49 protein-coding genes, 2 tRNA genes and 1 pseudogene (2 of these 52 only partly in view) are annotated in these 56866 nt (G+C 72.1%); 24 read left to right on the top strand and 28 right to left on the bottom strand.

Going from position 1 to position 56866, the window contains the following annotated elements:
• Positions 1-286 carry the 3' portion of an MFS transporter gene (locus C6W10_RS29800; RefSeq protein WP_199853771.1) on the top strand. It extends 953 nt beyond the left edge of the window, so only the last 286 of its 1239 coding nucleotides appear in the window; its start codon lies beyond the left edge, outside the window; the stop codon is at positions 284-286.
• On the opposite strand, the gene C6W10_RS29795 is transcribed toward C6W10_RS29800, so the two are convergent.
• Positions 264-1412, bottom strand: coding sequence for a winged helix DNA-binding domain-containing protein (locus tag C6W10_RS29795; protein WP_107262450.1), 1149 nt, complete (start codon positions 1410-1412; stop codon positions 264-266). The genes C6W10_RS29800 and C6W10_RS29795 overlap by 23 nt on opposite strands.
• A gap of 195 nt (positions 1413-1607) precedes the next feature.
• On the opposite strand from C6W10_RS29795, the gene C6W10_RS29790 reads away from it, so the two are divergent.
• Both C6W10_RS29790 and C6W10_RS38895 read left to right on the top strand, forming a co-directional pair.
• Positions 1608-2372 (top strand): DUF6071 family protein, encoded by a 765-nt coding sequence (locus tag C6W10_RS29790; protein ID WP_107262449.1) that lies wholly within the window; start codon positions 1608-1610, stop codon positions 2370-2372.
• Positions 2369-3298: a glycosyltransferase family 2 protein gene (locus tag C6W10_RS38895; protein WP_107262448.1), complete on the top strand. Its 930-nt coding sequence runs from the start codon at positions 2369-2371 to the stop codon at positions 3296-3298. Before C6W10_RS29790 ends, C6W10_RS38895 begins: the two co-directional genes overlap by 4 nt.
• Positions 3299-3418: 120 nt before the next feature.
• Here C6W10_RS38895 and C6W10_RS29780 read toward each other — a convergent pair.
• From C6W10_RS29780 to C6W10_RS29750, 7 genes and pseudogenes are all read right to left on the bottom strand, one after another.
• Positions 3419-4420: pseudogene (locus C6W10_RS29780) on the bottom strand (Gfo/Idh/MocA family protein); the annotation flags it as partial.
• On the bottom strand, positions 4417-5358 hold the full coding sequence (locus tag C6W10_RS29775; RefSeq protein ID WP_107262447.1) for a sugar phosphate isomerase/epimerase: 942 nt from the start codon (positions 5356-5358) through the stop codon (positions 4417-4419). The gene C6W10_RS29775 and the pseudogene C6W10_RS29780, both read right to left, overlap by 4 nt.
• Positions 5355-6365 carry a Gfo/Idh/MocA family protein gene (locus tag C6W10_RS29770; protein ID WP_107262446.1) on the bottom strand — a complete coding sequence of 337 codons (1011 nt, stop codon included), beginning with the start codon at positions 6363-6365 and terminating at the stop codon, positions 5355-5357. Before C6W10_RS29770 ends, C6W10_RS29775 begins: the two co-directional genes overlap by 4 nt.
• Positions 6362-7885 (bottom strand): hypothetical protein, encoded by a 1524-nt coding sequence (locus C6W10_RS29765; RefSeq protein WP_107262445.1) that lies wholly within the window; start codon positions 7883-7885, stop codon positions 6362-6364. Before C6W10_RS29765 ends, C6W10_RS29770 begins: the two co-directional genes overlap by 4 nt.
• On the bottom strand, positions 7882-10257 hold the full coding sequence (locus C6W10_RS29760) for an ROK family protein (RefSeq protein ID WP_107262444.1): 2376 nt from the start codon (positions 10255-10257) through the stop codon (positions 7882-7884). Before C6W10_RS29760 ends, C6W10_RS29765 begins: the two co-directional genes overlap by 4 nt.
• A 31-nt stretch (positions 10258-10288) precedes the next feature.
• Entirely contained in the window at positions 10289-12337 is a 2049-nt protein-coding gene (locus tag C6W10_RS29755; protein ID WP_107262443.1) for an iron-containing alcohol dehydrogenase, read from the bottom strand.
• Positions 12338-12341: 4 nt separating this feature from the next.
• Positions 12342-13700, bottom strand: coding sequence for a glycoside hydrolase family 5 protein (locus tag C6W10_RS29750; protein ID WP_199853097.1), 1359 nt, complete (start codon positions 13698-13700; stop codon positions 12342-12344).
• A gap of 621 nt (positions 13701-14321) precedes the next feature.
• Here C6W10_RS29750 and C6W10_RS29745 point away from each other — a divergent pair.
• The 3 genes from C6W10_RS29745 (at position 14322) to C6W10_RS29735 (ending at position 18263) form a co-directional block, all read left to right on the top strand.
• The gene (locus tag C6W10_RS29745; protein ID WP_159104808.1) at positions 14322-15701 is read left to right on the top strand and encodes a sensor histidine kinase; all 1380 of its coding nucleotides are present in this window, start codon (positions 14322-14324) and stop codon (positions 15699-15701) included.
• A 36-nt stretch (positions 15702-15737) separates the two neighbouring features.
• Positions 15738-16343, top strand: a complete 606-nt coding sequence (locus tag C6W10_RS29740) for a DNA-binding response regulator (protein WP_107262441.1) — start codon at positions 15738-15740, stop codon at positions 16341-16343.
• 120 nt (positions 16344-16463) lie between these two features.
• Positions 16464-18263, top strand: coding sequence for an Hsp70 family protein (locus C6W10_RS29735; RefSeq protein ID WP_159104807.1), 1800 nt, complete (start codon positions 16464-16466; stop codon positions 18261-18263).
• Between the two features lie 37 nt (positions 18264-18300).
• Here C6W10_RS29735 and C6W10_RS29730 read toward each other — a convergent pair whose 3' ends face one another.
• Positions 18301-19128 carry a DUF72 domain-containing protein gene (locus tag C6W10_RS29730; protein WP_199853770.1) on the bottom strand — a complete coding sequence of 276 codons (828 nt, stop codon included), beginning with the start codon at positions 19126-19128 and terminating at the stop codon, positions 18301-18303.
• Positions 19129-19308: 180 nt separating this feature from the next.
• Between C6W10_RS29730 and C6W10_RS29725 the strand changes: the two genes are divergently transcribed.
• From C6W10_RS29725 to C6W10_RS29705, 5 genes are all read left to right on the top strand, one after another.
• Positions 19309-20358, top strand: coding sequence for a hypothetical protein (locus C6W10_RS29725; RefSeq protein ID WP_234361478.1), 1050 nt, complete (start codon positions 19309-19311; stop codon positions 20356-20358).
• A 120-nt stretch (positions 20359-20478) separates the two neighbouring features.
• Positions 20479-21012, top strand: a complete 534-nt coding sequence (locus C6W10_RS29720; protein ID WP_107262437.1) for a YlcI/YnfO family protein — start codon at positions 20479-20481, stop codon at positions 21010-21012.
• Between the two features lie 73 nt (positions 21013-21085).
• Positions 21086-21931 carry a DUF4097 family beta strand repeat-containing protein gene (locus C6W10_RS29715; RefSeq protein ID WP_107262436.1) on the top strand — a complete coding sequence of 282 codons (846 nt, stop codon included), beginning with the start codon at positions 21086-21088 and terminating at the stop codon, positions 21929-21931.
• 30 nt (positions 21932-21961) lie between these two features.
• Positions 21962-22921 (top strand): ATP-binding cassette domain-containing protein, encoded by a 960-nt coding sequence (locus C6W10_RS29710; protein ID WP_107262435.1) that lies wholly within the window; start codon positions 21962-21964, stop codon positions 22919-22921.
• Complete coding sequence (locus C6W10_RS29705) at positions 22918-23748, top strand: ABC transporter permease (RefSeq protein ID WP_107262434.1); 831 nt, start codon at positions 22918-22920, stop codon at positions 23746-23748. The genes C6W10_RS29710 and C6W10_RS29705 overlap by 4 nt, the downstream gene beginning before the upstream one ends.
• Positions 23749-23824: 76 nt before the next feature.
• Here the strand turns inward: C6W10_RS29705 and C6W10_RS29700 are convergent, their stop codons facing one another.
• Positions 23825-27274 (bottom strand): S8 family serine peptidase, encoded by a 3450-nt coding sequence (locus C6W10_RS29700; protein ID WP_234361477.1) that lies wholly within the window; start codon positions 27272-27274, stop codon positions 23825-23827.
• Between the two features lie 199 nt (positions 27275-27473).
• Here C6W10_RS29700 and C6W10_RS29695 point away from each other — a divergent pair, with 199 nt between their 5' ends.
• The 5 genes from C6W10_RS29695 (at position 27474) to C6W10_RS29670 (ending at position 32159) form a co-directional block, all read left to right on the top strand.
• A complete protein-coding gene (locus tag C6W10_RS29695; RefSeq protein WP_107262433.1) occupies positions 27474-27986 on the top strand; it encodes a SigE family RNA polymerase sigma factor in 513 nt (170 codons plus the stop codon).
• 12 nt (positions 27987-27998) lie between these two features.
• Positions 27999-29321 carry a hypothetical protein gene (locus C6W10_RS29690; protein WP_159104806.1) on the top strand — a complete coding sequence of 441 codons (1323 nt, stop codon included), beginning with the start codon at positions 27999-28001 and terminating at the stop codon, positions 29319-29321.
• 1079 nt (positions 29322-30400) lie between these two features.
• Positions 30401-30625, top strand: a complete 225-nt coding sequence (locus C6W10_RS29680) for a hypothetical protein (RefSeq protein ID WP_107262430.1) — start codon at positions 30401-30403, stop codon at positions 30623-30625.
• Between the two features lie 214 nt (positions 30626-30839).
• Entirely contained in the window at positions 30840-31043 is a 204-nt protein-coding gene (locus C6W10_RS29675) for a cold-shock protein (RefSeq protein WP_107262429.1), read from the top strand.
• A gap of 498 nt (positions 31044-31541) precedes the next feature.
• A complete protein-coding gene (locus C6W10_RS29670) occupies positions 31542-32159 on the top strand; it encodes a GNAT family N-acetyltransferase (RefSeq protein ID WP_107262428.1) in 618 nt (205 codons plus the stop codon).
• A gap of 131 nt (positions 32160-32290) precedes the next feature.
• Here the strand turns inward: C6W10_RS29670 and C6W10_RS37605 are convergent, their stop codons facing one another.
• Together C6W10_RS37605 and C6W10_RS29660 are read right to left on the bottom strand one after the other, a co-directional pair.
• Positions 32291-32638: a hypothetical protein gene (locus C6W10_RS37605; protein WP_159104805.1), complete on the bottom strand. Its 348-nt coding sequence runs from the start codon at positions 32636-32638 to the stop codon at positions 32291-32293.
• Between the two features lie 4 nt (positions 32639-32642).
• Positions 32643-33311: a winged helix-turn-helix transcriptional regulator gene (locus tag C6W10_RS29660; protein WP_369937173.1), complete on the bottom strand. Its 669-nt coding sequence runs from the start codon at positions 33309-33311 to the stop codon at positions 32643-32645.
• Positions 33312-33403: 92 nt separating this feature from the next.
• On the opposite strand from C6W10_RS29660, the gene C6W10_RS29655 reads away from it, so the two are divergent.
• A complete protein-coding gene (locus C6W10_RS29655; RefSeq protein ID WP_107262427.1) occupies positions 33404-34204 on the top strand; it encodes an alpha/beta fold hydrolase in 801 nt (266 codons plus the stop codon).
• Between the two features lie 167 nt (positions 34205-34371).
• On the opposite strand, the gene C6W10_RS29650 is transcribed toward C6W10_RS29655, so the two are convergent.
• The 3 genes from C6W10_RS29650 to C6W10_RS29640 form a co-directional block, all read right to left on the bottom strand.
• Positions 34372-34465 (bottom strand) — tRNA-Thr (locus C6W10_RS29650).
• A gap of 477 nt (positions 34466-34942) precedes the next feature.
• Positions 34943-36799, bottom strand: coding sequence for a CocE/NonD family hydrolase (locus tag C6W10_RS29645; RefSeq protein WP_107262426.1), 1857 nt, complete (start codon positions 36797-36799; stop codon positions 34943-34945).
• A gap of 328 nt (positions 36800-37127) precedes the next feature.
• The gene (locus C6W10_RS29640; protein ID WP_107262425.1) at positions 37128-38717 is read right to left on the bottom strand and encodes an FAD-dependent monooxygenase; all 1590 of its coding nucleotides are present in this window, start codon (positions 38715-38717) and stop codon (positions 37128-37130) included.
• A 278-nt stretch (positions 38718-38995) separates the two neighbouring features.
• On the opposite strand from C6W10_RS29640, the gene C6W10_RS39260 reads away from it, so the two are divergent.
• Positions 38996-39121 carry a hypothetical protein gene (locus tag C6W10_RS39260; RefSeq protein ID WP_255416170.1) on the top strand — a complete coding sequence of 42 codons (126 nt, stop codon included), beginning with the start codon at positions 38996-38998 and terminating at the stop codon, positions 39119-39121.
• A gap of 272 nt (positions 39122-39393) precedes the next feature.
• Here the strand turns inward: C6W10_RS39260 and C6W10_RS29635 are convergent, their stop codons facing one another.
• From C6W10_RS29635 to C6W10_RS29610, 5 genes are all read right to left on the bottom strand, one after another.
• The gene (locus C6W10_RS29635; RefSeq protein WP_199853768.1) at positions 39394-40314 is read right to left on the bottom strand and encodes a LysR family transcriptional regulator; all 921 of its coding nucleotides are present in this window, start codon (positions 40312-40314) and stop codon (positions 39394-39396) included.
• Positions 40315-40838: 524 nt separating this feature from the next.
• The gene (locus C6W10_RS29630) at positions 40839-41642 is read right to left on the bottom strand and encodes a maleylpyruvate isomerase family mycothiol-dependent enzyme (protein ID WP_107262423.1); all 804 of its coding nucleotides are present in this window, start codon (positions 41640-41642) and stop codon (positions 40839-40841) included.
• A gap of 380 nt (positions 41643-42022) precedes the next feature.
• Positions 42023-42979, bottom strand: coding sequence for a DUF3500 domain-containing protein (locus C6W10_RS29620; protein ID WP_107262421.1), 957 nt, complete (start codon positions 42977-42979; stop codon positions 42023-42025).
• A 370-nt stretch (positions 42980-43349) separates the two neighbouring features.
• Positions 43350-43422, bottom strand: a tRNA-Arg gene (locus C6W10_RS29615).
• A 174-nt stretch (positions 43423-43596) separates the two neighbouring features.
• Positions 43597-44574, bottom strand: coding sequence for an oxidoreductase (locus tag C6W10_RS29610; protein ID WP_369938721.1), 978 nt, complete (start codon positions 44572-44574; stop codon positions 43597-43599).
• A gap of 110 nt (positions 44575-44684) precedes the next feature.
• Between C6W10_RS29610 and C6W10_RS29605 the strand changes: the two genes are divergently transcribed.
• Positions 44685-45143, top strand: coding sequence for a MerR family transcriptional regulator (locus C6W10_RS29605; protein ID WP_107264382.1), 459 nt, complete (start codon positions 44685-44687; stop codon positions 45141-45143).
• 138 nt (positions 45144-45281) lie between these two features.
• Here C6W10_RS29605 and C6W10_RS29600 read toward each other — a convergent pair whose 3' ends face one another.
• The 5 genes from C6W10_RS29600 to C6W10_RS29580 form a co-directional block, all read right to left on the bottom strand.
• A complete protein-coding gene (locus C6W10_RS29600) occupies positions 45282-46820 on the bottom strand; it encodes a multicopper oxidase family protein (RefSeq protein WP_159104804.1) in 1539 nt (512 codons plus the stop codon).
• Positions 46817-47029 carry a hypothetical protein gene (locus C6W10_RS29595; protein ID WP_107262419.1) on the bottom strand — a complete coding sequence of 71 codons (213 nt, stop codon included), beginning with the start codon at positions 47027-47029 and terminating at the stop codon, positions 46817-46819. The genes C6W10_RS29600 and C6W10_RS29595 overlap by 4 nt, the downstream gene beginning before the upstream one ends.
• Before the next feature lie 138 nt (positions 47030-47167).
• Entirely contained in the window at positions 47168-47926 is a 759-nt protein-coding gene (locus C6W10_RS29590) for an SRPBCC domain-containing protein (protein ID WP_107262418.1), read from the bottom strand.
• A gap of 106 nt (positions 47927-48032) precedes the next feature.
• Positions 48033-48641 carry a helix-turn-helix domain-containing protein gene (locus C6W10_RS29585; protein WP_107262417.1) on the bottom strand — a complete coding sequence of 203 codons (609 nt, stop codon included), beginning with the start codon at positions 48639-48641 and terminating at the stop codon, positions 48033-48035.
• A gap of 84 nt (positions 48642-48725) precedes the next feature.
• Positions 48726-49556: an NAD(P)-dependent oxidoreductase gene (locus tag C6W10_RS29580; RefSeq protein WP_199853767.1), complete on the bottom strand. Its 831-nt coding sequence runs from the start codon at positions 49554-49556 to the stop codon at positions 48726-48728.
• Between the two features lie 178 nt (positions 49557-49734).
• Here C6W10_RS29580 and C6W10_RS29575 point away from each other — a divergent pair, with 178 nt between their 5' ends.
• The 3 genes from C6W10_RS29575 (at position 49735) to C6W10_RS29565 (ending at position 53572) form a co-directional block, all read left to right on the top strand.
• Positions 49735-50091, top strand: coding sequence for a YciI family protein (locus C6W10_RS29575; RefSeq protein ID WP_107264380.1), 357 nt, complete (start codon positions 49735-49737; stop codon positions 50089-50091).
• A gap of 136 nt (positions 50092-50227) precedes the next feature.
• Positions 50228-51556: an RNA polymerase sigma factor gene (locus C6W10_RS29570; protein WP_107262415.1), complete on the top strand. Its 1329-nt coding sequence runs from the start codon at positions 50228-50230 to the stop codon at positions 51554-51556.
• A gap of 606 nt (positions 51557-52162) precedes the next feature.
• Positions 52163-53572, top strand: coding sequence for an endo-1,4-beta-xylanase (locus C6W10_RS29565; RefSeq protein ID WP_107262414.1), 1410 nt, complete (start codon positions 52163-52165; stop codon positions 53570-53572).
• Between the two features lie 87 nt (positions 53573-53659).
• Here the strand turns inward: C6W10_RS29565 and C6W10_RS29560 are convergent, their stop codons facing one another.
• The gene (locus C6W10_RS29560; protein WP_234361475.1) at positions 53660-54718 is read right to left on the bottom strand and encodes an aminoglycoside phosphotransferase family protein; all 1059 of its coding nucleotides are present in this window, start codon (positions 54716-54718) and stop codon (positions 53660-53662) included.
• A gap of 181 nt (positions 54719-54899) precedes the next feature.
• On the opposite strand from C6W10_RS29560, the gene C6W10_RS29555 reads away from it, so the two are divergent.
• Positions 54900-55529, top strand: a complete 630-nt coding sequence (locus tag C6W10_RS29555; RefSeq protein ID WP_107262412.1) for a LysE family translocator — start codon at positions 54900-54902, stop codon at positions 55527-55529.
• A gap of 27 nt (positions 55530-55556) precedes the next feature.
• Here C6W10_RS29555 and C6W10_RS29550 read toward each other — a convergent pair whose 3' ends face one another.
• Together C6W10_RS29550 and C6W10_RS29545 are read right to left on the bottom strand one after the other, a co-directional pair.
• On the bottom strand, positions 55557-56021 hold the full coding sequence (locus C6W10_RS29550; protein WP_107262411.1) for an SRPBCC family protein: 465 nt from the start codon (positions 56019-56021) through the stop codon (positions 55557-55559).
• Entirely contained in the window at positions 56018-56371 is a 354-nt protein-coding gene (locus tag C6W10_RS29545) for a helix-turn-helix transcriptional regulator (protein ID WP_199853766.1), read from the bottom strand. Before C6W10_RS29545 ends, C6W10_RS29550 begins: the two co-directional genes overlap by 4 nt.
• Before the next feature lie 256 nt (positions 56372-56627).
• On the opposite strand from C6W10_RS29545, the gene C6W10_RS29540 reads away from it, so the two are divergent.
• A protein-coding gene (locus C6W10_RS29540; RefSeq protein WP_199853765.1) for a hypothetical protein crosses the window boundary here: on the top strand, positions 56628-56866 show its 5' portion. It continues 223 nt past the right edge of the window; only the first 239 of its 462 coding nucleotides appear in the window; its start codon is at positions 56628-56630; its stop codon lies off the right edge, out of view.

The raw sequence follows: 56866 nt of genomic DNA, 5'->3' as shown, positions 1-56866 counted from the left end.
CGGTGCCGGCCTGTCCTGCATCGCGCCGCAGGTCTTCTCGGCCGCCGGCAACCGGGACCCGAGCCAGGCCGGCCGGGCGCTGGCCCGGGTCGCCGGCCTGGGGTACCTCGGTTTCCTGGTCGGACCGGTGGTGATCGGCGGCGTCGCCGAACTCTCCGGGCTGCCCCGCGCCCTGGCGATCCCCGCCCTGCTCGCGCTCTTCGTCGCGCTGGCCGCCGGAGCGGTCCGGCCCCGTCCGGATCGGCCGCGCCCCGCCGAGCCGGTCAGCTCGGAGCCACGATCCTGACCTCGGGCCGGCACTCCTCGCCGGCCAGGAAGCGGAGCAGGCCCACCCCCTCGACGGTCAGCGCCTCGGCGTCCACAGCGGAGAGCCGGGTGAACGGTTCGACGGTGAGCAGGGCGCTGTCCCGCTCGATGGCGGTCGTCCAGATGCCGGCGGTGACGCCGTCGAGCAGGAGGCCCCGGGGCAGTTGGCCGTTTCGGACGGCCGATCGGGCGCGGAACTCGTCGGTGAGCACCCGGGACCGGTCGGCGTACGAGAGCAGCAGGTTGTCGAAGTCGTAGAGGAACCGGGGCGGCGCCGGAACGTCCGGGTCGGGGCGTACGGCGTCGGGCAGGTCGAAAAGCTCGGCGCCGCTCTCGTCGCGGAAGGTGACCAGGCTCGGGCGCAGCCGCTCCAGCACCTCGGCGAGCCGGGTCAGGCCGGACCAGACCTGCACGTCGCGCACGCTGGCCGGGCCGAAGGCGGCCAGGTAGCGCAGGACCAGCTCCTCGACGGAGCGGGCCGATCCCTCCACGGAGCGGGCCGGTTCCTCGGCGGAGGCTGCCCGGGGTGGCGCGATGCCGAGCCAGTGCTCGACGCTCTGGTGCGCGGCGAGCGCGCTGCGGCCCCAGACGCCCCGGGGCGGCACCTGGACCAGCGGCACCCAGGCCCGGACCGCCTGCGCCAGCGCGGCCGGATCGCGGTCCGGCCACCGCCTGCCCAGTGCCGTGCCGAGCTGCCCGAGAGTCAGCGGCCGCTCGTCTAGCAGCTCGCGACCGGCCGCGACGACCTCGTCGCGGGGCAGGCCGGCCAGCCGCCGCCCGTAGGTGTGCGCCGTGCCGCGCTCGATCACCGGCTGCAACAGGGGTCGCAGCGCCAGCGCGTCGGCGGCGGTGACCAGGTGGATGGTCGAGCGCATCAGCGCGATCCGGACCGCCTCCCGGGTGGTCAGCAGCTCCGCCACCGCCTCGGGGCGGCAGTCGCGCAGCCGGCTCCAGAAGCCGACGTACCAGGTGTGCGGGGTCTGGGCCTGCATGCCGACCAGGTGCTCCAGCAGCTCGGCCGGCCTCCGGTCCGCGCGGGCCAGCAGGAGCTGACGGTGCAGGGTGGCCCGGTTGAGCGCCCGACGGGTCAGCACTGGGGCGTTCATCTGGAGCCCGTCCCGGTCATCGAGGTTGTCAACTTCCTGTCGCCGGTCAGATCAGCAGCCAGACCATACCGAGATCCCCCGACACGGCCGCATCGTTGCCCACCTCGGCGGTACTGGATATATTTACCTCCATCATCACGTGGGAGCGTTCCCACGGCGTGGGTCCGCAGGTACGGGACGGGGGAGGTCGGCCGCATGAGCACGATCCGGCTGCTCGTGGCCAACGGTTGCAGCTTCGCCCGGGGCGCCGAACTGGCCGAGCCGGAGCGGGACGCCTGGCCGGCCGTACTCGGGCGACAGCTCGGCATCGACGTGGTCAACCTGGCCTGCGACGGGGGCTCCAACCGGCGGGCCGTCCGCACCACCGTGCAGCACCTGGAGTCGATCCGGGCGGCGCACGGGATCGACTACGACCAGATCCTCTTCGTCAACATGTGGACCGCGCTGAGCCGCAACGAGTACTACGACAGCGGGATCGAGGACGGCCCGGTCCGCCCCGACCTCGGGGTACGCCCGGCGCTCCCCGGCGAGCTGCACTGGCAGCGGGTCGCCGACTGGAAGGCCGCCGAGGGGGACAAGCCGTCGAAGGCGTACCTGCGGCACCTCTTCAACCCCACCGGCGAGACGGTCAACTTCTTCGTCGACTGGCTGCTGCTGGAGCACCACCTCACCGGTCGCGGCGTGCCGAGCCGGTTCGCGTTCGCCTGGGAGATCCTGCCCGACCCGGTCCCGGCCGAGGCGGTACCGGTGATGCGCGCGCTCCGCGCCGACCTGGTCTTCGGGACGCTGCCGCCCCGGCCGGAGCAGACCTTCCGGGAGATGGTCTTCGGCCGGGTGCCGTTCGGCGACTGGGACCATCCGCTCCGGGAGGGGCACCAGCACTTCGCCGCCGCCATGTCGCACTGGCTCGGCGGCGACGAGCGACTGCGCTTCCCACCGACCGGACGGAGCCGGCGATGACCGCACAGGCGACGACCGCGACGACGGCGGGCCCGGCGGCCGATCCGCCGGTCCGGACCGGGCCGGGTCTGGTCTCGGTGATCATGCCGGCCCGCAACGGCGCGGCGACCATCGGGGCGCAGCTCGCGGCGCTGGCCCGGCAGACCTACCCCGGACGCTGGGAACTCGTCGTGGTCGACAACGGCTCCACCGACGGTACGCCGGAACTCGTCGCCGCCTTCGCCGACCGGCTGCCCGGGCTCCGGCTGCACCGGGCGGGCGCCCGGGCCGGCACCAGCTACGCCCGCAACGAGGGCTGCCGGGTGAGCCGGGGCGAACTGCTGCTCTTCTGCGACCAGGACGACGTGGTCGCGCCCGACTGGGTGGCCGGGATGGTACGCGGACTCGCCGAGTTCCCCGCCGTCGGCGGACACGTCGAGCGCCGGCTGCTCAACGACGACGTCTCGCTGGCCACCCGCCCCGAGAAGCCGGCCGGCTCACTCCAGTCCGGATTCGACTTCCTCCCGTACGCCCTCGGCGCCAACTGCGGGGTGCGCCGGACCGTCTTCGAGGAGCTGGGCGGCTTCGACCCGGCCTACCGGTACGGCTCGGACGAGGTCAGCTTCTTCTGGCGGGCGCAGCTCGCCGGCTACCCGATCGGGGCGCTGCCGGACGCGGTGGTGCACTACCGGCTGCGTCGCCGGCTCCCGGAGATGGCCCGGCAGTACTACTCGTACGGCCTCAGCCATCCCCGGCTCTACCGCGACTTCGCCGCCGCCGGGTTACCCCGCTCGGTCCGGCCGGCCGCCCGGGAGTGGCGCTGGCTGCTGCGCCACCTGCCCGACCTGGTCCGCTCCCGCAAAGCCCGCGCCGTCTGGGTGACCCGGTGCGCGATGCGCTGCGGCCGGATCGTCGGCAGCCTGCGCAACCGGGTCGTCTTCCCCTAGCCCGGCCGGGCGGGCGTCGCCCCGGGCCGGCCCGGCCGGGCGGGCGTCGCCCCGGGCCGGCCCGGCGTCCGCCCCGGTCGAGCGGTCGTCCGGCGCTGCCGGCCAGTCGTCGTCGGCCGGATAGCGCACCCCGGTCCGGGCCCGGGCGGCGTCCAGGATCCGCTGCACCGCCACGGTGTCGGCCAGGGTGGCGAGCGGGCTCTCGGTCAGCCCGGTCCGCAGGCAGCGCATCACCTCGACCGCCTCGTGCACGAACCCCTCCCCCTGGTAGGGCACCTCAACGATCCGGGGCTCGGCGTCACCCTGCCGCAGGGTCAGCCTGGCGGGCCGGAAGAACCCCCGGTCCAGCTCGATCCGGCCGGCGCTGCCGCAGACCGTCGCCGTCCACGGCGTGTCGGCGACGATCGAGCAGGAGAGGCTGGCCAGCGCGCCGTCCGGATAGCCCAGCACCAGCGCGGTGGTCTCGTCGACGCCGTACGGGCTCAGCGTGGCGACCCCGGTGACCGTCTCGGGTGTTCCGAGCAGCAACTGGGCCAGCGTCACCGGATAGACCCCGAGGTCCAGCAGGGCACCACCGCCGAGCGCCGGGTCCCGCAGCCGGTGACCCGGGTCGACCGGCCCCACCAGGCCGAAGTCCGCCTGCACCAGCCGGGGTACCCCGACCGCACCGTCCCGGACCAGGGTCACCAGCCGGCGGATCGCCGGCACGCAGCGCATCCACATCGCCTCCATCAGGAAGAGACCGGCCGAGCGGGCCCGGGCCACCAGGTCGACGGCCTGGCCGGCGTTGAGGGTGAACGGCTTCTCGCAGAGCACCGACCGGCCGGCGTCCAGGCAGAGCGCGGTGGCGGCGTGGTGGCTGGCGTGCGGGGTCGCCACGTAGACCACGTCGACCCGGTCGTCGGCGGCGAGACCCGCCCAACTGCCGTGCGCGCGCGGAATCGCGTACCGGGTGGCGAACCGCTCGGCCGCCTCCCCGGTACGCGAGCCGACCGCCACCACCTCGGCGTCCGGCAGCCGCAACAGGTCCTCGACGAAGCGCCCGGCCATCCAGCCGGTGCCGAGCACACCCCACCGGACCGGCCGGTCGGCGGGACGGACCGGCGGCCGTGCCGCGCTCACCGGCCGGACCCCGCCGCACCCGCCAGCGCCGCCGCACCGCTGGCCAGTTCCCCGACCGCCTCCGCCTCGGCCGCCTCCGCCTCGGCCGCCGCGTGCCGGCGGGCGAGGTCGTCGCGGAGCGCCAGACAGTCGCGTACGTAGTCGCCGGCCCGGGCGATCGGCGGGTGCGGGTCACCGTCGCCGCAGTACTCGACACAGATCGCCGGTACGCCGAGCGAGTCCGCCTTGGTGATCCAGGCGTAGTTGTCCAATACCCCGTCGGCGGTGTCCACGTTGAAGTCGGCCCGTCCGCCGTCCGGGTGCAGGTTCTTCAGGTGGAAGTAGCCGAGCCGGCCGGCGAGCTGGTCGAGCACGTCGGGATTCCGGTCGGCCGCGCTGACCACGTAGGCGTTGCCGGGGTCGGCGGTGGCGACCACGGCCGGATGGTCCACCATCGCCAGCAGCTTCGCGGTGCCGGCCACCGTGTCGTGTACCGAGCCGGGATACACCTCCACTCCCACCCGTACGCCGTGCCGGGCCGCGTGGTCGCCGAGCCGGCGGTAGCCCTCGGCGGCCCGCTCGTAGTGCACCTGCTCGGCCAGGGCGCTGCCGTTGACCCGCCAGTCGTCCGGATCCCGTTCCAGGGTCCCGGACCAGCCGTTGACCATCTCGATCCCGGCGGCCGCGGCGGCGGCGATGGTCCGCTCGGCCAGGGCCAGCGAGGCGGCCCGGGCCGACCGGTCGTCGCCGACGAAGTCCCCGGTGTAGCCGACGCAGTGCACGCCCACCCCGTACCGCCGGCCGAGCGCCGCCGCCGCCGCGACCTCGCTCTCGACCCGGGTCGGGTCGAAGTGGAAGTGGACCAGCTCGATGCCGTCCCAGCCGTGCCGCGCGGCGACCGCGAAGACGTGCCGCAGGGGGTACCGGCGGAAGGTGTAGCTGTGCAGGACGAGCTTCATGGGTTCTGCCCTCCGGTCAACGCCAACCGCACTCCGCCGTTGGCGACGCTTCGTTCCAGTGCGTGCAACACCCGCAGGTCCCGCAGTCCGCGGGCGACGCCCACCTCGACCGGTACCGGCTGTCCGGCCGCGCTGGCCGCGAACGCCCGGTACTGGGCGAGGTACGGATCCACCGGTTCCGGACGCAGCCAGCGCCGTCCCCGTTCGTCGCAGACCAGCACCGAGCCGCCGGAGTCCATCGCCCACGAGTTCCGGACCACCAGCAGGCCCCGCTCGCAGACGACGGTGTAGCGCGAGACGCCGGTCTCCGGTGGCTCGGTGAAGGACGACTCGACCTGGAGCCGCCGCTCGTCGCCGAACCACACCGTCGCCTCGACGAAGATCTCGGTCTGCTCCCGGTCACCGGCGGGATAGCCGGTGGCCCGGCAGGCGGTCGGCGCGGCGTCGAAGACGTCGGCCGCGGTCAGCAACGGATAGATCGCCAGGTCGCCGAGGCAGCCGAGGCCGCTCTCGGCCCGCCGGTTACGCCAGTCCCCCTGCCGGTGCCCGAGGTGGCAGGCGGCGATCGACCGGGGTGCGCCGAGCCGTCCGGAGCGGACCAGCTCGACCACCGCCCGGTTGTAGGCGTTGTACCGGGACATGTAGCCGATCATCGCGGGCGCGCCGGAGGCCATCGCGGCGCGCAGGATCCACTGTCCACCAGCGACGGTGTCGGCGAGCGGCTTCTCCACCAGGGTCGGTACGCCCCGGGCCAGCGCCCGGCAGGCGTACTCGGCGTGCCGCCGGTTGGGCGTCGCCACGTGCACCCCGTCCAGCGGCGTACGCAGGAAGTCCCGCACGTCCGTCCCGGACCAGACGCCCGGCACCTCGGCGGCCACCGCCCGCAGCGCCGCCTCGTCGGAGTCGAGTACGGCGACCAGGCGCAGGTCGTCGGCGGCGGCGATCGCCGGCAGCAGCGCCCGGCGGGTCAGGAACCCGGCGCCGACGATGCCGATCCGGAACGTCATCGGACCCGCTCCGGCCCGCCGCGCCAGTGCAGCAGCAGGCTGCGCGGCGCCAGCGAACGGTGGGTGGCCACGGCGATCGCGTCCAGGGTGTGCCGTTGGGCCGCCAGCGCGCCGTCCAGGGCCGAGTCGCCGGTGCCGACCGGCGGGTCCGGGTCGAGCAGCACTGCCACCCCGACCGAGCGGGTGTGCCAGACCAGTTGGTAGGAGTGGTGGTTCCAGCCGCTGCCCTCGTGCACCTCGACCGGGCGGCCGAGCCGCTGCGCCAGCCGCTCCGCCTCGACCCCGGCGGCCGGGCCGGCACCGTAGCCGACGACGTGCACGGCGGTGAGGTCGGGCCGCCGGGCCAGCCAGCCGGCGAGTACCCCGGCGAGTTCGTCGGTACCGGCGACCGCGTCCGCCCCGGTGGGCCGGTCGGCGGCGGTCGGGGCCGCCGGGACCAGCCGCTTGTAGTGGTCCACGGCGTCGTGGGTGGCGAACCGCAACCCGTGCCGTACTGCGACGCAGGCGACCAGGGCGGCGACCGCGTAGCAGGCGGCCATCGCGGCGGCGACCGCACCGGCCGGCCCGGCCGGCCGGGACAGCGTGGAGATGCCCGCCGCGACGTCGACCACCAGCGCCGGCGGTGTCCGCTCGTCGACGTGCTCGTCGACGTGCCGGACGCCGGAGGCCGGTCCGGCCGCCACGTCCGGCCCGGAGGCCGGTCCGGCCGCAACGTCCGGCCACGGCCGGAACCGTTCGGACTTGCCGCCCCAGCCCTGCCGGGCCGCCTGGAGGGTCCAGAGTCGCAGCCCCGGGCCGGCGCCGGGCGGCAGCCGGAACAGCACCCGGGGCCGGCCGGTCGCCGGCAGCCGGGCCGACTCCTCGCCGGCCCACTCGCCGATCGCCCGGGCCGCACCGGCGAACGCCCGGTAGGCGTCGTCGAAGTGCGGCCAGCTCAGCATCCGGGCGGCGAGCAGCGCCGGCACCGAGAGTGGGGCGTGGTAGAGGGCCACCTGGTCGGGCCCGCCGCCCACCGAGAGGGTGCCGCCGCGTTCGCTGAGCCAGGCCGGGGCCGCCCCGCCGGTCCGGTGCCGGGCCAGCGCGAGGGTGGCGGCCAGCAGCCGGGTCTCCCGGGTACGCCCGGAGGCGCTGACCGCGAACCCGGCGACGGCGCCCCGCCCCGGCCACTCGTGCAGCGTCCGGCGCACCGTCTCCGGGTCGAGCGAGTCAAGTACCCGGATCGCGGACTGTCCCGGCACCGCCTCGGAGATCGCCCGCAGCCCGAAGGCCCAGCCGCCGGTACCGACGAAGACCGCCCGCCGGCAGCCGCGCAGCAGGGTACCGCCGCCCCGTTCGGCGGTGAGCCGGGAGACTCTCGGCCAGGCCGGCGGGTGTACCCAGCCGAGCCGGGGCACCCCGGCGAGGCTGGCGAGCGCGGCGACCGTACCCGCCGGACCGTGCCGCTCGCCGCTGGCCGCCGCCCGCACGTACGCCCAGAGTTCGGCTCCGCTCGGCTCGACCGCCCAGTGCCGCCCGGTCACGGCGTACCCCGTCGGGCCGGCACCGGGGAGACCACCGTGCCGTCGAGCCGGAAGTCGACCACGACCCGCAGCGGCGGGCCGCCGCCGACCGTACCGTGGTCGAGGAGTTCGGTCGCCACGCCCGGCAGCGCGGGCAGCGAGACGAGGTGGCTGACCAGCGGCGCCAGGTCGAGCACGGCCGGGGTGCCGCCCCCGGTGAGCAGCTCGCGGGCGGCGGCGAAGTCCTCGGCGCGCCCGCCCCGGGTGCCGACCACGGTGCACCGGCCACCGGCCGGGTTGGGCACGATCCGACGCTCACCGGCCCGCACCGGTCCCGGGTCCAGTGCCGCGCCGTCGCCGACCCGGAGCAGCCGGCCGGCCCGGAAGCCGCCGAACAGGTGCAGGCCGGCCCCGTCGGCCAGCGCCGGCCAGCTGAGTTCGGCCGCCGCCGGTCCGCCGTCACCGGCCACCGCCAGCACCGCCAGCTCGGCGCCCCGGCCGGCGGTGGCCGACCGTACCCCGGTGGCGAGTCCCGGCCCGAGCGGCAGCACCGCGTCCGGGGCCGGCAGTCCACGGTGGACGGCGGCGTGCAGCCTGCGGTCGCTCCGGCCGGCGACGATCACGGTACGGGCGCCACGGGCGCGGGCGACGGCGAGGTGCAGCAGGCCGAGTACGCCGGCACCGACGACGAGGACGTCCCGGCCGGCCCAGTCCGCGGCGAGGGCCCGGTGTGCCCGCAGTACCGCCGCCAGCGGCTCCAGCAGCACCCACTCCGGGCCGCAGCCCGCCGGCACCTCGACGAGCTGCCCCTGTGCCAGCGCACCCAGGTCGCTGACGAGAAGGTCCCGGAACACCCCGGGCAGGTTGTGCCCGAGCTTGAGGTAGTCGTCGGTCGGGTGGTTGGGGTTGAGCGTCACCAGGTCGCCGGGGCGCGGGCCGGAGACCGCCGTACCCACCTCGACCACCTCGGCCACGCACTCGTGCCCGAGTACCCCCGGTTCCAGGCCCCGTTCGCCGCGCAGAATCTCCAGGTCGGTGCCGCAGAGGCCGGCGTACCTGGGCATGAGCAGCAGTTGCTCGCGGCCGCAGCGCGGCCGGGCGCCGGTGGTCAGGAGCAGCCGCGACTCGCCGACGGGCTTGACCAGCTCGCGGATCTCGGCCCGCCGCGCGGCGAGGTAGCCGGCCATCCCGGCCAGGGTGGCCGACTCGGCGTCGTCGGGGACGTGCAGCAGCCCGTCCCGCTCGGCGGCCGTCCAGCCGGCGAACCAGCCGGCGTCCACGCAGAGCTGCGCCAGCCATCCGTGCAGGGCGGCGAACCAGGGTGCGCCGACGCCGTGCGCGAAGCCGCCGACCACCACCACGCGGCAGAGCCCGAGCTGGGCGCAGACCTGCAACAGCGCCACCGCGAGGTGCCGGGTCGCCGCACGCACCAGGTCGGTGACGAACGCGTCGCCGGTCCGGGCGGCGTCGGCGAGCGCCCGGCCGTCGATCCGGTCCGGGTCGCCGCCGACCAGCCGGTGCAGTACCGAACCGGCGAAGTCGGCCGGCTCCTGCCGGGCGCGCCGGGCCGCCGCCCGCAGCACCGCCGGCCCGGAGCTGTACGCGCAGAGGTCGGCCACCGCACCGCAGTCGCACCACGGCAGGTCCAGTGTGGCCAGTTCCTCGCGGGCGGCCCGGTCTCCGGCGGCGGCGGCCCGGCCGAGCCGGGCGGCGCCGGCCGGTCCACCGGGTACCGCGTCGAGCCGGCTCGGTTCCACCGGCACGTGCCCGATCTCCCCGCCCAGCCCGGTCGGGTCGGCGAGCAGCTTGGCGGTGCCGGGCAGCCGGTCGTCGAAGACCTTGACCGCCACGCCGGTGCTGACGGTGAGCAGGGCGAACCGGCCGAGCCGCCGGTAGTGCCAGGCCGCCGCGGCGACGTCGTTGAGTACGGTGACCCGGGCCCACGGCAGCCGGGCCCGCAGCGCGGCCCGTACGTCGTAGCCGGCCGACCGCGCCTGCCAGAGCACGCTGGCGTCCCGGACCACCCCCTCGGCGGTGACCACCGCGCCGAAGGCGACCCCGACGTCGCGCCGGCCGGTGGGCTCGGCGGCCCGGTGCAGCCGGTCGGCCTCGGCGGCGATCCGGTCCAGCAGGTCGTCCCGGACGACGGCCAGCGGGATCTCCGGCCGGTCGCGCCGGGTCGGGGTGGCGAACCGGACCACCTCGCCGACCAGCCGGCCCCGCTCGGCCAGCGCCAACCGGGTCCAGGTGCCGCCGACGTCGACCACCACGCCCCGCTCCGCCGCCGCCCCGGGCCACCCGTCCGGGCCCGTCCCCGCCGTGCCGGCGGCATCCGGTGCGCCGTCCCGGCCGGTGCCCGCCGTTCCGCCCGGCTGCCGTTCGAGCCCCGTCATCCGCGTCTGCCCGTCCTGCCCGGTCCTCCGGTCACGAACCGCTCCACGCCGGGGCCGGCAGCACCGGCTCGCCGCCGGCTCCGGTGGTCCGGACCGGCGTACCGGCCCGGTGGCGCAGCGCCGACCAGGCCCGCTCCAGGTCGGCCGCGCCGATCTCCTCGATCGAGTCGACGAAGCCGCCGACCCCGAGCCCGACCGGTACGGCCAGGTGCAGCTCGCCGCCCTTGTGTGGCAGTACGTGGGTGTGCAGCGCCCGCCACAGTTCGGCGGCGTCACAGCAGTCGTCGTACGTCGGCAGCCCGATCCGGCGCAGCAGCGTCTCGGTACGGTCGGCGAGGCGTTCCGGCAGCCGCCCCGCGGCCACGCCCAGCCGGCAGGAGAGCGCCATCCCGACCGCCACCGCCTCGCCGTGCCGGAGCCGGTAGCCGGAGCGCTCCTCCAGCACGTGCCCGAACTCGTGGCCGAAGTCGGCCAGCCGGCGCAGCCGCCGCTCCCAGGGGTTCTCCTCCAGTTCGACCAGCATCGCGGCGACCGCGCGCCGGAGTACCTCGTCGAGCACCGGGGCGGTGGCGGGGTCGCGCAGCCCGGCGTGGTGCTCCTCGACCAGGGCGAAGAGGCGGGCGTCCCGGACCAGAGCGATCTTGACGATCTCGGCCAGTCCGCACCGGAACTCGGGCTCCGGCAGGGTGGTCAGGAATCCGGCGTCGCAGAGGCAGGCCAGCGGCGGATGGTAGGCGCCGAGCAGGTTCTTCCGGCCGTCGAGGTCGACGCCGACCTTCAGCCCGACGCCCGCGTCGACCAGTCCGACCAGGGTGGTCGGGACGCGCAGGTAGGGGGTACCGCCGGGATGGCAGGCGGCGACGTAGCCGACCAGGTCGAGCACGGTGCCGCCGCCGACCGCCAGGATCCGGTCGGCGGGCCCGAGGCCGAGTCCGCGTACCCGCCGCAGCAGCCGCCCGGCGGCGTCGAGGGTCTTGCCCCCGGGCGAGCTGCGCACCGGCAGCACGGTGTAGCCCGCGAGCCGGCCCTGCCGGCAACGGCGGGCGAGCGAGTCCCGGAGGGCGGCGGTGACGGTCGGCGAGTAGTCGTCGACCACCGCCAGCACCCGGGCGCCGGCCGGCAGGTGGGCGGAGAGCACCGGGTTGTCCGGGGCGAGGACCCCGGCGGTGAAGGTGACCGGATAGCCCAGCTCCCGGATCCGGTGCGCCCGGACCGGCGCCGGCACCGACGGCCGCCACCCCGGTCCCGGTCCCGCCGCGGCGGGCGCCGGGAGCACCGCAGGGGCGGCGGTCGCCGGTGGCGGTGCCGGCCAGATCCGCCCGTCGCCGGGGCCGTACCGGTGCAGCAGCCGGGCCACCGCGTCCAGCGCCGCCTGCCGGATCAGGGCCGGCTCCGCGACCCCGTCGAGCTGGCCGGCGAGTACGTCGTCGTAGCCGACGAGGTGCCGGATCGCGGCCTCCTCGTCGGGGCGTACCGGGGCGGGGTCGGCGAGCAGGGTGTCCACGTCGACCAGGAGCACGGGATCGCGCGTCTCGGCGGCGAGTGCCGGCTCGCCGGCCACCACCCGGGCGCTCCAGTGCAGGGAGGCGAGCAGCGACGGCAGGTCGTCGTGCACCCGGACCGCGTGGGCGTACCGGCGGTACATGGCGGCGGCCAGCACGGTGCTCGCGGTCGCCGGTGGCCCGGCGAGGCAGACGAAGGCGTCCCGCCGGCCGAGTCCGGCGGCGACGGCGGCCCGCACCACGGCGCGTACCGGATCGGGGTCGTCCGGGGCGGCGAGGTCGGCGGCCTCGACCGTCCGGTGGTGGTCGAGCACGCCGCGGTCCCGCCAGTGTCCGAGATAGGCGTCGAGCCGGCGGCGCTGCTCCGGCCGGTCGCAGACCGCGAGGATCCGGCGTGCGCTGCCGAGCGTCCGCAGCAGGGTGACGTCGCCGGGCCGCCACAGGCCCCGGCGCATCCGCAGCTCGAAGGTGTCGATCAGCTTGACCCGGAGCGCGTCCTTGCGCCCGGGCGGGGACGCCGCCGGCCTGGGCAGGTCGCGGGGGCGGGCCAGGGCCGGAGCCCCGGTGGTCGACGACATCGCCTCACACCGGCGCTTGCTGGGCACAGGCCCGGCGCAGCAGCTCGACCAGCGGCTCGCGCTGCCGGCACTGGTCGAACCGGAACGAGCGCATCATCTCGTCGATCGCCGACTCGCCCATCCCCCGGAACAGTTCGCCGAACTCTGGCAACAGCGCCTCGGCGAAGAGGATCTGCGGCACCAGCCGGCCGATCAGGAACTCGCTGCCGAACGGGAACGGCAGGTAGTCCGGGAACTCCCGGGCGAAGAGTTCCTTGAGCGGTCCCATCACCTGCTGGATGTGGTCGTGCCGGCCGCCCCACAGGTCGACACCGAGCCGGGCCTTCTTCTCCAGTACCGGCCGGAGCCGGCGCATCCACGGGCTCTCCGGGTCGACGGTCAGCGGTGCCGCGACGCCGATGTCCTTGTAGGGCCAGAACGCCCAGTTGGCCCGGTGCCGGGTGTAGATCTCGAACTGGTCGGCGAGCAGGTCCAGCCGCATCCGGTCCTGTTCCGCGTCGCCGGTGAAGACCGCGTTGAACTCGCCGACGTAGACCGGGGTACCGGTGCGGAGCATGTACTCGCTGCGCTTGAGGTATGTCCGCTCCAGCACATCAGCGTCGAAGTACTGGTCGCGGGACTGGTCCGGCAGCAGGATGCCGTGCTCGTAGCCGACGCCGTCCGGCGACTCCCAGACGTGGGTCAGGTGCGCCACCCCGGGGTAGCGGCCGTCCGGCACGTAGCCGGGCGGGGCGTAGTCGTGGTGCGAGTAGATGACGTTGGGCAGCGGTTCGCCGTAGACGTCGAAGTCGTTGGAGTAGCGGTTGCCCTCCAGGATCACGATGTGCTCCGGGTCGACCTCGCGGATCGCCTCGACCAGCCGGCGGGAATACGGTCCGATCACCTCGCCGCTCGGGTCGGCCGGCTCGTTGACCGGGTTGTACGCGGCGACCCACGGCTCGTCCCGGTAGCGGCCGGCGATGGCCCGCCAGAGGTGCACGACTCGGTCCTGGAAGTGCGGGTGCTGCCAGAACTGGGCGACGTGGGTGGGGTTGTCGCTGTGCCAGTCCTGGTTCTGCCAGCCGGGCAGCGCGTGCAGGTCGATGATGGTGCGTACGCCGCAGGCGGCGAGCAGCTCGATGGCCCGGTCCAGGTGGTGGAAGCCGGACTCCACGATCTCGAACGGTCGCCGGTCGTCCTCCAGGTGCCGGTAGTTGACCGGGATGCGGACGACGTTGCAGCCCAGCCCGGCGATGAACCGGGCGTCGTCGGCGGTGAAGAAGTGTTCCAGGAAGCGGTCGAAGAAGAACGCCGCCCGCTCCGGACCGAGCACGTCCCGCACGGCGGCCCGCATGCCCTGCTCGTACGCCGGGAAACCGGTCATCCAGTTCTCGAAGTTGAGCCAACCGGCGAGGCCAATCCCCCGCCAGATAACCGGCCGTCCGTCGCCGTCGACTATTTGATCGCCATTGGTCCGGAGAAATCCTCCGGGGCATGTCAAAGCAAACCGGGACACGGACATGCCACCCCCTGCCTTTCCCGTCGTCGGGTGCATTGCCCGTTCGGATCGATATCGACTCAATACGATGGAACGACAATCGTCAAGGGGTCGAGCATGATCAAATGGACGCGCTCCCACGGCGTACCTGCCGAGCCCGGAGCGTTGCACCGCAACCCCGGGGAGTCAGCGGGGCCGGCCGGTCCAGGTTGTTGCCGAGAACGATCCGAAGCGATATTTTTCGGCGGGGATGTTAGCGATCCCACCCACCCGGTCCCCGCCGCACCCCTCGGGGGGAAAATGGTTTGGCCGAGCGCGTTGAGGTCGGTCCTATCCGCCGTACGCCGCCTGATGCGGCGGCGCCGCCGTCGCCACCCCCGCGACCCGTTTCTCTACAAGTGAGGTACGACGCGATTCGCCGAATCGCCCACCGAACCGGGTTCGACCGGACGGGCCGGACCCCGGGCAGTCGGCATCGACCGTGCCCGGGGACATAGCATCGGCCGGATGGCGAGCCCAACCGATCCGCCCGGGCGTGATCCCCGGCTGCGCCGGCCCCGGATCGCCACCCTGGTCGCGCTGCTCAGCACGCTGCTGACCGCGCTGATGATGCCGGGGATCGGGCTCGCCCGCGAGTCGGATCCGCTCTGGATCGCCCTCGGCGCGGCCGGCATCGTCGCCGTCGCCACCGCCCAGATCGTCGCGCTGTACGTCCTGCTCACCCCCTGGCTGACCGCCTCGGCCCGGCGCCGCGCACTGGCCGGGTACGCCGGAACCGCCGTCGCCTCCGTACCGCTGGTCGCTCCGGTGGCCGGCGGCGACTGGCCCACCTGGGCCTGGCTCGGCGCCTCCACCGTCGGTACCGCGCCGCTGCTGCTCGGCCGCCGCACCGCGACCCTGGTGGTGGCGGCGACCGTCGGCGTCGCGGTCGCGGTGGCCCGGTGGACCGGCGGCGAGGTGTCGGACCACCTCCTGATCACCGGCGGCATCGGGCTCTCCGTCGCCGCGATCGGCTGGTTCCAGGTGTGGTTCTGGGACCTGCTGGTACAGGCGCAGCGGGGCCGGGCCGCCCAGGCCCGGCTGGCCGCCACCCAGGAGCGGCTCCGGTTCGCCCGGGACGTGCACGACCTGCTCGGACACCACCTCTCGGTGATCGCGCTCAAGGCGGAACTCGCGTCCCGACTCGCCTCGGCCGATCCGGAACGGGCCGGGCGGGAGGCCGCCGAGGTGCAGCGGCTGGCCGTCGCGGCCCTGGCCGAGGTCCGCGAGGCGGTGCACGGCTACCGCGCGGTCGACCTGCGCGAACAACTGGCGGCCACCGCCGAGGTACTGCGTTCCTCCGGGGTACGCTGCGCGGTCACCCAGCCGGCCGGAGACGTACCGGAGGAGGTCGCCGCCCAACTGGCTCCGGTGCTGCGCGAGGCGAGTACCAACCTGCTGCGGCACAGCCGGGCCACCTGGTGCACCATCGAGGTCGGTCGGGACGGCGACCGGTTCCGGCTGACCGTCGCCAACGACGGGGCGGGGCCGGCCGCGCCGGACCGGCACAGCTCGGGACTGCGCGGTCTCGCCGACCGGCTGGCCGACGCCGACGGGCTGCTCCGGACCGAACACCGCGACGGCGTCTTCACGGTCGAGGCCGTCGTGCCGGCCCCGGCGGAGGCCGCCGCGCCCGGCCCGGCCGTGGGCGACGGGGTCGGCCCGGCCGTGCATGACGAGGTCGGCCCGGCCGTGCATGACGGGGTCGATTCCGGGGCACGGCCGACGGTGGCGCGGCCACGGGTGCCGGGTGCACGGACGGGAGGCGACGGTGACGGGGAGGAGAGCGACGGTGGCGGACCAGACGGCGGCGGCGGGCACGAGGGCGGCGGTGGGCGTGCCGGGTGAGCCGGGTGAACCGGCACCGGCCAGGGCGGACCGGCCGTGATCCGGGTACTGCTCGCCGACGACGAGGAGCTGATCCGAGTCGCCGTCGCCGCCCTGCTCGACCTGGAACCCGACCTGGAGGTGGTGGCGCAGGCCGCCGACGGCCGGGCGGCGGTACAGGCGGCGTTGGCGCACCGGCCGGACGTCGCGGTGGTCGACCTGGAGATGCCGGCGCTGGACGGGATGGGCGTCGCCGCCGAACTGGCCCGGGCGATGCCCTCCTGCGCGGTGGTCATCCTCACCGGTCGCGGCCGGCCCGCACACCTGCGCCGGGCACTGGGCACCGGCGCCCGGGGCTTCCTGGCCAAGGGCGCGCCGGGCGGCGCGCTGGCCGACGTCGTCCGGCGGGTGCACGCCGGGGCACGGTACGTCGACCCGGCGCTCGCGGCGGAGGCGCTGATCGCCCCCGAGTGTCCGCTGACCCCGCGCGAACTGGAGGTGCTCCGGGTGGCCGGCGCGGACGCGCCCGTCTCGGCCGTGGCCCGGCGCACCTCGCTGTCGCAGGGCACGGTACGCAACCACCTGGCCGCAGTGGTCGGCAAGCTCGGCGCCGGCAGCCGGGCGGAGGCGTACCGGATCGCCGTCGACAACGGCTGGCTCTGAGCGACCGCCGACGACCTCCGCCAGGGTCCCCCGGCCCCCGGTCGGGCCCGCGTCGTCGCCGGGGCGAGGAAGCGCCGAACGGGCGAGCGTGTCGGTGCGCGGCTCCCGTACCGTGATGCTGTGCGTGGCGTGGGCGCGAGACTCGGCATCGACTTCGGCACCTACAACACGGTCGCGGTGCTGGCTCTGCCGGGGCGGGAACCCCGGCCGCTGCTCTTCGACGGCTCGCCGCTGCTGCGCTCGGCGGTCTGTGCCGACACCGGCGAGCGGCTGCTGGTCGGCCAGGACGCGCTGCACACCGCACTCTCACTGCCACAGTCCTACGAGCCCTATCCGAAGCGCTGCGTCGACGAGGGCACCGTGTTGCTCGGCGGCCGGGAGATGTCGGTCGAGGAGCTGTTCGCCGCACCGCTGCGCCGGGTGGCCAGCGAGGTACGCCTGATCACCACCGAACCGGTCACCGAGGCGGTGCTGACCTACCCGGCCGCCTGGGGTACGCACCGCCGGGGCACCCTGCTGGCCGCCGCGAACCGGGTGCTGCCGACCGTACGCCTGGTCGCCGAGCCGGTCGCCGCCGCCAACTTCTTCGTCGAGGTGGCCGGCCGGGAGCTGCCGGTCGGGCGCTACGCGGTGGTCTACGACTTCGGCGCCGGCACCTTCGACGTCACCGTGGTACGCCGTACCGGGGACGGGTTCGAGGTGCTGGCCACCGAGGGGCTGGCCGACTGCGGCGGGCTCGACGTCGACGCCGCGATCGTGGAGCGGATCGGTGCCACGATCGGCAGCCGGGACGAGTCGCTCTGGGCCCGGCTGACCAGTCCGGAGAGCACCTCGGACCGGCGGGCCAGCCAGCAGCTCTGGGCCAACGCCCGGGCCGGCAAGGAGATGCTGACCCGGAGCACCACGACGCTGGTGCACGTACCGCTCTTCGATGTGGACATGCCGCTCGGCCGCGAGGAGTTGGAGGAGCTGGCGGCGCCGGTCGTCGCGCGTACCGTGGCGACCACCCGTGCCCTGCTCGGCCGGCTCGACGACGGGGAGTCGGCGGTCGCGGCGGTCTTCCTCTCCGGCGGGTCGAGCCGGATGCCGGCGGTCGCGACCGCGCTGCACCGGGCGCTGGACATCGCCCCCAGCGTCGTCGAGCAGCCGGAACTTGTGGTCGCCGAGGGGAGCCTGCGGGTTCCGGCCGGCTCCGCCGAGCCGGCCACGGTCGGGGTGCCGGCGCCGCTGCCGGCCGCCGAACCCGCGACCGCCGGCACCGCCGCGCCGGGCGGGCGGCTCGGCCGGTGGACGGCGCTGTCCCGGTCCCGGCGGGTCCGGGTGACGGGTGCGGCCGTGGCGGTCGCCGCCGTGCTGGCCGCCGCCACCGTCGCCGCCGCCGTCGCCGGGGGCGGCGACCCGAACCGGGGTACGGAGCTGACCGGCGCCGCCGGGGTGAGCAGCTCCGCGACGCCCGGCGGCAGCGCGTCACCCCGGCCCTCCGTCACGCCGACGGTGACCGCCGCCGGGGTGGACGCCTGCATGGTCGGCACCTGGCGCAGCCTCGGCGGCCAGTCGGACAAGAAGATCGACAACCAGAGCGTCCAGTTCAGCGGGGGTGCCGGCACCATACAGACCTACGGGGCGGACGGCAGGGTGACGCTGGACTTCAGCCGGACCACGGACGAGACCGCGACCTATCGGGGTGTCCGGTGGCGGGAGCGGACCCGGGGTACCGCCTCGGCCAACGTCTACCACCGCAACGGCGTGGAGTACGTCAGCGGCGTACGGGCCAAGGGGACGATCGTGCTCTACCGGGGCAGCAGCCGCAACGCCAGCGTCCCGCTGTCGCTGCTGCTGGAGCCGACCGAATACATCTGCACCGGCGACACGATGCGGCTCTTCGGCAACGGCCCCAGCGAGTGGATCCGGGTCCGCTGACCGACCGCCGCCCCGGCAGGAAGCACGGGTCGCCGGGTCAGAAGAGGGTCAGCGGCTCGGCCGGGGTCGGCTCCGGCAGTGCGGCGAGTCCGGGTACCCGGGCCCGTACCTCGTCGTGGAAGCGGCGGGCGAGCATCGGCGCGTCGGCGTTGTCCGGGGTGTGGATGAAGACGGTCGGCGAGCGCCCCTCGCCCAGCCAGTCGACGGCGACGTCGACCCAGTGCCGCCAGCCCCGCACGGTCTGTTCGGGATCGTCGCGACCGAGGTACCGGACGATCGGCCGGTCGGTCAGCGCGACCGTCCGCAGCGGCATCCGGGGTTTCTTGGTCCAGGCGTCCCGTTCCGCGTCGCTGGTCGGCGGACGCCGGAAGAACCCGGTGGTGTCGAACGGGATCCACTCGGCGGCGGCGTCGGCGAGTACCCCTTCGAGCAGCCGCGTCGCGCGCGGGTCGGTGAAGAACGCGGGGTCGCGGACCTCGACGGCATAGCGGTGCGAGTCGGGGAGCCGGCGCAGGAAGCGGGCGAGCACGGCGACGTCGCCGGGGGCGAAGGAGCCCGGCAACTGGATCCAGAGCGCGTGTGCCCGGGGGCCGAGCGGCTCGACCGCGGTCAGGAAGGCCCGGAGCGGCTCGTCGACGTCGGTGAGCCGGTGTTCGTGCGTGATGGTCTTCGGGATCTTGACCACGATCCGGAAGTCGGGATCGGTCTGCCGTGCCCAGGAGGCCACCGTCTCCCTGGTCGGGGTCGCGTAGAAGGTGGTGTTCCCCTCGACCGCGTCGCACCAGCCGGCGTAGCCGCGCAGTCGTTCGGCGGCCGGCAGGGGATGCGCCAGGAACCGCCCCTGCCAGGACCTGTGCGTCCACATCGCACATCCCACGGACAGCCGCATCCCGGATCCCTCCCGCCGCACTGCGCACAGCCCGGCCGGCCCGCCCGGGTCACCCGTCGGGTCGTCCGCCGTGCTACGGCAACGGTATACGGCCGCCGCCGGGTGGTCCGGTTCCGCCTTGACCTCCTCCCGGGGGCGCGGCGCAGACTCCATGGCGTGCGGCGAAGGTACCTGCGGGCCGGCGAGTTCGGCGCGGCCGGGCGGCTGTCGCCGAGGGCCCTGCGCCTCGTCGCGTACCCGGTCAGCTCTCCGTCTCCCGATCCACCCCGACGAAAGGCTCTCTCCATGCGCCACACCCCCTATGTCGGCAGCGGCCCGTACTGCTACGCCAACTCGTTCGCGATGCTGCTCGGCGAGCGGGCCCCGTCGACCGCCGTCATCGAGGTCACCACCGGTGGCCCGTTCGGCATGCAACTGATCGGCGGTCGGACGGTGTTCTTCGACGCGTACGGCTGGAATCCCGAACTCGGCTTCGACCAGGCGCTGGCGGCGATCGGCTGGCGCTCGGCGGTCAGCCGGGGCGGTACCGCCGACGAGGCGCTGGCCCGCCTCGCCGGGGCGGCCGCGACCGGTCCGGTCTGGGTCGGGCCGCTGGAGATGGGTCACCTGCGGCACCATCCCGAGATGACCGGGCCGATCGGCGCCGATCACTACGTGGTCGTCCTCGACGTGGCCGACGACCGGGTGCTCGTGCACGACCCGCACGGCTACCCGTACGCCCAGGTGCCGGTGGACGACTTCCTGGCCGCCTGGCGGGCCGAGACGGTGGACTACGGCGAGCCGTACACGATGCGTACCGACTTCCGGCAGGTCGCGGAGGTGTCCGACGCCGAGGCGATCCGGTCGATCGTCCCGACGGCGATCAGGCGGCTCGCCATGGAGGCCGAGGTGGCGATGCCACCCGGCAGTCTCGGCAACGGCGAGGCGGCGGAACGGGTCGCCCAGCTGATCGAGGCGGGTGCGGGCGGCGGGCTGCGGGAGCACCTGATCTACTTCGCGATCCGGGTCGGCGCGCGTCGGCTCGGCGACACCGCGGACTGCCTGCTGCGGGCCGGGTACGCCGAGGCGGCGGGGATCGCCGCGCTCCAGGCCCGGCTGGTGGGCTCGATGCAGTACCCGATGGTGGTCGGGGATCTGCCGGCGGCGGCCGCCGCGCTCCGCGAACTCGCCCCGACGTACGACCGGCTGCGCGCCGCCCTCGGCTGACCCGTAACCCACCTCTGAGCTGCCCAGATGCGGCTTGGCACACCCACTTGGCACCACGCATGGCAGCACCCTGAGCCAAGATGGCTTGCAGTGGTGCCATGCGTGTGCCATGATGGCACCATGGATTTGACCTCGTACGTGAGCAACCTCGGACGTGAGTTCGCCACGCTCGCCGAAGCCGGCGGCGAGGAGTCGCGGGTGCTGGTCGAGCGCCTGACCGGGTCGCTCGAGTCGGCGATCCGGATGACGCTGCTGGACGCGCTCTCGGCCGCCGCCGACGAGATCACCCGGGACCTGGCTCCCGGCTCGGTGGAGCTGCGGCTGCGCGGGCGGGATCCGAACTTCGTCGTGACCCCGCCACCCGCCGAGCCACTGGAGTCCGCCGCCGGGGACGCCACGGCGCCGGTCGACGGTGGGCCGGAGGGCGATCTGCTGATCGCCGAGGAGGGTCCCGCCGCGCGGATCAACGTACGCCTGCCGGAGCAGCTCAAGGCGGCGATCGAGGAGGCGGCGGCCAAGGAGGGCCGCTCGGTCAACGCCTGGCTGGTCCGGGCGGCCGCCGCCGGCCTGCAACGCTCCGACCGCGCCGCGCGGCCCGAGGCCCGCACCAGCGGAAAACGGACCCAGCAGCGCTTCAGCGGCTGGGTGCGCTAGCCACACCCACGCCTTTCCTTCCACGTCCCTGACCTGCGGGGACGCCTCAGCTACCGATGATGTGGAGACAACCATGCCAAATTTCGAGACGCCCGAATCGATCGCCGTCACCCTCGAACTCGGCGTCGGCGCCGTGCAGATCACCGCGAGCGACCGGACCGACACCGTCGTCGAGGTCCGCCCGAGCGACGAGGCCGACGAGTCGGACGTGAAGGCCGCCGCACAGGTACGCGTCGACTACACCAACGGGGTGCTCCGGGTGACCGGCCCCAAGTCGCGCCCCTTCGACTTCTCCCGCAAGAGCAGGTCGGTCGACGTGTCGATCGCACTGCCCAGCGGTTCACAGGTCTCCGCCGAGATGCAGGTGGGCGACATCCGCTGCGCCGGTCGACTCGGGGAGTGCCGGGTCAAGACCTCCGCCGGGAACGTCTGGCTCGAACGAACCGGCCCGCTCCGGCTGGAGACGGCGGCCGGGCACGTCACGGCCGACGGCATCACCGGCAACGCCGAGATCTCCACCGGCTCCGGCAAGGTCCGGATCGGCGAGATCGAGGGCACCGCGGTGATCAAGAACTCCAACGGCGAGACCACGGTCGACTCGGTCACCGGCGACGTACGGGTCCGCGCGGCCAACGGCGACATCCGGGTCGAGCGGGCCGGCGCCGGTGTCGACGCGAAGTCCTCCAACGGCAGCATCCGGCTCGGCGAGGTGGTCCGCGGCTCGGTCGTACTCGAAACCGCGATGGGCGACCTGGAGATCGGCATCGCCGACGGCACCGCCGCCTGGCTGGAGGTGAACACCGGATTCGGGCAGGTGCGCAACCTGATGGAGAGCGCCACCCGCCCCGACGAGACCGACCGGACCGTGCAGGTGCGCGGCCGCACCTCCTACGGCGACATCACCGTCCACCGCTCCTGATCCACCTCTGGCCCCCGGAGAGAGGCAACCATGACCACCAGGCAATCCCAGCCGGCGATCGTCGCGACCGGACTACGCAAGTCCTTCGGCGACCACGTCGTACTCGACGGTCTCGACCTCGACGTACGACGGGGGACGGTCTTCTCGCTGCTCGGCGCGAACGGTGCCGGCAAGACCACCACGGTCAAGATCCTGTCCACCCTGCTCAGGGCGGACGCCGGTGACGCGTCGGTCGCCGGGCACGACCTCGGCCGCGAGCCGGACGCGGTACGCGCCGCGATCGGCGTCACCGGTCAGTTCTCGGCGGTCGACAACCTGCTCACCGGCGAGGAGAACCTGCTGCTGATGGCGGACCTGCACCACCTCCCCCGGGGCGAGGGCCGGCGGCGCACCGCCCAGCTCCTCGAACAGTTCGACCTGGCCGATGCGGGCCGGAAACCGGCGGCGACCTACTCCGGCGGGATGCGGCGGCGGCTCGACCTGGCGATGACCCTGGTCGGCAGCCCGCAAGTGATCTTCCTCGACGAGCCGACCACCGGACTGGACCCGCGCAGTCGCCGGAACATGTGGCAGATCGTCCGGGACCTGGTCGCCAGCGGCGTCACCATCTTCCTGACCACCCAGTACCTGGAGGAAGCCGACGAACTGGCCGACCGGATCGCCGTCCTCGACCACGGTCGGGTGGTCGCCGAGGGAACCGCGGAGGAACTGAAGCGCCGCATCCCCGGTGGACACGTCCGGCTGCGCTTCGGCGACCCGCGGAGCCTCGACGCCGCCCTGGGCGTACTGGGTCAGGCCTCCCGCGAGGCCGACGCGCTCGCCCTGCGGGTGCCCAGCGACGGCAGCCTGCGCTCGCTGAAGACCCTGATCGGCCGGCTCGACGACCGGGCCATCGAGGTCGACGAACTCTCCGTGCACACCCCCGACCTCGACGACGTCTTCCTCGCCCTCACCGGCAACCCCACGAACGAGAAGGTGACCGCCCGATGAGTACCCCCGCCCTCGCCGGCCCCGCCCCGGCGAGCCTCCGGCTCCATCCGCTGCGCGACTCGGCGACGATGCTGCGCCGCAACCTCAAGCGCATGCTGCGGTACCCGTCGATGACCCTGATGCTGGTCGGGATGCCCGTCGTCTTCCTGCTGCTCTTCGTCTACGTACTCGGCGGCACCCTGGGCGCCGGACTCGGCGGGGTGGTGGACGGCTCGGCCGGCGGGCGGGCCGCGTACGCCAACTACGTGGCGCCGGCGATCATCCTGATGACCGTGGCGGCCACGGTCCAGGGGACCGCGATCTCCATCGCCATGGACATGACCGAAGGCATCATCACCCGGTTCCGCACCATGCACATCGCCCGGGTCTCGGTCCTGACCGGACACGTCCTGGGCAGCATGATCCAGACGGTCTTCAGCCTGGCGATCGTGATCGGCGTGGCGGTGCTGGTCGGCTTCCGGCCCACCGCCGGGCTGGGCGGGTGGCTGGCCGCGACCGGCTTCCTGCTGGCGGTGACCTTCGCACTCGTGTGGCTCTCCGTCGCGCTCGGCCAGGTGAGCAAGTCCGTCGAGACCGCGAGCAACCTGCCGATGCCGCTGGTGCTGCTGCCCTTCCTGGGCAGCGGGTTCGTCCCCACCGACTCCATGCCGGCCGGTCTGCGCTGGTTCGCCGAGTACCAGCCGTTCACGCCGATCATCGAGACCCTGCGCGGCCTGCTGCTGGGCGGGCCGATCGGAAACAACGCCTGGATCGCCCTCGCCTGGTGCGCCGCCATCGCGCTCGGCGGGTACCTCTGGTCGAAGCGACTCTTCAACCGCCAGTCCTGACCAGGCATCGTCCTCCACCGCCCGAGGCCCACGGACAGTTGCCGTCCGTGGGCCCCGGGCATTGGTACCGGAAGGGTCATCCGGCCCGGTAGGCGTCCAGGATGGTCTGCTCGATGCCGCTACCGGCCCTGCCCTGCGCCGTCACCCGCAACGACACCGTCTGGCCGGCGGCGGGTTGCGGCAGTCGGGCCCGGTAGCTGCCGTCGGCCGACCGGTCGACGCGGACGGACCGCCAGCTCGCGCCGCTGTCCAGGGAGACGGCGAGGGTGAAGGCGGTGATGGGTTGGGCCGGCACGCCGTGCGCCTGGCGGACGGCGAAGGTCGCCACGCCGGACGCGATCGGCCGGTTCGCCCCGTCCAGCGGCAGGTCGTAGTCGACCGACAGCAGCGGCAGGGAGACGCTGCCGGTGCCGGAGGGTCCGGCGGACCGGAAGGTCCAGGCGGTGCTGACCCGGCTGGAGACCGGCAGGGCGGCGCTGGCGTCGATCTCGTAGCTCAGCCGGTAGTCGGCGGCCTGCGGTGGCACGGCGAAGTCGGCGATCGAGGCGTCGACCTGGCCCACCGTCCGCCCGTCACGTTGCAGGGTGAGGGTACGCGGGATGTCGAGGTCCAAACCGTCGGCGAGACAGTCGAACCGCCCGTGCTGGTCGGTCAGCGTGACGACCTCGATGTGCAGGTTGCCGCTGGTACGGCTCGGTGCGCGGGGCGCGCAGGCGCTCGGCGAGACCGCCGGGTCGTCGTACCAGTCGGAGCGCAGCGGCTGCCGGACCCAGACCTTCGGCTGCCGGCTGCCCGGCGCGTACCGCCTCGGCGCCTCCTGGGTGACGATCCCGTCCCAGAACGCCTCGTCCAGCCAGTCGACGCCGGACGACACGTAGTCGACCCGGTCGCCGGAGAGCGACTCGGTGTACGTCTCGGCGATGTACACCCCCTCCGGGCCGAAGCCGTACCGCTTGTGCCCGGTCACCGAGTCCGGGCGGTCCAGCGTGTGGAAGCGCTGGTCGATCCGGGCCAGGGTGGCATGCTCGGCAGCGGTGACCCGGTACGCGGGATCGGCCGGGATGTGGTTGTCGAACCGGTGGATCAGGTCGTAGAGATAGGGGCTCTGCCCGCTGCCCGGCGCGACCAGACCGAAGGCCGCGTACGCGTCGAACGTCCCGATGCCGGTCCCGTCGTTCGGTACCGCCGACACGTTCCCCGCCCTGGCCGCGTCGCCCCAGGCGAAGACGAAGTCGTACCAGCCGACACCCCGGCGGGGGTACTGGAGGTAGGTCAGGCCGAGCGAGACCGCCTCGGTGGCGACGCCGTCCACGGTCGCCGAGACCGGGCGGGCCCTGGTCAGGTCGAGTCGCAGCGACGTGTCACCCGCGACCGTCAGGTCCGGGTCGCCGGCCAGCACCGACCGCTCGTCCTCGGGTGACCAGGAGATGAACGTCGCCAACACGCTGTACCGGCCGGCGGGCACCCGGAAGGTCAGCGTGCTGCCCGGTTCACCGCCGTCGACCTGGGTGTAGCGGGCCTGGTCGTCGAGGTTGACCACCACCACCGTCGCCCACCCCGTCGCCCCGTCCGGAGCACCGGGAATCGCGGTCGTCTCGACGGTGAGATCGTGGCTGGGTACCTCCACCTGGAACGTCACCGGCGTACGCGCTGCCACCCGACCGCCGACGCGGGCCGTGACCACGGCCGTGTAGCGGCCGGGACGGGTCGCGAAGGCGGCGCGGTCGACGCGCAGCGTGACGCCGCCGCTCGACCCCGGGGCGAGGTTCACCTGACGGGCGGAGAGGACGGCGGCACCGGCCGGCCCGGCGACACCGTTCTGGTCGGTGACCGCCACCGAGAGGTCGACTCCAGCCGGGGTGGCTCCGGTGTTGAGCCAGGACAGCTTCGCCTCGGCCGTGCCGGACTGCGGGTAGCCGAAGGTGCCGAGGTTGACCAACGGTTCGGCGCTGACCACTCCGGACAGTGGCCGGGCCACGTCGAGCCGTCCGCTACCGCTGGTGTACGTGTCGCCGTCGGTGACCGGGGCGGTGGCGCCGGTCAGCGCCGCCTTGAGCCGCCCCCCGCTCCACCCGGGATGGCGCTGGGCCAGCACGGCGGCCGCACCGGCGACGTGCGGGGCGGCCATCGACGTACCGGACATGAAGACGTACCGCTGGTCGAGCAGCCGGCCCGGGGTCGTCCCGGCGGCCCGGGCGGCGACGATGTCCACGCCCGGTGCGACCAGTTCCGGCTTCGCGGCACCGGTGTTGACCAGCGGTCCCCGGTTGGAGAAGTCGGCGAGTACGTCGTCGCCGTCGACCGCGCCCACCGTGAGCGCGCTGGCGGCGGCACCCGGCGCGGCGACCGTACCGTGCAGCGGTCCGGAGTTGCCGGCCGCGACGACGAAGAGCGCCCCGGTCTGCGTGGCGAGGGTGTCGAGCGCGAGCGACATCGGGTCGGTGCCGTCGCTCGGCTCCCAGCCGCCGAGGCTCATGTTCACCACGTCGGCACGGCTCGCGGCCCACTCCATCCCGGCGATCACCTGTGAGTCGGTACCTTCGCCGTTGTCGTCGAGGACCTTGCCGACGACGAGGCGCGCGTCGGGCGCCACACCCCGCCGGGCGCCGTTCGAGGCCGCACCGGTACCCGCGATCGTGGCCGCCACGTGGGTACCGTGGCCGAGGCGGTCGCCCGCGTCACCGCCGTCGGCCGTGAAGTCCTTCTTCTCCGCGACCTGTCCCGCGAGGTCCGGGTGGGTCGCGTCGATCCCGCTGTCCAGCACCGCGACCCGGGCACCCCTGCCGGTGTAGCCGGCGTCCCACGCCTGCGGCGCACCGATCTGGCGCAGGTTCCGGTCCCACCGCCCGCTCGCGGTGCCGGTGCCGGTGCCGGTCGTCAGGGTGGTTGGGGTGGCGGTGGCGGGGGTGAGGGTCGCCCCGACCCGCCGGTCCAGCCACACCTTCGGCGACGAGTCGGACGAGCGGAGTGCGGCCGGGCGGGTGGCGGCCAGCGACCTGACGAACGCCGCGCTCGCCGCCTTCGCGTGCCGGCCCGAGACCGCCGCGATGCTCGGCAGCTCGCGGAGTCCGGTGAGGCCGGTGACGAGGGGGTCGGCCTTCGCCTGCCGGGCCTGCCCGCCGGGACGGACGATCAGCGGCAGTTCCCGGGTACGGGCGTCGTCGTAGCCGTTGAGAATCAACGTGGTCACGTCGAACAGCGCCGGGTCAAGCACCGTGTCGAGCAGCGGGGCGACCCGGGCCGGCACCACCCGTACGTGCCCGTCCGGGCCGCAACTGCGGCTCAGCACGCCGCTCGGCTCGGCCGGGCGCACGCTCACCGTGGGACAGCCCGACGACGTGCCCCGGACCGTCACCACATCCCCGGTCAACAGCGTCACCGTGTACGTCCGCCCGGCCGCGAGCAGCGGGGCCGGGGTGGCGAGGGTCGCCGCGTCCCGGGTACCGCCCTGGCCCGCGTCCGCGGTGCCGGGGAGGGCCAGCCCGGACGCCGCCAGCAACACTGCCACGGTGGGTAGCCCGACCATCAGTTGGCGTCTGCGCCTGCGCCTGCGCAGCCACGCGCCATCCATCGAGAGATTCACGTCCCTTGGAAGGGTTCGGACCGTCCCGGGGTTGCCTGGCCGGTGGATCCGGAAATCACGCCGGGCAGATCCGTGGACCGGACAACCGGGCGGCCGCCCGGGCCCGTCTGAGGGGGGATGACCCAACGGAGGGGAACGGACGATGCGGGATGCCTCGGAGAGGGAGTACGTCGACTACGTCACGGCGCGGATTCCCGCGTTACGACGGTTGGCGTACCTCCTGGCCGGAGACGAGCACCGCGCTGACGACCTAGTCCAGCAGACCATCACCACCCTGTACGTGAAGTGGAAGCGCGCACAGGCGGCCGACCATCTCGACGCGTACGTCCGGACCATGCTGGTGCGGACGTACCTGGACGAGCGGCGGCTGGCCTGGGCACGGGTCCGGCTCTTCCAGAAGGTGCCGGAGCCGGAGCCGGCCGAGGAGCACGGCATCGAGGACCGTCAGGTCATCCGGGCGGAGCTGGCCCGGGTACCCCGCCGGCAGCGGGCCGTACTGGTGCTGCGGTTCTTCTACGACCTGCCGGTCGACGAGGTGGCCAGGATGCTCGGCTGCTCGTCCGGCACGGTCAAGAGCCAGACCTCCCGAGGGTTGGCGACGCTGCGACGCCTGCTCGACGAGCGGGGGTTCGTACGTCATCCCGCCTTGAACTGAGGAGTCGACAACATGCCGAACGATATTGACCTGCTGATGTCGCTGGACGACGAGCCGCAGAGCCCTTCCACTGTGGACGTGCGGCGGGCGATCGCCGACGGGCGGCGGCGCCGTGTCCGCCGCACCGTCGGGTACACCGGCGCCGCCGCGGTGACCGCGCTCGCCCTCGTCGGCGCGTCGGTCGCGACAGGAGTACTCCGGAACCCGCCACCCACGGAGGCGGTCGCGACCGGTACCTCCGGCAGCGCCGCCGCCACCCCGGCAAAGGCGGCGGGCGCGATTCCCGGCACCGCCGGCTGGACCGCCCCGGCAGCGACCCCGCCCAGCAGTTGCACGCTCGACCGGCTACCCGCGCCGGACGACGCCCCGGCGGCACTGGTCTCCGGCGCCGACCCGACCGGCCGGTACCTCGTCGGACGCTCGTACCCGAAGGCGGGCGGCTACCAGGCGGTCATCTGGCACGACGGCAGGGCCGACAAGGTGCTGCTCCCCGGCGATCTGGAAGAGTCGTTGCAGGACGTCAACTCGACGGGTACGGCGGTCGGCTGGAGCTTCGCGGGTGACGGCGAGGCGGACACCGGCCCGGTCCCGTACGTCTACCACGACGGGAAGGTGTCGAAGCTCCCCGGCGTACGGCGCGGCTCGGCCTACGCGATCAACAATGCCGGCGCCATCGTCGGGGACGACTCCGACGATGCGGCGCTGGTCTGGCAGTCGGCGACCGCCGAGCCGCGCCGGCTGCCGCTGCCGACCGGTGCGTCGAAGGCGACGGCCCGGGACATCGACGAGGACGGCACGGTGGTGGGCACCATGTCGATGGGCGGGACGACCGCGCCGTCTGCGGCGGGGATCGCAGCGGTCGTACCGTACGTCTGGTTCCCGGACGGCACCCACCGTCCGCTTCCGATGCCGACCCTCGACGGCAAGCCGGCCGCGACCGCGACCGTCCGCAGCGTCCGCGGCGGCTGGGCGATCGGCGTGGCGAGCGTCGAGACAGCGGCCACCGGCTTGCAGGGTGCCGGTGACCCCGGCGAGGCAGGCGTGGCTCGGGCGGTCCGGTGGAACCTCCGCACCGGTGAGGTACGCGTCTTCGCCGAGCTGCGCTTCGGTGCCGAGACGACGAACGCGCACGGCTGGCAGGTCGGCACGAACCGGCAGGGCCGGGCGGTACTCCGCACCGACACCGCCACGGTGGTCCTGCCGGATCTCGCCGACCAGCCGCCGGGCGGGCTCGGCACCATCGCGAACACGTTGAGCGATGACGGGCGCACCATCGCCGGACAGTCGGACGACGCGCAGGGCAGGATCCAGGCCGTGGTGTGGCGCTGCCGGTGACGGGACCTGGATAGCGGTGGTGGACCGGGCTCCGCCACGTACCGGGCCGGAGGTCGGGGATCGGGGCGTCACCGTTGCCGGTGCCCCGACCCACCGGCTGGCGACAGTCAGGCGACCTGGCACGCGAGTCACCAGCACCATGGCGGGCCGCCGCCCCGGTCAGGTGGGCCGTACGGCCGGCAGATGCGTTCCGGAAGGCCGGGCAGTGAACGCGTAGTGGCGACTCGTGACGCGACGGACCTTCCGTTCGAGGCAGCTACCGTGATCGCAGCGGCGCGAGCTGCACGGTCCAGGTCCGGGCTGTCCCGACGACCGAGATGGCCCGGCAGAGAAGGTCGCAGCCCAGCTGCGGGCTTCCTTCCGCGAAGCCGCGGTTGATGAAGCCGATCGCTCGCTGGTGGTCACCCGCTGCGAGAGCACCCTCCAGCCCGGCGGCCAGGACCGCGGCGAGCACGGCGTGAAAACTGTCTGCCCCTTTTTCCCGGAGGGTCTTGGTGGGCTCGCGCAATGGGGCCGGAGAGACTGCGGGCGGGGCTGACACAATAGTCATGTCCTTCTCCTGTGGGTGGGTGTTGCTCGTTCGGGCCGGGCAGATCGGTGCCCACCTGCCGTGGTCGTGCCGCAACGGCCTGGCGAGGGGATGACCAGCCGCTGGACGCCCACCATGTCTTCGCGCACGATGGTCTGCCGCACGCCGTCGCCGGTCGTCGCCGGCCACGGACGCGGCGTTGCCCGTCAGCACGCTGGAGTGTCGATGGCGATCGGATGCTCTGCCAACGCTCGGCCCTCAAACCTGGAGGTTGTCCTGTGGACACTGCCGAGACCTGAGCAGCACGCCCGGTAGGCGCTGGCCTGCCAACGATGTTGACGGCCGGATCCACCATCCACCCTACCCGCACTACACCCGGCGGTGCCGCCGCCAGCCCAGAGGACCGGCTCCGGGGCCAGCCGAGGGTGGGCAGGCCCCGGTGGAAGGTGGCTCGCCTCGGCGCGGATCGACACGACCTCGGCCGGTGTCCGTCGGAGGAGCCGGATAGCGCTACTGCCCCTGGCCTTCCCACTCGACTAGCTTCTAGGACATGGCAACCACTGTGCTACGCGTCCGGCTCATCGGCGGCGACCGCATGGACATCACGTACGACAAACCGGAGGTCTCCGACGAGAACGAGCTGGTGGAGCACGTGATCTCGACCCTGGCGCAGGATTCGGGAGTGCTGCACACGACACACGGTGATCGGCTCGTCGTACTCTACGGCCGAGGCGTCGCAGCGATCGAAGTCGCCCCTCGCGGTGCAGTGCTGTGAGGGAGCCGTGCGCACGGATCTGGCAAAGCGAGACAAATTCTGTGCTATGGTTACCCGGTTGCAGTTTTGATTTCCGTAGACGTTTCGGCGCCTGATGGGTTATCCAAACCATCGGGCGCATTTTCGTTTTCATGTCGTTTCCGACGCGGGTGATCAACGCGGCGGCGTGCGAGTCCGTACGGTGCGGACTCCAACAGCCTGCGAAGGAGCAGACATGGCTACAGGTACAGTGAAGTGGTTCAACGGCGACAAGGGCTTCGGCTTCATCAGCCAGGACGACGGTGGCGCCGACGTTTTCGCCCACTTCTCGGAGATCTCGGCGAGCGGCTTCCGCAGCCTTGAGGAGAACCAGCGGGTGGAGTTCGACATCACCCAGGGCCCGAAGGGTCTGCAGGCGTCGGATATCCGTCCGCTCTGATCCACGCCTCGCCACGGCGGCCCGACTGGTTCAGCGGGCCACCGTTCGGCGATTGGCCAATCATCATTTGTCCCGGTTCGTTCTTGCGATGTCCCGTGGCCTGCGGCCCCTGCCTTCGTTGCGACGTGCCGTTCGAGGAAGGCACAGCACAGCCGTGATCACCACGCCACCACGCACCCCCAACGCACACCCGACGACGGTCTCCGGCGGGTTCAGCGGCGACCGGCACCCGGTTGCCGGCGTACCGCGCCTCCCTGGCCCGACCCCTGCCGTTGCCCGCGGTCGCACGGCACAGTTTCTTGCTCCGTCCACCGCGGAAGAAGAGCGGCCCGCGCCTCGGATATTCGACTGCGGTGAGGTGGCGATGCGTCGGTTGCGCCACCCGTTCACTGTTGCAGCAGAAGTGCCGCCGCACCGAACGACTGTGTGATAGGTGGGTGCGCGTGACCTGCGGCAAATCGGGTCGCGTTGGTGACCGCATGATGGAATCGTTGCCGGGTGCCTCAACCGATCTTGCGTACCGACCGTCTGCTGCTGGTCCCCCTTGCCGACCGGCACCTCGAGTTGGAGATCCAGCTCGACTCCGATCCGGAGGTGCTTCGCTACCTCGGTGGCCGGGCGCGATCCAGGGACGAGGTGGTCGCGTCCCATGCACAGCGGATGGCGCTGGCACGCAAGGTGGACGGCTTGGGATATTGGATGGCGTTCGGGTCTGACGGCGGCGCGGGTGACTCCACGTCGCCGACGGATGAGCACGAGGGCGATTTCGTCGGGCTCATGATGCTTCCACCGGCGCACGGCCCCGACCAACCCGACGACCCGACCGTTGCCGACCTGGGCTACCGCCTCGTCCGCCGGTACTGGCGGAAAGGGCTGGCCAGCGAGGCATCCCGCGCCTTGCTGCGGCACGCCTTCGACGTCGTCGGGCAGCACCGGGTGATCGCGCAGACCATGACCGTGAACGTCGGGTCCCGAGGCGTAATGAACGCCGTCGGTATGCGCTACGTCCGCACGTACTTCCCCAGCTGGGATGCCCCGCTGCCGGGAGCCGACCTCGGCGAGGTCGAGTACGAGATGACCCGGGCGATGTGGGAGGAGCTTCGTGGCGCTTGCTGAGGCAGGATTGCGCCGCCACGGAGTGGAGTAGCAGCCCCTGAGCGCACCGTCCCCGGAGAAGCGCTTGTCGGATTCGAGTTCCTCGGACAGCGCCGCCTCGATCTCGTGCTCGAACACCCGAAGGCGTGCGATCACCGTCGCGCTTCCATGACGACCCGCATGAACGGTTCGATCCCCTCCTCCAGCACGGACAGCCCGTGCCGTTCCTCGTGAGGGCGGGGAGGGCCCGACGGATCGCTTCGACCGCACTGACATCGTCCGCCCCGCCGTGCGGTGGTGGCGTCGACTACCGCTCGCCACCGCCCGGGGTTGCCTGCCAGGGATGTGTTGTCGAGGGGACGGTTGTCCTGCCCCGATTCGCGGTCGGAATGCTGATGGCCCGGAAGTTCGTCGCCGCCGACAACCCCAGCCGATGCGATCGCCGCCGCCAGTCGCCGGACCAGGATGCCGATCACGATCACTGGCTTGGCTGCTGACATGGCGCTACGGCGACACGGCGGGGCTGAACGGGACGGTACGCGGAAAGCACCGGAGCAGCTGTTCTGCCGCTTGGTGGTCGCCCTCAACTGCGGCATCGCCGACATGTTCGGCATCGGCCAGGGACCGGTCGCCGAACACCAGACTCTGCAGGGTTGCCGGCGTTGCCGTGATCGTGACTTCTGCGTTGTCGACCTCGCCACGCGCGACCTGGAACTGCCCGTCGGAAACCTGCGCGTGAAAGCGGTCTGCACCGAGCCGTAGCTGACACGTCGTCTCCAACGCACCGGCGGTCGCGGCATCGAACGTGGTCTTCAACGCGAAGACGAGCGCGTCCACACTCAAGTCGGAGGTGATCGTGGCGTCGAGCCGCATCCGGGTGCCCCACTGGGCCAGGGCGATCAGAACCGGCTCCAACTCGCGACCACGGGCGGTCAACTCGTACACCCACGCACTGCTCGGCGGTCCGAGCCGGCGCCGGAGAACAAGCCCGGTTCGCTCCAGCTCACGCAGACGTTGGGACAGCACGTTCTCGCTCATCGTGGGCAGTCCACGGCGCAGGTCAGCGTACCGCTTCGGCCCGAACATCAGCTCGCGTACGACCAACAGCGCCCACCGCTCCCCGACGGCACCCAGCGCTCGGGCGATCCCACACGGGTCATCGTATCCTCGCACATCTATACAGTAGCGTACGCTTTCACATACGATGTCGCTGCTCCTAATGTAGGAGTATCAGCTCGGCGCCTCGCTCATGGAAGGACGCCCACATGAACCATGTGACCTCGAAAGACGGCACGTTGATCGCGTACGAACGCGTGGGCCGGGGGCCGGCCGTCATCCTGGTCGGCGGAGGTCTGGACGACGGCTCGGAGAACGCGCCACTCGCAACCGAACTGGCGTCGCGTTTCACCGTCTTCAACTACGCCCGCCGCGGCCGGGGCGCCAGCGCCGACACCCTGCCGTACGCCGTGCAGCGCGAAATCGAAGACATTGCCGCGCTGATCGCCGAGGCGGCCGGTCCGGCCCATCTGTTCGGTGTCTCCTCCGGCGGCGCGCTCGTGCTCGAAGCCGCCGCTGCCGGGCTGACCATCGACAAGATCGCCGTCTACGAGGTGCCCTACATGATGGAGGAGGCCGTTCAGGAACGCTTCGGGCAGTACGTGGATCAGCTTGGAGTCGCCCTTCGCGAGGGGCGCAGAGGTGACGCGATCGCACTGTTCATGCGTCTGGCCGGCTCATCCGACGACGACATCGCCGCGGCCCGAAACTCACCACTGTGGTCGGGCCTGGCGGTGCTAGCGCCGACACTCGCCTACGACGCGGCCTGTCTGGGCGACGGCCGGCCGCCGGCCGCGCGGCTGGCACGGATCACACAGCCGACACTCGTGGCCACCGGCGCCGTGCCCGATCCCCACACCGGTGGACTGCAACCCGGCTTCTTCGACGAGGCCGCCGACGCAATCGCCGCAACGATCCCGAAAGCCGAGCGTCTGATCATCGATGGTCAGGCGCACGTCGCCGATCCCGTGGCCCTCTCCTCGGTACTGGAGCGTTTCCTATCGCGCTGAGATCTACACGACGGCGCTCGTCCTATCGCCCCCTGAGGGGCGACGCTCCGCGACTTCGCCAACGACCAGTCGAATCTCACCACCGACGGGTGGCAAGCCGGGTCCCCCGCAGCCGGGCGGCGTGTTAGCGATTCGGACAGGGTGTGTCAAGTCGTGATTTGTCGGAATGGTGCCCCCGGCAGGATTCGAACCTGCGACACACGGTTACCAACCGTCGCCCTCCCGGACTTGTCATCGGTGGTCGCATCTTGCCGTTGAGCTGCACAGACGTTATCCTGTGCCGATCGTCGCCTGTCACTGGTAGTCAACCCTCGGGACGGGTTTTCGGGGGGTAAACGGGGGCGCCTGCCCGGGTCCGTCAGTGAGCGGATACTGGCGCAGGTTGGTGCCCTGGACGTTGTCTTCGTGCCAATCCACGACGCATCCGGTCACCGAGTAGGTGCTGGTGTGGCGCAAGGACGCGCTGCGCCAGCCCGGGCGCGACTTCGTCGAGGTGACGGTCGAGCTCGGCCCGCGCGAGTTCGGCACGGTCAAGCAGTAGCAGGTTCGGCTACCGGCCGGGCTGGTCGGTGGCTGCACGGCCACGCGGTGGCCTTCTCGTAGAACAACGGCACAAACCCCGCATCACCAAGGCCTGCAGTCGGCGTCGATGATGGCCTGGTGAACTCGGGACGCCCGAGACGTCATGCGTACGGTCGCGACCACACTGGCCGCGACCGTACGCATAGATCGGTCGTGCTATTTCCCGCTGGGCGTACCGGTGACCAGCGGCAGCGAGATCGAGGTACCGGCCAGGTCGACGGTGACCCTGGTCCCCGTACCGGTTTCGGCATCGGTGACGTCGTCGTTCGTTCCGGTCAGCACCACGCCCAGCCGGTGCCCTGCCTTGAATTCGTAGTCCTGCGGCAGCATCGACCAGGTGATCTGGTACGACCTGCCCGGCGTCAGCGGTGTCGAGCGGCGGAGCGACGTGTGGTTCTGCGCGTCCATGAATCCCCGGGCGACCACCTGGAAGCCGGATGTCACCGTGTTGTCCGCGGCCCGGACGTAGCAACTGTCGTCATCGGCCGTGCTCGCGCCGACGCAGTCTTCGGCGTCGATGAGCTTGAGGCCCTGCCCCATGGGGTCCGCACCGTGGATGCGGGTGTCCTGGCCGTAGTCGACGAGCATGACACCCAGGTTGGCGGTCGGCTTGTCCAGCGTGACCCGCAGGCTCACGGACGGCGTCCCGGACAGCCGTGTCGCGCTCCGCAGCGGTGAGGTCAGGTACGCCAGCCGGTTGGGGTTGGTGGTGCCGGGGTCGTCGGCCATCGCGGCCTCGGTCTGCAGGGTGTCGAGGTAGCTGCCGGTGCCGGTCGATGGGGTCCGGTCCAGCGAGCCGTCATGCTGCGGTCGCAGGGTCACCGTTCGCGTCGGCGCCGGCCAGTCGGCCTGGGTGGTCCAGCGGTCCGGGCCGAGTTGTACGTCGGCGCGCGGCTGCCGCATGATGTCGTTCGGGACGCCCATCAGTTCGTGGTCGAACCACTTGTGCAGAGTGTGGACCCACACGTCGCGGCGGGCCCAGAACGGGTCGAGGTGCCCGTACTGTGTCACCCACACCTTGCGTCGCACGTCGCGAGGCAGCGCGGCCCACCACGTGAAGAACTGGTCGGCCATCACGTTCCGGTCCTGCATTCCCACCACCGGAAAGACACTGGCGCGCACGTTGCGGGCGTTTGACACCGGCCCGGTCCGGTAGTCGAGTTCGTGCCAGTAGGCGTTGTAGTTGCCGGTGGCATCGTCCGAGCCAGCGGTCATGCGTTGGTGGACCGCCGCGCATTTCTCGTCCGGATCCTCGTCGACCATCGTGGCCAGCCACGCCTGTCCGCCCTTGGTATCCGTGAGGGTGCCGTTCGCGCGCCACAACCCGTACCAGTTGCTCGGCGCCGCGAGCGGCACGATCGTCGCCAGCCCTCGCACCCCGGTGCCGGCGACCCCAATGGCGAGCGCTCCCTCACCGGAGTGGCCGATCATCCCGGTACGCCCGGTGGTCCAGGTGGCTCTCACCGGATTGCCACTGTCGTCGAAAGCGGTCGCCCGGCCGTTCAGCCAGTCGATGACCGCCTTGCCGCCAAGCACGTCGGACCGGCCGCCGGAGGTCGGGCAGCCGTCTGACAACCGGGTGCCGATCATGTCGACGGACACGAACGCGTAGCCGCGCGGCACGAAGTAGTTGTCGTAGAACAGCGGAAACTTCGTCAGGTCCCCGTTCGCGTCGTAGGTTTTGTGGTCCAGCTCGAAGCCAGCACCCGGTGCGTCGTAATACGGGCTCTCGTGCATGATCACGGGCACCTTGAGCCCGAACCTCGTCTCTTTCGGTCGGATGATGTCCACCCGGACCACGTCCTTGCTGCCGTCGTTGTCACTGTCGACCGGTGACTGCACCCGGACGTGCTCGCGAATAGCGTCCTGGTAGGAGTAGACGGGCTGCGTCAGCCCGCCGGAGACTTCGATCGCCGGCCTCGCGGTCGCGGACGCGGCGGGAGCACCGGTGACGACGAGCACGGTCGCGAGTGCGACCGCGGCGGAGACAGCTCGCCGTTTCGAGGTTGGCATGTGTACCCTTCTTTCTGCGTTGGGGATCAGACAGACGCGCGCCGGCCGATGCCGTCAAGTTACGTACGGGCGCAGATCTCGGCCTGGTGTGTCGAACTCGGTTCAGGGCTTGTCGAAGATCTAGGTGAGAGTCAGGACACGGCGGAGGGTTCAGCCGCCCCAGCCTGTGACGCGCCCGTCCTTGCCCCGCGTCGTACACGCCGATCACCGACGAGCGCCGCGCTGACCGGATCAACCAGCGTTGTCGGCAATCGCTCTGGATCGGCCGCCTCGACACACTGCTTGAGATGTGCGGATGGTTGAAAGCCGAGGTGATCTGGTCGTCGTCTCAGGGTGTGCCGAACCAGCGGCTGAGTGCTTCTCGCAGTGCGGGCGCGGCGGTGTCGGTGGCTTCATCGATGGTGGCGGCCCAGGCGATGTGGGCGTCCGGGCGGATCAGCAGGACGTCGGCTGGTCGCTGATCGGTTTTAGCGGTGTGGATGTCGACGCGATCTTGCCAGTCCTGGGCGGTCTGGCGGAGGTCCGGGCGGTCGGCGAGGTCGAGGAGGATGGGCCGTGCGGTGTGCATGAGTTCCGCGACGCTGGTGATGCCCTGCTCGGTGTGCAGGGTGAGGTTGGGGGTGAAGGTGCCGGCCAAGGGGTGGTGGGAGCCGGGCATCGGGTAACGGATGTCGGTGCCGGCGACAAGCGTTCCCATCCGGCGCAACGGCTGCTCGTCGGCGAGCAGTTCCTGGAAGACTTCCCGGAGCGCTTCGGCCGCCGGGTCGTGCCCGCGCCGGAGTGCCACCTGGGCTCGGGTGTGCAGCATGGTGCGGGTGCCGGCGAGGTGGCGTTCGTCGTGGTAGGTGTCCAGCAGGCCGGCCGGCGCGCGACCGTGGATGTCGGCGGCCATCTTCCAGGCCAGGTTGACCGCGTCGAGCATGCCGGCGTTGAGTGCCACACCGGTGGCGGGGAACACATGCGCCGCGTCACCGGCCAGCAGGATCCGCCCGGCACGGTATCGCTGCGCCTGCCGAGCCTTGAAGGTGAAACGCGACAGCCGAATCGCTTCTCCCACGGGCAGATGCACGCCGAGCACACGGCGCAGGCTGTCCTGGAACTCGGGCAGAGTCATCGGTAGGTCGTCGTCGTATTCGGTGCTTTCGTCTTCGACGGTGTAGAGCGAGACTGCCCTGGACTCGGGCGACGAGCCGACCCCGAGGAGCCCGTGGTCGGTCCGGGTGAAACCCGCGCGGACCGTGTCGGAACCGGGGACCTCGAGATCGCCGTTCCCGAGGACGGTCACCGCATCGGGCAAGGTGACCTGGGCCAGCCGATTGACCTCTGGATAGACCGTGCCCGGGAAGGGGATACCGGCCCAGTCACGGACCCGGCTGCGCGCTCCGTCGCACCCCACGAGGTAACGGGCGACCACCTGGTACGACCCGTCCGGACCCCGTACGTCCACGGTCACCGCGGCATCGTCCTGGCTCACCCCGATCGCCTCGTGTCCGCGGCGGATGTCGACACCGAGTTCCTCGGCGCGTTCGTCGAGCAGCCGCTCCAGCTCCGGTTGCGGCAGCGGCAAGGCGTGCAGCGGCGGATCCGCCAACCGGGTGAAATCCAGATGCACACCGCCGAACGGGAACCGGGGAGCCGGGACAGGGCCGGTGCAGGCTGCTTCGAACCGGTCCAGTATGCCTCGGTATAACAGCAGCTCGAGGATCTGACCGCCGACGCCACCAGCCTTTGGGGTGGCTCGGCGCTGCGGCTGCCGCTCCATCACCAGTGGCCGCACTCCGGCCAGGCGCAGTTCATTGGCCAGCATAAGGCCGGTCGGGCCCGCGCCCACAATGATCACGTCGGCGTACGCCGCTGGCGGCTCACGTCGCGGTCCTTCGCCGCTTTCAAGCGCGACCTCATCGTCGACAACACGCATTCGTCACTCCACTTCCGCACGTTCCAGCCCGGCTGGTCAGCGACGAGTCTTCCGCGCGGAACACCGGAAGATCAACGACAGTCTCCGTAACGTGGCATAACCCCTCGCTAATAGATTGAGGTGCCGGAATCAGTACCCGGTGGTCATAACCGAGCGGTTATCGCTGCTTGCGATCTTCGTCGTTGATCGACGTCCACACCAGCGGGGACCATGAAAACGTCAGACGGGCCCGCACGCCGTGGGCCCGGGCCCGAATCCAATCCTCGTGGGGGATGCACATGCAGTTCGCACTGATCGGATTGCCGGTCGCGACGCAGGACCCGGCCGCGAGCGCGGCGTGGTTCGCCGAGCGCTTCGGGTTCAAGGTCGGGGTCGATCTTCGTTGGTACTGCCGGGGCCCCTGAAGTGTCCTGCGGCGGGCGGGCCGGACCGGCTGACAGCGCCGAGCCGGCCCAGTAGGCAGGGCTGCGACCTGGACCGTACGCCTCGGAGGTGGACTCCTTGCGGTCGTGCATCAGGTGAAGCGCGACCTGGTCGTCATACCGATGGGACGAGCATCCGCAGTCGCGGCCCCGCGCGCATTCGTCATCGACAAGGTGCGATCACGGTTCCCGAATCATCGACCATCCGGTGCCACTCTCCACACCGACGCAAATGGTGACAGCGCAGAAGACGCCTATCTGGGTTTACCGAAAGCGCGTGGACCGAGTTGCGCCGCCGTCTCGACGAAGCGCTGCACCCGTGGCGAGGCCCCGCCCTTACGCCACAGCAGGACCCACTCGGTGACGGGCGCGTCATGGACGGGCACGAACACCACGCCCGGGTGTGAGTAGTACTGCAACACGTGCTCGTTCAGCGGACTGAGGCACTTTCCGGCGGCCACCTGGGTCAGGATTTCGTGAAACGTCGTGACGAGAGGGGCGCGCGGAATCGGCCGACCGCTGGGTGTCTTCACAGGCACCATCGCCTCGACCCAATAGTCCGGAAGGTTTGGGTCGAAATCGACGAACACCAGTCCGCCAAAGTCCTCCATCGACACCGATGCCCGGTTGGCAAGCTCATGCCCGGTCCAGACGGCCAGCACCCGCCCCTCGGTCAACAACACCGGCCCCTCGACCAGATCCGGCTCCCGTACCGGCCGCCACAGCAAGGCCAGGTCTAGCTCCCCAGCCCGCAGGGCGGCGAACGGATCACTGAAATGGATCTCACGCAACGCCACCTCGCAGCCAGGGTGGCGGCTCCGGAACAGATCTATGATATCGCGAATCTCGTGACCAACCGCCCCCATCACACCCAACCTGACGGTACCGCTGACACCCCGCGCCGACTCCGACGCCGCCGCGAGACCCCTCTGGATCGCGTCATAGCCGGGCCGCAGATCGTCGCGCAGCTGCTTGCCGACCGCGGTCAGCCTCACCGCCCGGCTCGTACGATCGAACAACGCGGCCCCGATGCGGCGCTCCTGTGCCTTGATCGCCTGACTCACCCGTGCCTGCGACACATGCAGTCGCTGCGCGGTACGTCCGAAGTGCAGTTCCTCGGCGAGCGTCAGAAAGATCTCGATGTCGCGAAGCTCCACCCGAACCCCAACTTCCATAACAACCAGGTTATTTATCCTAGCAGCGGAGGTTAGCGGTCGGCGTCGCAGCGCACCGAGGCAGGCCGGCGCAGACCCCGACACACTGCGACCTGGCTGACATCATTGACCTGATGCTGGCCACCGGTGCCCGCATCGACGAGATCCTGGTGGCGGCCCAGTTCGGTCACACCACCGAGCAGGTCACAAAACAGGCACTACATTGTGAAGCCCGTCCCTCGCCGCAGACAACTCCAGCATCCTCGAACAGCTCGGCGGTGGCCCGCCGACGACCGAGCCATGCGCCGAGACCACGACCCGCGTCAGACCGGATAGGCGCACCAGGGACGGCAGCCGACAGCACCGTGGCGGGCCGGTTCAGAATTCGATCGCCCAGACCGTTACCCGGGGGTTCGGGGGTAATTCAAAATCACATAGATGTACGCCGAAGCCCCCGGGCCGTGCGTTGCTTTCCCCGATGACGGCATTTCGTGCCGGTGTCATGCCGAGCGTTCCCTTCGTCGTGCCGGGGGGCGCGGTGCCGGTCAGTCGGCGATATGGGCGGTGTTGTCGAGCCAGTGCCGGGCGAGGTCGGTGTCGCCGTCGATGCTGATGTTGGTGGCTTGGCGGTCGGTCAGCGGGAGCCGTCGGGTCAGGATCAGCAGCAGCGATCGCGCCGGGCCGGCCACCGTCACATCGGCCTGCTGAATTCCGGGCTGCCACGTCGCCCCGTCAGACCGCCGTTCGACGAACCAGGCGCCCGCGTCGTCCGCGATGTCGGTGGCCAGCCATTGCAGGGTTTGCCCGGTGCCCCGGATGGCGTGGGCGGACTCGGACCGCAGCATCTCCCACGTGGGGGAGGTGAGCATGGCGAGGTGGTGGCTGATGAGCGCGGCTGCGATGTCGGCGTCGATGTCGGCCGGTCGGTGCGCTGCGTTGGCTGCGTCGAAGCCGTGGATGACCGTCTCGTTGAGGACATTGGACAGCCAGAATCGCGTCCCGGGCCGCTCGTCCCCCGCCGCGTTGAACACCGGCGCGTCCAGTGCGTCATCGGAGCACGCGCTCGCGACCCGCTGCGCGGACTCCGACAGCCACGCCTGCCACTGGCGGGGGTCGGCGGGCAGTACGGCATATTCGGTGGGCATCTGTGCGGGATCGGTGATGCGCTGCTCGATGATCTCCGCAGTCCAGTGCTGGGTCTGACCCACGTGCTCGACCAGGTCGGTGATGGTCCACCGCGGGGTGGTCGGCACTGCGGCGCCAGGTCCGGCCGCGGCGGCTGATTCCCCCAGACGTCGGGTGTGGTCGACGACCGCTCGCCGGGCACGTTCCGCGTTCAGCTCGGTCATTGGATTGTCCTTTCCGTAGGTACGTTGTGCTGCAACTGACTGGGCGTGCCGGTCGAACTCATCGGTGACCTGTGGATCGGTATGCCAGACAACTTCCTGATCACCTCCTGATATCGGTCGATCGAGAAGTGGTCGCGCTCGAACCTCACATCTGCGCGGACAAGTAAGCCCAGATGTGACTCGTTGACCGTTGGCCAGTGGACCTGGGCGGACTCGATCAGCTTCAACGCCATCGCTACACCGGCGGCCCGTGAGCCGGGTCCTTGATGATCCCTGCCGGAGCCTGATGATGGCAAAGGCGGCTTCACGTCACCCCTCCGAGGGCCATCCATAGGTTCCGATCATTGCTCTGAGGGAAGCGATTTCTCTTGGAGTGTGGGTCACATAGCTTGGTGGCGCCGTGCGTAGTGATCCCTGAGTAGGTCGGCGCCCCAGTCGTGGCGCAGATGTCGCCATACGGAGTGGGCGTGATTGGCGTCGTCTTGGGTGTTGTCGTACTCGATGAGGAACTCGGGTGCGCGTATGCAGTAGTAGTGGCCTTCGCCGAGTGCGGTCGGGCCGGCCCACGCGAACCGGATCTGGTCCAGGCCAGCCGCCTCGGCCTGGCGCCAGCACGCCTGGGCATACGATGCCGGCGCGCGGTTGAGGTAGCGCTGGACCAACTGGTCGAGCAACCGCTGCTGCGCCGGCCGCAGCAGGTCGCGGCCGATGCCCTCGGGCAGCAGACTGGGATCGGCCACCGGATCGGCCCGGGTGAGGATGTCGTCCGGAGCAACGTCGGCACTGATGCCGACCGCGCGCTGGTGGGGGTCGAGCCCGGTGGCGAGCTCCCGCGCCAGGTCCTCCTCAGGGCCGAGGATCCGGCGGCCGGCGTGCGGCCCGGAGGGTACGACGGCCGGTTCTGAACCGACGAAGTGGGGCGTGATCGTCGTGCCGCCGGGTGCCACGACGACGTGCACGGCCAGGTGGTGGCCGTTGATCCGCCAGCCCCACGGCAGTTCGTCGCTCGGGTTGCCGAGCACTCGCATCCAGTACCGGTCCCCATCCGGCGGTGAGCCGGTGGCGAGTTCCCGCCTGACCCGCTCGACCTCGACGGCGCCGACGGCGAGATCGCCGCCCTCGGAAGAGTGGGCTGACCGAAGCAGCTCGACCGCGAGGGCGTGCTGGGCGTCGGTGAGGTGTTCCATCGACAGGCCAGGACGGTCCCCCGGCAGATAGGTCCACTGCCGAAAATCGGAGTCGGCGAGGTCGCCGCGGACAAGGCGGCGTTGGTGCTCGTCCAGGCTCGAGAGGAGGGCGAGCGCACATCGGCGGGCGTCATCGGCCACGGTGGTCATGCAGTCCCTCCCGGGCTCCGTGGCCGCCGAGCCCTGCCTCGCAGCCGGCTGATGCGGGACTATCCGCGCTGCTTGTCATTCCCGTCCCTCGATCACGATCTTATCCTGGCGATGTTGGCGCGACCCGGGTGTGGATCAAGGCATGGCGTTTCGAGAACGCGTCGCCGTGCAGGGTTGCCGGGAAGGCGCGCTGTAGGTGAGGGCAGCGTCCGTTGACGCCGCCTCGACGGCCACCGAATTACGACAGTTAGGGCATGCGTGACGATAGGCGAGTCGAGGGTCGAACCCCAAAACAGCGTCGCGAACGTCCGGTGCCGAGGTTTGCGCAGCTCAGCGGATGTGCAGGGTAGAGCGTTCATCCGCGCGTTCGTGCCCCCGGCAGGATTCGAACCTGCGACACACGGTTTAGGAAACCGTTGCTCTATCCCCTGAGCTACGAGGGCGGGCGACGCCAGGCGACCTGACGGCGGCTGTCAGCGTACCGCAGGGGGCTCGTACCCGATCAGCACCGGCGGTGCCGTCGGCTGCCCGCCCCGCATCGGGTACGCCATGCCAGGCGTTCCCGACACCGGGCGCGTCTGCCCACCGCTGTGCGCACACCCCGAGCTGCGCCAAGGTCAGGGCCGGGTCCCAAACGCGTCGACGCCGGTCAACTCGGCCGACAGCGTCCACAGCCGCGCCGCTCCTTCCGGGTCCAACTCCTGGTCGACCACGGCACAGTCCTCGCAGTACCGCCCGCCGGTTCCGGCGAGCTGGGGCGAGGTGGCCGCCCAGACCTGGGTCGCCGCCCCCTGCTCCGGCGTCTTGAATTCGGCGTCCACCAGGTTGCCGTCCAGGTCCACCCACCCGGCGGCGACCATCTCCTCCCGGCTCAGGTGCCGCTGCAACGGGGTGAGGATGTGCCCGGGGTGCACCGAGAACGCTCGCACCCCCACCTCCCGGCCGAGCGTGTCGAGCCGTTCCGCGAAGAGCACGTTCGCCCGCTTCGCCTGGGCGTACGCCTGCCACTTGTCGTAGCCACGGGTGAAGTGCGGATCGGACCAGCGGATCGCCGACGGGTGCTGGGCCCGGGAGGTGAGCACCACGACCCGGGCTCCCCCGGCCCGCCTGATCGCCGGCCACAGGAGGTTGACCAGCGCGTAGTGCCCGAGGTGGTTGACCCCGAACTGCGCCTCCCAGCCCGGGCCGACCCGGGTTTCGGGGCAGGCCATGATGCCGGCGTTGTTCATCATGATGTCGATGCTCCTGCCCGAGGCCAGGAACCGGTCCGCGAAGGCCCGTACGCTGCCCAGGTCGGCCAGGTCGAGTTCGTCGACCTCCACCCCGTCGACCTCCAGCCCGTCGATCCCGGCCAGCGCGGCGCGGGCCACCGCGGGCCGCCGCGCGGGTACGACCACCCGGGCGCCGGCCCGGGCGAGCGCCGCCGTCGCCTCCCGGCCGAGTCCGGAGTACCCGCCGGTGACGAGCGCGAGCCGGCCGGAGAGGTCGATCCCCCGCAACACCTCCTCGGCGGTACTCCGCGACCCGAACCCGGCCGTCCCACCGAACCCAGCCGTCCCCCCGGCCCCGGCCCCAACCCCAGCCCTTGCACCGATCCCGCCCAGGACATCGGAACCTTTATCCCGATTGTCTGCTCTCACTGTCATGCGAGCGAAGCTATTCGCTAGACCGTGGTCTAGGTCAACGCGCGCGTATGCTCCGGGCCATGCTCGACACTCCTGTGGAATTCAGCATCGGGCAGGTGGCCGAACGCACCGGCCTGAGCGTGCACACCCTCCGGCTGTACGAGCGGGAAGGGCTGCTGACCTCCCGGCCACGCCGTAGCAGTGCTGGCCGCCGCGTCTACAGTGAATGGGACGTGCAGTGGCTCGACAACTGTACGAAGTTCCGGGCCTCCGGAATGCCGTTGGCCGCGATCCGTCGCCTCGCCGAACTGGTCGGCGAGGGCCCGGGCAACGAGGCCGAACGTCTCGAACTGCTCCGGGCACACCGGCAGCGGGTACTGGACCGGATCGCCGAACTCCACGACTGTCTCGACCTGATCAGCAACAAGGTCGGCGCCTACGAGGAGGCCGTCCGGCAGGGCAACGCCGACCGGCTCTGGGGCACCCGGTCGACCGGCCCCGACACCGCCCCGGCCCCCGACACCCACGGACGCCGGTGACCCCACCGGTCCGGGATACACCGGCCGATCCACACCGACGCGGTTCAGCCGGCGGCTCCGCCGGCAACCTCGGTCGCCACCGTGAGGGTGACGGCGCTGACCGGCGCGAGCAGCACACTCCAGCCGGCGCATCGGACCTCACTTTCCGTGCCCCGGATGTGTGCCGGCGAGGTCGGCCGGCACCCGGGGTTCGTCCCTGGCGGAGACGGCGATGAATTGTCCCATCATGCCGGCGTCCTCGTGGGCGAGCAGATGGCAGTGGAACATGTACGGCGCCCGTACGTCCGAATGTGCCAGGAAGCGTACGGCGAGCCGGACCCGGCCGCCCGGCGGTACGTACACGGTGTCCTTCTCCCCGGCCAGGTGCGCTGCCGGCGGCCGGCCGTCCACGTCGAGCAGGTGGAACGCCGCGCCGTGCAGGTGGAAGTTGTGCGGGATCCCGCCGGTGTTGCCGATCTCCCAGGTCTCCACCGAACCGGCCCGGACCACCCGGTCGATCCGGGTCGGGTCGTGCACCCGCTCGTCGAACCGGAAGTCGCCCATCGTCATCCGGTACGGCTCGGCCCGGGTCGGCGCCGGCACCGGCGGCGCGGCGGCCAGCCGGGGCGGCAGCGCGGGCGACGGCCGCAGGGCCGGCGCCGCGACGATCTTCAGCAGATCGAAGGTGTCGGCACCGCCGGCGAGTCGCCGGATCAGCGCGTTGCCGCCCATCGGCGCCGGGAACCCGCGCAGCAGCACCTCCTCGCCGGGCCGGAACCGGACGACGATCTCGGCGCGTTCGCCCGGCGAGAGCATCAGCCGGCGCAGCGGCAGCGGCGCGTCCCGCAGTCCGGCGTCGGTGGCCACCAGCGAGAATTCCCGGTCGTCGGCGAACCCGACGGAGAAGACCCGGGCGTTGGCGCCGTTGAGCAGCCGGAACCGGACCAGTTCGGCGTCGACCTCCAGGTACGGGTCGTAGCCGCCGTTGACCAGGATCCGGTCGCCGAGCAGGCCGGTGAGGGAGAACCCGCCGAACTCCAGGCCGGACTCGTCGAGTGTGCCGTCGTCGTGCAGCTTCCGGTCCTGGAGGATCAGCGGGATGTCGTCGACGCCGTACCGGCGGGGCAGCGGCAACGCGTCGGCCTCGTCGTCGTCGACCAGGAAGAGGCCGGCGACCCCCCGGTAGACGTGCGCCGCCGTGCGCCGGTGCAGGTGCGGGTGGTACCAGAGGGTCGCGGCCCGCTGCTCGACCGTCCAGTACGGCTGCCAGGTCCGGCCGGGTTCGATCGGCTGGTGCGGGCCGCCGTCCATCACCGCCGGCAGGTGCATGCCGTGCCAGTGCAGCGAACTGGTCTCGGGCAGGTTGTTGGTCACGTCGACCGCGACCCGGTCACCGCGCCTGGCCCGCAGTGTCGGGCCGAGGATCGGTCCGTTGGCGCCCCAGGTGGTGGTGCTGGTGCCGGGGAGCAGTTCGGTGCGGCCGGCCGCCAGGGTGAGCCGGAACCGTTTGCGCCCGTCGGCGTCGACGGTGGGCGGCAGCAGCGGCGGGATCGGCAGCCGGTTGCGGAACGACAGCGTGCCGATGTTGCTCCGCCCGGACTCCGCCCAGAGGTAGCCGGCGTATCCGGCGGCCGGGGCGACGAGCAGGCCGGTGCCGGCGCCGAGCCAGCCGAGCACCTTCCGCCGGGTGGCCGTCACCGCCGGCTCCGCAGCCGCAGGCTCCAGAGCACGAGTACGAGTACGACGCCGGTGGCGATCATCCACCAGCCGGGCAGCGCCTCGGGCATCGGTACCAGACCGGGGTCGTCGAGCCAGACGTGCGGCGGGCCGAAGAACCAGCCGAGGTTGAGGGTGAGCCCGACCAGTGCCACGACCAGCCCGACCCAGAGCAGACGTCGTTGTGCCATGCCCCGACGCTAGGTAGCCGGTGTGCCGTCGCACGTCTGCCGATCGGAGTCGAAATCACTACTCCACCCGGTGTACGACCCCGATCCGTCTCCGGGGTCGTACACCGGGGTCGTACACCGGGTGGCGCCGGCTTCGGGTCAGCGGATCGGGAGCTGGGCGGTCCAGTCCTGCCAGACCCGCTCGGCGTGGGCCTGGTCCACGTCGTCGGCGAAGATGTGGTGGCCGAGGACCAACACGCTGCCCCGGTCGGTACCGGAGTGCAGGAAGCGGTAGAGCGCGTCGTCGGTGCGTACCCCGAAATAGGTTGGCAGGCCGGTGATGTCGACGACTCCCTCGATCGGCGGCAGGCCGTCGAGGGTGAGCCGGGCCGGCGTGCCCTCGGTGATCGCGCCGGTGATGCCGAACGCCTCCGCCACGGCCGCCCAGACCTGGTCCGGCTCGCCGGCACCGGGCCGGAACGCGGCGACCTGGGTGCCGTGCCGGCCGGGGAAGTACCGCACGTACGCGGCCAGGGTGGCCAGGTACATGTCCCAGCCGTCGCGCATCGCCTCGTACTCGGATTCCCAGTTGTCGCCGAGCACACCGCTCTGCACGAGGTGCAGCACCGTACTGCCCTGGTCACGTCCCTCGATCAGATATTCGATCGCCATGAACGTGCCGTCCGGGCCGGGTTCGGTGGCGTAGCCGAACCGCTTGCCGGGTTCCCAGGCCGTCACCGTCGACTCCTCGGTGTGGCCGGCCATCGCGAACGTGTTCCGCCCGCCTTCGCGCGGGTCCACCTCGGTGTGTCCCATGAACCAGGAGTCGATGCCGGGGCCGGTGGCGATCGCCGCCCAGACCTGGTCCGGCGTCCCGGCCAGTTCGATCTCCTTGCGCAGCTCGAATTCGTGTCCCACGGTAGAAGTCTCCAATTCGGTGACGTGCGGAATCAGGCCGACCGTGCCGGCCTTGCGGGGATGTCTCTGTCCGGCCGTACCGGGCGGCCGTACCGGGTGGCCGGGCTCAACCGGTCGGTTCGGGGCTCTCCGGGTCGGCCGGGACGTGCGGGTGCAGCGCGATCACCACCCGGTGGTCGCGGCCGCCGGGCGCGGACTCGTCGTGGTACCTGCTGACGAGTCTGGCGACCGTCCCGGCCAGCTCCTCGGCGAAGGCGGCCCGGTCGGCCGCCGAGCCGAATCGCACCTGGGCGTCGATGGCGAACGTGGCGACCCGCTTCTCGGCCCGGTCCGCGCCGGTGATCAGGGCACCCACGTCCTGGACGAGCCGGGCCGCGAGCGCCAGCAGCCACCGCGCCGAGAGCCGGTCCGGGGACTGGCTCGGGTTCGGCCGCACGGCGGAGAGCGCCACCGGGGAGATCACGTACGACGCCGCGGTCGCCCGCATCACCCGCTCGGTGACGTTGCCCTTGCGGCGCTCCTCGACCAGCTCGATCAGCCCGTGCTGCTCAAGTGCCCGGAGGTGGTAGTTGACCTTCTGCCGGGCCAGGCCGACCCGGGCGGCGAGCATCGTGGCCGAGGCCGGCTCGGCCAGCTCGGCCAGCAGCCGCGCCCGGATCGGGTCGAGCGACACCTCGGCCGCCGCCGGGTCCTCGATCACTGCGATGTCGAACATGCGGCAAGCCTGCCACCGACAACTGTTTTTGTCAAGGAAAGCGGAGCTGTCGGAGCGATGTCTGCCCGCCGCCAGGCGCCCCGGCTACTCGTCGTGGCGCCAGCCGAGCAGCCGCTCCGCCCTCGTACAGTCGAAGAAGCCCTGGTTGCCCCGCAGCTCGCCGCGGACCGGCACCTCCGGGTAGTGCTCGCGGCGCAGCTCCTCGCTCGGGATGTCCGAGGTGGTCTCCGGGGCGACCACGTAGCAGACCTGGTGGCCGGTGAAGTCGGCGGTGAGCGCCAGCAGGCAGGCCCGGGCCGCCGGCCGGGCCAGGGTGTACCCCCACAGGTCGCGGACGGCGAGCGCCCACTGCCCCGAACCGGGCCGGGTGCTCGGCCGGGTCGGTACCACCGCGTGCAGCCGCAGGCTGGCGACGGTCAGCCCGGCGTACCGGCGGGCGAAGCTCTCCGCCTGCGCCTCGCCGAGCCACTTCGACAGGCTGTACGGGTCCTCGTTGTAGCTGGGGTGCCGCTCGTCCAGCGGAAAGTAGTCGAAGCGCGGCTTCCGGCTGTAGCCGCCGCCGACGGCGTTGACGCTGGAGGCCAGGCAGACCCGGGTGATCCCGAGTTCGACGGCGGCCCGCAGCGCGTTGTAGCTGGCGGTGACGTTGACGTTGTGCACCACGTGGTCCGGCTCGCCCCACGGCTTCGGGTACGCCGCCAGGTGCACCAGCGCCTCGCAGCCGTCCAGCGCCCTCAGCAGCGCCGGATAGTCGGTCACGTCGGCGGGCCGGCGTACCAGCCCGGCCGGCACGGCGCTGCCGGCGTACGGGGCCGACGGCCGGTCGATCTCCACCACCGTGTGCCCCTCGGCCAGCGCGTGCTCGACCACCGAGCGTCCGACCGTCCCGGCACCGCCGGTCACCGCAATGCGCATCGCACCATTCTCCGTCCTGGAGACGCGGGGGGCAGGTCGGCGGAAACTTGGCCCGGGCTGTCGTTCCCGGCCGGGGCCGTTCGTCGTCATGCTGTGCAGCAGTCCGCTGCCCGAGGATCCGGAGCGAGCCGGTGACGCCCGGCAGCCGGTTCGGCGGAACGAGACGGAGGAGATTGGCGTGAAATACATGTTCCTGATCTACGGCGACCCGGCCCAGGACTCGACCGATCCGGAGGCGATCCAGACGGAGATCGACACGTACTGGGCGTACGACAAACTGCTCGCCGACGCGGGCGTCATGCTCGACGGCCAGGCGTTGCAGGGCACCGAGACCGCCACGACGGTGCAGGCGGGCGGGGAGGGCGAGCCGACCGTCACCGACGGCCCGTTCGCGGAGACCCGGGAGATCCTCGGCGGCTACTACCTGGTCGACCTGCCCGACCTGGACGCCGCCATCGGCTGGGCCGCCCGCTGCCCCGGCGCCCTGCGCGGCAAGGTCGAGATTCGACCGATCATGGAGTTCGAGCAGCCGTGACCCGCGCTACGCCGTCCCCCGGGGCCGGGCGACCGAGCGACCGGCTCCCGCCGAGCGACCGGCTCCGGCCGAGCATCGACGGCGGTCAGGGCGTCGACGGCGGTCAGGGCGTCGACGGCGGTCAGGGCGGATAGCCGTGTCGGGTGGCGAGCGGCCGACCGTCGACATTCTGGAGCGGGTGTTCCGGGAGGAGCGCGGGCGACTGCTCGCCACCCTGGTCCGGCACTTCGGCGACCTCGACCTCGCCGAGGAGGTCGCCTCGGACGCGATCGAGGCGGCCCTGCTGCACTGGCCCGTGCAGGGTGTGCCGACCCGTCCGGCGGCCTGGCTGCTCACCACCGCCCGGCGCCGGGCGGTCGACCGGCTCCGCCGGGACCGCGCCTACGCGGCCCGGCTGGCCGTACTCCGGGCCGAGGCCATCCGGGACGGGCCGACCGCGCCCGACCCGACCGACGGCGGCGGCGACCTGCCGGACGAGCGGTTGGCGCTCTTCTTCACCTGCTGCCACCCGGCGCTGCCCGGCGAGACGCAGATCGCGCTGACCCTGCGCTGCCTGGCCGGACTCACCACCGCCGAGGTGGCCCGGGCGTTCCTGGTCCCGGTGCCGACGATGGCCCAGCGGATCGGCCGGGCGAAGCAGAAGATCCGGGCCGCCCGGATCCCGTTCCGGGTCCCGGACGCCGCCGAACTGCCGGCCCGGCTCCCCCGGGTACTCCGGGTGATCTACCTCATCTTCACCGAGGGGTACGCGGCGAGCAGCGGCCCACAGCTCGTCCGGGCCGACCTGGCGGACGAGGCGATCCGGCTGGCCCGGCTGCTGCACCGGCTGCTGCACCGGCTGCTGCCCCGGCAACCGGAGGTGACCGGGCTGCTCGCCCTGCTGCTGCTGGTCGACGCCCGCCGGGCCGCCCGGTGCACCGCCGAGGGCGACCTCGTACTCCTCGACGAGCAGGACCGGACGCTCTGGGACCGCGACCGGATCGAGGAGGGCCGTCGGCTCGTGCCGGACGCCCTCACCAACCGCCCCGGCCCGTACGCGGTGCAGGCCGCGATCGCCGCGCTGCACGGCGAGGCCGCCGACGTGGCCGGTACGGACTGGCCGCAGGTGGTCGCGCTCTACGACGTACTGGTCCGGCTGGCGCCGTCACCGCTGGTGGAACTGAACCGGGCGGTGGCGGTCGCGCTGCGGGACGGTCCGGCCGCCGGGCTGCGGCTGCTCGACGCGCTCGACGCGCAGGGCCGGCTGGCCGGTTACCACCTGCTGCCGGCCGCCCGGGCGGACCTGCTGCGTCGGCTGGGTCGCGCCGGGGAGGCCGCTGCGGCGTACCGTCGGGCACTCGACCTGGTCGGCAACGAGCCGGAACGGGCGTTTCTGCGGCGGCGGCTCGCGGAGGTCGCCGCCGAAGCCGGTGCCGCCGGGTCGTCATCGGCCGAGCGGGAGAATTTCGCCGACCCGGACTCGTGAGATCGCCGCGATCCGGACCGCATCCATCGTTGTCGACGAATCCCACTAAGGACGGACGATGCCGGCGATGCGGCACGTACGGCGAAAAGTTTCGGCCGTCCGTGCTTTAGTCCGACCCATGCGACGCCGTTCTGCCTGATGCCGGTGACCAGGGGGTATGTCCGGCCCGGCCGGCCGCCGGAAGACCGGTGAAAGCTATCCATATCCTTACCCGCGTCGATACGACTAGAGTGGGCCCGATTGAAGTTTCGGAATCTTTCCGTTAGCCTCCTAAAATCGAGTCCTGTCGATACAGCGGTAGGGACGGGTGTCCCCGAACCCCCGTCCCGTGCCCGTGACACGGGCTCACGCCCCCGCCGGCGCCGAGTGCCGTGGTCGTCGCTCAGACCGCGACACGAGTCGCCACCGCGACCTCTGCGCCGGGCTCGCCGAGGTTGTCCGGGCTCGGGTCGTCCCGGGCCGCCCACCCACTCCACCCGACACCGTCCACCGAGCCGGCACCACAGCGGACGGGCACATCGACGACACACCCGCACACCATCCCTTCCCGGATCCGAGAGGCAACAGGTCATGAGCAGCAGAACCGTCCCTGACCCCAGACGCCTGATGGCGAGACCCGGCCCACGTGCCGCACTGGTCTCACTCGCCGTCGGCGTGCTCGCCGCCGGTGCGGCCCTCACCTTCGCCGGCTCCGCCAACGCCGCGACGACGCTCGGCGCGTCGGCGGCGGAGCGGGGCGGGCGCTACTTCGGCGCGGCCGTGGCGGCGAACAAGCTCAGCGACAGCACCTACAGCACCGTGCTGAACCGCGAGTTCAACCAGGCCACACCCGAGAACGAAATGAAGATCGACGCGACCGAGCCGCAGCAGAACCAGTTCACCTTCACCAACGCGGACCGGATCGTCAACCACGCGATCAGCCGGGGCTGGAAGGTCCGGGGCCACACCCTGGCCTGGCACTCGCAGCAGCCGGGCTGGATGCAGAACATGAGCGGTACGGCGCTGCGGCAGGCCATGCTCAACCACGTCACCCGGGTGGCCAGCTACTACGCCGGCAAGATCGACTCCTGGGACGTGGTGAACGAGGCGTTCGCCGACGGCAACGGTGGCGCCCGCCGCGACTCCAACCTCCAGCGCACCGGCAACGACTGGATCGAGGCCGCCTTCCGGGCCGCCCGCGCCGCCGACCCGAACGCCAAGCTCTGCTACAACGACTACAACACCGACAACTGGACCTGGGACAAGACCCAGGCGGTGTACCGGATGGTGCAGGACTTCAAGACCCGGGGCGTACCGATCGACTGCGTCGGTCTCCAGTCGCACTTCAACAGCGGCTCGCCGTACCCGAGCAACTACCGCACCACGCTCTCCAGCTTCGCGGCGCTCGGCGTCGACGTACAGATCACCGAGCTGGACATCGAGGGCTCCGGCACCACCCAGGCGAACACCTACCGCAACGTGGTGAACGACTGCCTCGCCGTCGCCCGCTGCACCGGCATCACCGTCTGGGGCGTGCGGGACTGCGACTCGTGGCGTAGCAGCGGCACCCCGCTGCTGTTCGACTGCAACGGCAACAAGAAGCCGGCGTACGACGCGACGCTCAGCGCGCTGAACAACGGCGTCACCCCGACCAACCCGCCGACGAACCCGCCCACCAACCCGCCAACCAACCCGCCGACCAACCCACCGACGAACCCGCCCACCAACCCGCCGACACAGGGGCCGGGCGGCTGTACCGCGACGGTGTCGCTGAACTCCTGGAACGGCGGATTCGTCGCCACGGTACGGGTGACGGCCGGCTCGTCCGGCACCAACGGCTGGTCGGTCGGAGTGACCCTGCCGTCCGGTGCGAGTGTCACCAACTCGTGGAACGCGAACCGCAGTGGCACCAGCGGCGCGGTCACCTTCACCAACGTGAGCTACAACGGCCGGATAGCCGCCGGACAGTCGACCGAGTTCGGCTTCCAGGGCACCGGCAGCGGCACGGGATTGTCACCGACCTGTAGCGCCAGCTGACCGACCTACGACGACACGACCGGTGCGGAGGACCACGATGGTCCTCCGCACCGTCGCGTACCAGGGGACTCCGGACCGAGCCGGCGGTCACGCGGTGGGTGACTCCCCGGACAGCCGGGACCGGGATCGGTCCCCGGCCTGCTCGGTCCCGGCCTGCTCGTCCCCGGCCTCCTCGGCCCCGGCCTGCTCGTCCCCGGCCTGCTCGGTCCCGGATCCGGGCTGCCGGTGGTCGGCGACGAACTCGGCCACGATCCGCCGAGCGTAGGCCGCCCGGTCCGGGTCGGCGGCCGAGAAATCCTCCGGCGCGGGCACCCGCATGGCCATGCCCCAGCCCCGGCCCCGCGCCCAGCTGGCGTCGTCGACCTCCAGCGCGGCCCGGAACACGGCGCGGCTGCCCGCCGGCAGCAGCGTCCAGGCGACCATCAGGTCACAGGCCGGATCGCCGACGGCCAGGCAGCCGAAGTCGATCGCGGCGCGGAGCCGGCCGTCGACGGTGAGCAGGTTTCCGGCGGCGAGGTCGCCGTGGATCCAGCCGCCCCGGCCGTCCCAGGCCGGCACCGCGGCCAGCGCGGCGTCCCAGACCGCCGCCAGCGCGTCCGTGTCGACCAGCCCGGCGAGGGCCGCGATCCGCCGCCGGAGGTTGCCGTCCGTCGCCAGGGACGGCCGGCTGTCGCCCACCGGTACGCCCCGAAAGGCGTTGCTCGCGTCCGGTGCCGGACCGCCGGTGGGATCGATCCGGCGAAGCGCGCGGATGAACCCCGCCACGTCCCGCGCCAACCGGTCCGGGTCGGGGCCGCCCCCGCGCGCCGGGTTCTCGCCGTCGAGCCACGGACAGACCGACCACCGGAACGGGTAGCCCTCGGCCGGCTGGCCGAGCGCGAGCGGGACGGGGACGGTCAACGGCAGGTGCGGGGCGAGTCGGGGCAGCCACCGGTGCTCCCGGTCGACCTGCGGTGCCCATCGGGCGAAGCGGGGCAGCCGGACCACCTTGTCGTCGCCGAGCCGGTACATCGCGTTGTCGGTGCCCCAGCTCCGGGTCCGTACGACGGGCAGCTCCGCCCACCGCGGAAACTGGGCCGCGATCAGCCGGCGGACGAGCGCCTCGTCGGTCGGCACCTCGACGTGCGGCAGATCAGCGGTGGCCAACGCAGCTCCCTCGGCAACGACGGTGGTCGACGATCCCGGCTGTCGCTGCTGGCAGGTTAGGCGCCGCCGGATCACCGGCCCAGCCATTTTCGGGTACCGGAGGCAGCCGCCACGGCTGCGCGGCCCGGTGGCGGCGGCGCGCGAACCGGCGACATCGCGGTACGGATGAGAGGATCACCGGATGCCGATCGACCAACACCTGCTGCTGGCATTCACCCTGACCACGATCATCGCCATGATCACGCCCGGCCCGGACATGCTGTTCGTGCTGGGCTGCGGGATGCGCGGCGGCTCCCGGGCCGGGCTGCTCGCCACCGCCGGGGTGGCGACCAGCGAGGCGGTACACGTGGCCGTGGCGGCGGCCGGACTGGCCGCGCTCTTCGCGGCGGCGCCGACAGCGTTCGCGGTGGTCCGGATCGTCGGCGCCGCCTACCTGATCTATCTCGGCGTGCAGTTGATCCGGCACCGCCGCGACGCCCGGGCCGAGCTGCCGACCGGGGGTGGACTCTCGGGTCGGAAGGCGTACCTGAGCGGGCTGCTGACCAACCTGCTCAACCCGAAGATGGTCACCTTCACGATCGCGTTCCTGCCCCAGTTCGTCGATCCGGCGCTGGGGCAGGTCTGGCTACAGTTCGCGATCCTCGGCACCATCCTGATCGGGCTGGAGTTCCTGGTGGACGGTGCCGTCGGGGTGTTCGCCGGACGGATCGGCGGCTGGCTGCGCCGCCGGGCGGCCGTACGCCGCCGGATCGACGCCGCGACCGGCGGCATCTTCATCGGTCTCGGCGTACGCCTCGCCGTGGATCGGTGAAGGCCGGCCGGGCAGGTCAGGGGTCGGTCACTCGGCTCCGGCCGGCCGGCGCAGCTCCACGCCGAGCGCCGTCAGCCAGTCGTCGGTGCCCCGCTCCCGCCAGGCCGGCTCCTCGTGGCCGTCGAGGAAGGTGGCCTGTTCGGTGAGGAGCAGCTCGGTGCCGTCGGCCGTCGGCCTGAACTCCACGGTGGTCAGCGAGGCGGTGGCCAGGGTCTCCCCGGCGTGCAGGGTGGAGGCGTAGACGATCCGCTCGGCCGGGACGATGTCCTGGTAGACGGATTCGAAGGTCAGCGTCTCGCCGCCGTCGCCGCGCGCCCGGTTGACCTCGCGGCCACCGACCCGGAAGTCGAGGTGGTGCTCGACGGAGGCGGGACCGGCGAACCACCGCGCCTTGGCCGTCGGGTCGGCCCAGGCGGCGAAGACCCGGGCGGGTGGAAGCTGGTAGCTGCGTTCGAGGCTGAAGGTCCCGTGCGTCACGGATCGGTCGGTCATGGCGTGCTCCCGTTCTCTTGCGGGTCGGAGTCTTCGGTCAGGTAGTCGTCGAGCCGGTCCAGGCGCCGCTCCCAGGACGTGCGTTGCGCGCCGAGCCACTCCTCGGCGATCCGCAGCACCGCCGGCTCGATCTGGCAGGTGCGGACCCGGCCGACCTTCTCGGAGCGGACCAGGCCGCTCGCCTCCAGCACCTGGAGGTGCTGCATCACGGCCGGCAGGGACATCGCGAAGGGTCGGGCGAGTTCGCTGACCGGGGCCGGGCCCCGGACCAACCGCTCGACCATGGCCCGCCGGGTGCCGTCGGCCAGGGCCTGGAACACCCGGTCCAGCTCGTACCCTTGGTTAAGCATGTACTTAAGTATTGGCGCTGGGGTGGGCAAAGTCAAGTGTCTTGTTAACTATCGTCCGGCGATCACCAGGCTCGGCGGGTCAGCCGGGAAGTTCCGACCCCGGTTTCGGTTTCCCGGCGCTCTGCCCGGGTAGCAGCGAGGGCGGCGCACGGCTGGACTGGCCGGCGAGCGAGGCGGCGCAGGGTTCGCCGGTACGGGAACGCGCGGTTCGCCGGTACGGGAACGCGCGGCTCGCCGGCACGGAGAGGAGCCCCAGGTGACGGATCGACACCCCAGGCGGGCGGCCTCGGCGGCGCTGCGGGGCACCACCCGAGGGGCGTTCGCCGCGATGGCGATGTCCGGCTTCCGGCAGGTGACCACCGGCCTCGGGCTGGTCGAACGCACCCCGCCCGAGGAGGTACTGCGGCAGACCGCGCCGAGCCTCTTCCGGCGGATCCCGGTGGACCGCCGACAGGCCCTGGTCGAGTTGGTCCACTGGGCCTACGGTGCCGGCGG

The sequence above is a fragment of the Plantactinospora sp. BB1 genome (genome assembly GCF_003030385.1).
Classification (GTDB): domain Bacteria; phylum Actinomycetota; class Actinomycetes; order Mycobacteriales; family Micromonosporaceae; genus Plantactinospora.
This window is presented reverse-complemented; position numbering and strand designations above follow the sequence as displayed.

Bases quoted from the DNA above. Each gene is read 5' to 3' on its own strand.
- C6W10_RS29795 (WP_107262450.1), bottom strand. From the start codon at position 1,412: ATGAACGCCCCAGTGCTGACCCGTCGGGCGCTCAACCGGGCCACCCTG.
- C6W10_RS29790 (WP_107262449.1), top strand. From the start codon at position 1,608: ATGAGCACGATCCGGCTGCTCGTGGCCAACGGTTGCAGCTTCGCCCGG.
- C6W10_RS38895 (WP_107262448.1), top strand. From the start codon at position 2,369: ATGACCGCACAGGCGACGACCGCGACGACGGCGGGCCCGGCGGCCGAT.
- C6W10_RS29775 (WP_107262447.1), bottom strand. From the start codon at position 5,358: ATGAAGCTCGTCCTGCACAGCTACACCTTCCGCCGGTACCCCCTGCGG.
- C6W10_RS29770 (WP_107262446.1), bottom strand. From the start codon at position 6,365: ATGACGTTCCGGATCGGCATCGTCGGCGCCGGGTTCCTGACCCGCCGG.
- C6W10_RS29760 (WP_107262444.1), bottom strand. From the start codon at position 10,257: ATGACGGGGCTCGAACGGCAGCCGGGCGGAACGGCGGGCACCGGCCGG.
- C6W10_RS29755 (WP_107262443.1), bottom strand. From the start codon at position 12,337: ATGTCGTCGACCACCGGGGCTCCGGCCCTGGCCCGCCCCCGCGACCTG.
- C6W10_RS29750 (WP_199853097.1), bottom strand. From the start codon at position 13,700: ATGACCGGTTTCCCGGCGTACGAGCAGGGCATGCGGGCCGCCGTGCGG.
- C6W10_RS29745 (WP_159104808.1), top strand. From the start codon at position 14,322: ATGGCGAGCCCAACCGATCCGCCCGGGCGTGATCCCCGGCTGCGCCGG.
- C6W10_RS29730 (WP_199853770.1), bottom strand. From the start codon at position 19,128: ATGTGGACGCACAGGTCCTGGCAGGGGCGGTTCCTGGCGCATCCCCTG.
- C6W10_RS29720 (WP_107262437.1), top strand. From the start codon at position 20,479: ATGGATTTGACCTCGTACGTGAGCAACCTCGGACGTGAGTTCGCCACG.
- C6W10_RS29715 (WP_107262436.1), top strand. From the start codon at position 21,086: ATGCCAAATTTCGAGACGCCCGAATCGATCGCCGTCACCCTCGAACTC.
- C6W10_RS29710 (WP_107262435.1), top strand. From the start codon at position 21,962: ATGACCACCAGGCAATCCCAGCCGGCGATCGTCGCGACCGGACTACGC.
- C6W10_RS29705 (WP_107262434.1), top strand. From the start codon at position 22,918: ATGAGTACCCCCGCCCTCGCCGGCCCCGCCCCGGCGAGCCTCCGGCTC.
- C6W10_RS29700 (WP_234361477.1), bottom strand. From the start codon at position 27,274: ATGGTCGGGCTACCCACCGTGGCAGTGTTGCTGGCGGCGTCCGGGCTG.
- C6W10_RS29695 (WP_107262433.1), top strand. From the start codon at position 27,474: ATGCGGGATGCCTCGGAGAGGGAGTACGTCGACTACGTCACGGCGCGG.
- C6W10_RS29690 (WP_159104806.1), top strand. From the start codon at position 27,999: ATGCCGAACGATATTGACCTGCTGATGTCGCTGGACGACGAGCCGCAG.
- C6W10_RS29680 (WP_107262430.1), top strand. From the start codon at position 30,401: ATGGCAACCACTGTGCTACGCGTCCGGCTCATCGGCGGCGACCGCATG.
- C6W10_RS29675 (WP_107262429.1), top strand. From the start codon at position 30,840: ATGGCTACAGGTACAGTGAAGTGGTTCAACGGCGACAAGGGCTTCGGC.
- C6W10_RS37605 (WP_159104805.1), bottom strand. From the start codon at position 32,638: ATGTCAGCAGCCAAGCCAGTGATCGTGATCGGCATCCTGGTCCGGCGA.
- C6W10_RS29655 (WP_107262427.1), top strand. From the start codon at position 33,404: ATGAACCATGTGACCTCGAAAGACGGCACGTTGATCGCGTACGAACGC.
- C6W10_RS29645 (WP_107262426.1), bottom strand. From the start codon at position 36,799: ATGCCAACCTCGAAACGGCGAGCTGTCTCCGCCGCGGTCGCACTCGCG.
- C6W10_RS29640 (WP_107262425.1), bottom strand. From the start codon at position 38,717: ATGCGTGTTGTCGACGATGAGGTCGCGCTTGAAAGCGGCGAAGGACCG.
- C6W10_RS39260 (WP_255416170.1), top strand. From the start codon at position 38,996: ATGCAGTTCGCACTGATCGGATTGCCGGTCGCGACGCAGGACCCGGCC.
- C6W10_RS29635 (WP_199853768.1), bottom strand. From the start codon at position 40,314: ATGGAAGTTGGGGTTCGGGTGGAGCTTCGCGACATCGAGATCTTTCTG.
- C6W10_RS29630 (WP_107262423.1), bottom strand. From the start codon at position 41,642: ATGACCGAGCTGAACGCGGAACGTGCCCGGCGAGCGGTCGTCGACCAC.
- C6W10_RS29620 (WP_107262421.1), bottom strand. From the start codon at position 42,979: ATGACCACCGTGGCCGATGACGCCCGCCGATGTGCGCTCGCCCTCCTC.
- C6W10_RS29605 (WP_107264382.1), top strand. From the start codon at position 44,685: ATGCTCGACACTCCTGTGGAATTCAGCATCGGGCAGGTGGCCGAACGC.
- C6W10_RS29595 (WP_107262419.1), bottom strand. From the start codon at position 47,029: ATGGCACAACGACGTCTGCTCTGGGTCGGGCTGGTCGTGGCACTGGTC.
- C6W10_RS29585 (WP_107262417.1), bottom strand. From the start codon at position 48,641: ATGTTCGACATCGCAGTGATCGAGGACCCGGCGGCGGCCGAGGTGTCG.
- C6W10_RS29580 (WP_199853767.1), bottom strand. From the start codon at position 49,556: ATGCGCATTGCGGTGACCGGCGGTGCCGGGACGGTCGGACGCTCGGTG.
- C6W10_RS29565 (WP_107262414.1), top strand. From the start codon at position 52,163: ATGGCGAGACCCGGCCCACGTGCCGCACTGGTCTCACTCGCCGTCGGC.
- C6W10_RS29555 (WP_107262412.1), top strand. From the start codon at position 54,900: ATGCCGATCGACCAACACCTGCTGCTGGCATTCACCCTGACCACGATC.
- C6W10_RS29550 (WP_107262411.1), bottom strand. From the start codon at position 56,021: ATGACCGACCGATCCGTGACGCACGGGACCTTCAGCCTCGAACGCAGC.
- C6W10_RS29545 (WP_199853766.1), bottom strand. From the start codon at position 56,371: ATGCTTAACCAAGGGTACGAGCTGGACCGGGTGTTCCAGGCCCTGGCC.